This window comes from Helicobacter trogontum, assembly GCF_000765905.2.
Classification (GTDB): domain Bacteria; phylum Campylobacterota; class Campylobacteria; order Campylobacterales; family Helicobacteraceae; genus Helicobacter_A; species Helicobacter_A trogontum.
On sequence record NZ_JRPL02000012.1, the window covers coordinates 1 to 57,671 of the forward strand.

At 33.7% G+C, this 57,671-nt stretch carries 46 protein-coding genes and 3 pseudogenes (1 of these 49 running past the window's edge); 36 read left to right on the forward strand and 13 right to left on the reverse strand.

Going from position 1 to position 57,671, the window contains the following annotated elements:
- Window positions 1-126: 126 nt before the first annotated feature.
- From LS81_RS06015 to LS81_RS06045, 8 genes are all read right to left on the reverse strand, one after another.
- Window positions 127-309: a hypothetical protein gene (locus LS81_RS06015; RefSeq protein WP_034347994.1), complete on the reverse strand. Its 183-nt coding sequence runs from the start codon at window positions 307-309 to the stop codon at window positions 127-129.
- A gap of 27 nt (window positions 310-336) precedes the next feature.
- Window positions 337-486, reverse strand: a complete 150-nt coding sequence (locus LS81_RS11265) for a hypothetical protein (RefSeq protein ID WP_161976746.1) — start codon at window positions 484-486, stop codon at window positions 337-339.
- Window positions 487-698: 212 nt separating this feature from the next.
- Complete coding sequence (locus tag LS81_RS06020) at window positions 699-1,706, reverse strand: toxin-antitoxin system YwqK family antitoxin (protein WP_104696542.1); 1,008 nt, start codon at window positions 1,704-1,706, stop codon at window positions 699-701.
- Between the two features lie 1,086 nt (window positions 1,707-2,792).
- Window positions 2,793-3,827: an SAM-dependent methyltransferase gene (locus tag LS81_RS06025; protein ID WP_034345185.1), complete on the reverse strand. Its 1,035-nt coding sequence runs from the start codon at window positions 3,825-3,827 to the stop codon at window positions 2,793-2,795.
- Between the two features lie 12 nt (window positions 3,828-3,839).
- Entirely contained in the window at window positions 3,840-4,427 is a 588-nt protein-coding gene (locus tag LS81_RS06030; protein WP_034321909.1) for an HAD-IB family hydrolase, read from the reverse strand.
- A 153-nt stretch (window positions 4,428-4,580) separates the two neighbouring features.
- Entirely contained in the window at window positions 4,581-5,408 is an 828-nt protein-coding gene (locus tag LS81_RS06035) for a prephenate dehydrogenase (protein ID WP_034321906.1), read from the reverse strand.
- A 267-nt stretch (window positions 5,409-5,675) separates the two neighbouring features.
- Entirely contained in the window at window positions 5,676-6,119 is a 444-nt protein-coding gene (locus tag LS81_RS06040) for a YqaA family protein (RefSeq protein ID WP_034345182.1), read from the reverse strand.
- Window positions 6,120-6,873: 754 nt separating this feature from the next.
- On the reverse strand, window positions 6,874-7,347 hold the full coding sequence (locus tag LS81_RS06045; protein ID WP_034345180.1) for an META domain-containing protein: 474 nt from the start codon (window positions 7,345-7,347) through the stop codon (window positions 6,874-6,876).
- Window positions 7,348-7,639: 292 nt separating this feature from the next.
- Here LS81_RS06045 and gltX point away from each other — a divergent pair, with 292 nt between their 5' ends.
- The 12 genes from gltX (at window position 7,640) to LS81_RS06105 (ending at window position 20,564) form a co-directional block, all read left to right on the forward strand.
- Window positions 7,640-8,974 (forward strand): glutamate--tRNA ligase, encoded by a 1,335-nt coding sequence (gltX, locus tag LS81_RS06050; RefSeq protein ID WP_034345177.1) that lies wholly within the window; start codon window positions 7,640-7,642, stop codon window positions 8,972-8,974.
- A 1-nt stretch (window position 8,975) separates the two neighbouring features.
- Window positions 8,976-9,254: a YggT family protein gene (locus LS81_RS06055; RefSeq protein ID WP_034321894.1), complete on the forward strand. Its 279-nt coding sequence runs from the start codon at window positions 8,976-8,978 to the stop codon at window positions 9,252-9,254.
- A 24-nt stretch (window positions 9,255-9,278) separates the two neighbouring features.
- Window positions 9,279-11,105: a lytic transglycosylase domain-containing protein gene (locus LS81_RS06060; protein WP_034345175.1), complete on the forward strand. Its 1,827-nt coding sequence runs from the start codon at window positions 9,279-9,281 to the stop codon at window positions 11,103-11,105.
- An 86-nt stretch (window positions 11,106-11,191) separates the two neighbouring features.
- On the forward strand, window positions 11,192-12,034 hold the full coding sequence (locus LS81_RS06065) for an NHL repeat-containing protein (RefSeq protein ID WP_034345173.1): 843 nt from the start codon (window positions 11,192-11,194) through the stop codon (window positions 12,032-12,034).
- Between the two features lie 81 nt (window positions 12,035-12,115).
- Entirely contained in the window at window positions 12,116-12,571 is a 456-nt protein-coding gene (locus tag LS81_RS06070) for a hypothetical protein (protein WP_138069877.1), read from the forward strand.
- Between the two features lie 82 nt (window positions 12,572-12,653).
- Window positions 12,654-13,790: a DUF2972 domain-containing protein gene (locus LS81_RS06075; protein WP_034346678.1), complete on the forward strand. Its 1,137-nt coding sequence runs from the start codon at window positions 12,654-12,656 to the stop codon at window positions 13,788-13,790.
- A 379-nt stretch (window positions 13,791-14,169) separates the two neighbouring features.
- Window positions 14,170-15,021 (forward strand): class I SAM-dependent methyltransferase, encoded by an 852-nt coding sequence (locus LS81_RS06080; protein ID WP_104696540.1) that lies wholly within the window; start codon window positions 14,170-14,172, stop codon window positions 15,019-15,021.
- 58 nt (window positions 15,022-15,079) lie between these two features.
- Entirely contained in the window at window positions 15,080-15,847 is a 768-nt protein-coding gene (locus tag LS81_RS06085; RefSeq protein ID WP_034344352.1) for a class I SAM-dependent methyltransferase, read from the forward strand.
- A 37-nt stretch (window positions 15,848-15,884) separates the two neighbouring features.
- Window positions 15,885-18,548: a PEP-utilizing enzyme gene (locus LS81_RS06090; RefSeq protein ID WP_034344353.1), complete on the forward strand. Its 2,664-nt coding sequence runs from the start codon at window positions 15,885-15,887 to the stop codon at window positions 18,546-18,548.
- Window positions 18,549-18,559: 11 nt separating this feature from the next.
- Entirely contained in the window at window positions 18,560-19,264 is a 705-nt protein-coding gene (locus LS81_RS06095; RefSeq protein WP_034344354.1) for a gamma-glutamyl-gamma-aminobutyrate hydrolase family protein, read from the forward strand.
- Entirely contained in the window at window positions 19,264-20,070 is an 807-nt protein-coding gene (locus LS81_RS06100) for a phosphocholine cytidylyltransferase family protein (protein WP_034344356.1), read from the forward strand. The genes LS81_RS06095 and LS81_RS06100 overlap by 1 nt, the downstream gene beginning before the upstream one ends.
- Window positions 20,070-20,564, forward strand: a complete 495-nt coding sequence (locus tag LS81_RS06105; RefSeq protein WP_034344357.1) for an adenylyl-sulfate kinase — start codon at window positions 20,070-20,072, stop codon at window positions 20,562-20,564. The genes LS81_RS06100 and LS81_RS06105 overlap by 1 nt, the downstream gene beginning before the upstream one ends.
- Window positions 20,565-21,704: 1,140 nt before the next feature.
- Here the strand turns inward: LS81_RS06105 and traF are convergent.
- Window positions 21,705-23,423 carry a conjugal transfer protein TraF gene (gene traF / locus LS81_RS06110; protein ID WP_052096400.1) on the reverse strand — a complete coding sequence of 573 codons (1,719 nt, stop codon included), beginning with the start codon at window positions 23,421-23,423 and terminating at the stop codon, window positions 21,705-21,707.
- Window positions 23,424-23,731: 308 nt separating this feature from the next.
- Between traF and ggt the strand changes: the two genes are divergently transcribed.
- The 4 genes from ggt (at window position 23,732) to LS81_RS06130 (ending at window position 29,249) form a co-directional block, all read left to right on the forward strand.
- Window positions 23,732-25,462: a gamma-glutamyltransferase gene (gene ggt, locus LS81_RS06115; RefSeq protein WP_411710195.1), complete on the forward strand. Its 1,731-nt coding sequence runs from the start codon at window positions 23,732-23,734 to the stop codon at window positions 25,460-25,462.
- Window positions 25,463-26,106: 644 nt separating this feature from the next.
- Window positions 26,107-28,017 carry an extracellular solute-binding protein gene (locus LS81_RS06120; protein WP_034344359.1) on the forward strand — a complete coding sequence of 637 codons (1,911 nt, stop codon included), beginning with the start codon at window positions 26,107-26,109 and terminating at the stop codon, window positions 28,015-28,017.
- A gap of 14 nt (window positions 28,018-28,031) precedes the next feature.
- The gene (locus tag LS81_RS06125; protein ID WP_034346899.1) at window positions 28,032-28,934 is read left to right on the forward strand and encodes a hypothetical protein; all 903 of its coding nucleotides are present in this window, start codon (window positions 28,032-28,034) and stop codon (window positions 28,932-28,934) included.
- 63 nt (window positions 28,935-28,997) lie between these two features.
- Complete coding sequence (locus LS81_RS06130; RefSeq protein ID WP_034320501.1) at window positions 28,998-29,249, forward strand: S4 domain-containing protein; 252 nt, start codon at window positions 28,998-29,000, stop codon at window positions 29,247-29,249.
- Between the two features lie 783 nt (window positions 29,250-30,032).
- On the opposite strand, the gene purB is transcribed toward LS81_RS06130, so the two are convergent.
- Both purB and LS81_RS06140 read right to left on the reverse strand, forming a co-directional pair.
- Window positions 30,033-31,361, reverse strand: a complete 1,329-nt coding sequence (purB, locus tag LS81_RS06135; protein WP_034344360.1) for an adenylosuccinate lyase — start codon at window positions 31,359-31,361, stop codon at window positions 30,033-30,035.
- Window positions 31,362-31,572: 211 nt separating this feature from the next.
- Entirely contained in the window at window positions 31,573-32,265 is a 693-nt protein-coding gene (locus tag LS81_RS06140; protein ID WP_052096402.1) for a tetratricopeptide repeat protein, read from the reverse strand.
- A gap of 134 nt (window positions 32,266-32,399) precedes the next feature.
- Here LS81_RS06140 and glyQ point away from each other — a divergent pair, with 134 nt between their 5' ends.
- The 6 genes from glyQ to LS81_RS06170 all read left to right on the forward strand — a co-directional run bounded on the left by glyQ (window position 32,400) and on the right by LS81_RS06170 (window position 37,977).
- Complete coding sequence (glyQ, locus tag LS81_RS06145; protein WP_034344363.1) at window positions 32,400-33,308, forward strand: glycine--tRNA ligase subunit alpha; 909 nt, start codon at window positions 32,400-32,402, stop codon at window positions 33,306-33,308.
- 36 nt (window positions 33,309-33,344) lie between these two features.
- Window positions 33,345-33,821 (forward strand): dUTP diphosphatase, encoded by a 477-nt coding sequence (gene dut, locus LS81_RS06150; RefSeq protein WP_052096403.1) that lies wholly within the window; start codon window positions 33,345-33,347, stop codon window positions 33,819-33,821.
- 3 nt (window positions 33,822-33,824) lie between these two features.
- Complete coding sequence (gene queC / locus LS81_RS06155; RefSeq protein ID WP_138069878.1) at window positions 33,825-34,466, forward strand: 7-cyano-7-deazaguanine synthase QueC; 642 nt, start codon at window positions 33,825-33,827, stop codon at window positions 34,464-34,466.
- Between the two features lie 330 nt (window positions 34,467-34,796).
- Window positions 34,797-36,098, forward strand: coding sequence for a hemolysin family protein (locus tag LS81_RS06160; protein ID WP_081955867.1), 1,302 nt, complete (start codon window positions 34,797-34,799; stop codon window positions 36,096-36,098).
- Between the two features lie 80 nt (window positions 36,099-36,178).
- Entirely contained in the window at window positions 36,179-37,030 is an 852-nt protein-coding gene (locus tag LS81_RS06165; RefSeq protein ID WP_034344365.1) for a hypothetical protein, read from the forward strand.
- An 11-nt stretch (window positions 37,031-37,041) separates the two neighbouring features.
- Window positions 37,042-37,977, forward strand: coding sequence for a methionyl-tRNA formyltransferase (locus tag LS81_RS06170; protein WP_034344367.1), 936 nt, complete (start codon window positions 37,042-37,044; stop codon window positions 37,975-37,977).
- A 242-nt stretch (window positions 37,978-38,219) separates the two neighbouring features.
- Here LS81_RS06170 and LS81_RS06175 read toward each other — a convergent pair whose 3' ends face one another.
- Window positions 38,220-40,469: a TonB-dependent receptor gene (locus LS81_RS06175; protein WP_034344370.1), complete on the reverse strand. Its 2,250-nt coding sequence runs from the start codon at window positions 40,467-40,469 to the stop codon at window positions 38,220-38,222.
- 200 nt (window positions 40,470-40,669) lie between these two features.
- On the opposite strand from LS81_RS06175, the gene LS81_RS06180 reads away from it, so the two are divergent.
- From LS81_RS06180 to tolA, 8 genes are read left to right on the forward strand one after another with little or no spacing between them, the layout of a single operon-like run.
- Entirely contained in the window at window positions 40,670-41,650 is a 981-nt protein-coding gene (locus LS81_RS06180; protein WP_052096404.1) for a FecCD family ABC transporter permease, read from the forward strand.
- Window positions 41,647-42,423, forward strand: coding sequence for an ABC transporter ATP-binding protein (locus LS81_RS06185; protein WP_034344372.1), 777 nt, complete (start codon window positions 41,647-41,649; stop codon window positions 42,421-42,423). Before LS81_RS06180 ends, LS81_RS06185 begins: the two co-directional genes overlap by 4 nt.
- Entirely contained in the window at window positions 42,420-43,274 is an 855-nt protein-coding gene (locus tag LS81_RS06190; protein WP_034344374.1) for an ABC transporter substrate-binding protein, read from the forward strand. Before LS81_RS06185 ends, LS81_RS06190 begins: the two co-directional genes overlap by 4 nt.
- The gene (locus LS81_RS06195) at window positions 43,271-44,110 is read left to right on the forward strand and encodes a ChaN family lipoprotein (protein WP_034344375.1); all 840 of its coding nucleotides are present in this window, start codon (window positions 43,271-43,273) and stop codon (window positions 44,108-44,110) included. The genes LS81_RS06190 and LS81_RS06195 overlap by 4 nt, the downstream gene beginning before the upstream one ends.
- Window positions 44,067-46,418 (forward strand): TonB-dependent receptor domain-containing protein, encoded by a 2,352-nt coding sequence (locus LS81_RS06200; protein ID WP_233715951.1) that lies wholly within the window; start codon window positions 44,067-44,069, stop codon window positions 46,416-46,418. Before LS81_RS06195 ends, LS81_RS06200 begins: the two co-directional genes overlap by 44 nt.
- 9 nt (window positions 46,419-46,427) lie before the next feature.
- Window positions 46,428-47,255, forward strand: coding sequence for a MotA/TolQ/ExbB proton channel family protein (locus tag LS81_RS06205; RefSeq protein WP_104696539.1), 828 nt, complete (start codon window positions 46,428-46,430; stop codon window positions 47,253-47,255).
- Entirely contained in the window at window positions 47,252-47,653 is a 402-nt protein-coding gene (locus LS81_RS06210; protein ID WP_034346467.1) for an ExbD/TolR family protein, read from the forward strand. Before LS81_RS06205 ends, LS81_RS06210 begins: the two co-directional genes overlap by 4 nt.
- Window positions 47,643-48,461, forward strand: a complete 819-nt coding sequence (tolA, locus tag LS81_RS06215) for a cell envelope integrity protein TolA (RefSeq protein WP_052089113.1) — start codon at window positions 47,643-47,645, stop codon at window positions 48,459-48,461. The genes LS81_RS06210 and tolA overlap by 11 nt, the downstream gene beginning before the upstream one ends.
- Window positions 48,462-48,666: 205 nt before the next feature.
- On the opposite strand, the gene alr is transcribed toward tolA, so the two are convergent.
- Window positions 48,667-49,794 (reverse strand): alanine racemase, encoded by a 1,128-nt coding sequence (alr, locus tag LS81_RS06220; protein ID WP_034346469.1) that lies wholly within the window; start codon window positions 49,792-49,794, stop codon window positions 48,667-48,669.
- A 409-nt stretch (window positions 49,795-50,203) separates the two neighbouring features.
- Between alr and nikR the strand changes: the two genes are divergently transcribed.
- From nikR to LS81_RS06240, 6 genes and pseudogenes are all read left to right on the forward strand, one after another.
- Window positions 50,204-50,674 (forward strand): nickel-responsive transcriptional regulator NikR, encoded by a 471-nt coding sequence (gene nikR, locus LS81_RS06225; RefSeq protein ID WP_034346470.1) that lies wholly within the window; start codon window positions 50,204-50,206, stop codon window positions 50,672-50,674.
- 332 nt (window positions 50,675-51,006) lie between these two features.
- Window positions 51,007-51,357: pseudogene (locus tag LS81_RS11945) on the forward strand (glutamine amidotransferase-related protein); the annotation flags it as partial.
- 42 nt (window positions 51,358-51,399) lie between these two features.
- Window positions 51,400-53,994: pseudogene (locus LS81_RS11950) on the forward strand (GNAT family N-acetyltransferase); the annotation flags it as partial.
- Between the two features lie 822 nt (window positions 53,995-54,816).
- A pseudogene (guaA, locus tag LS81_RS11955) lies at window positions 54,817-56,058 on the forward strand (glutamine-hydrolyzing GMP synthase); the annotation flags it as partial.
- 22 nt (window positions 56,059-56,080) lie between these two features.
- Complete coding sequence (locus LS81_RS06235; protein ID WP_034346473.1) at window positions 56,081-56,920, forward strand: type II restriction endonuclease; 840 nt, start codon at window positions 56,081-56,083, stop codon at window positions 56,918-56,920.
- Window positions 56,913-57,671: the 5' portion of a DNA-methyltransferase gene (locus LS81_RS06240; RefSeq protein WP_104696538.1), read on the forward strand. The gene runs 66 nt beyond the window's last position; the window shows 759 of its 825 coding nt (coding positions 1-759); it begins with the start codon at window positions 56,913-56,915; the stop codon falls past the right edge of the window. Before LS81_RS06235 ends, LS81_RS06240 begins: the two co-directional genes overlap by 8 nt.

Genomic DNA, 57,671 nt, shown 5'->3' on the forward strand with positions numbered 1-57,671 from the left:
GAAAGGCGATGATATATTAAAAGTCATTTCAAACTTTCTTAGATTTGTAGTTTTATCTCATTTGCCCAAATCTCTAAATATTGTAGCAGAGAATCCACTCAAAGTATTTAGGATATGATGGACTATTCATAACGATTTACAAAGTTTATAGTGTGGCGGGAGAGGGTGTGTTTGTAGTGCATTATTGAGTTTGTTTATATCACTTAACTTTTTTGTATCTTTAGCTATATTAATTATAAGTAAATCTAATGGAGTGTCATTGTGAGATTCTATAAAGTTGTTATTAAACTTTATTTTATATACAGGCAAATTATCTCTTTGAAATATATGTATCCTCTAATACAGTCTTAACTTTGATTTGATAAGTTTTATTGTTGCAAGTAATACTTCTTTATTTTGCTCATTAGCATTACTAAGAGCTGGAGCATTTATCTTAAAAGTATTTTCTTTAGGAGTGCAAATAATAGGAAAACCTTTATCACTCATTACTCAAGCACTACTTGTATAACCTATGATACTAGAGTTAAAAAGATTGAATTCTAGTAACAATGCGATGTGATCAGATTTAAAAATTTTGCAGGAAGCCCATTCATTGTGCTTTATTCATGTTGATATTATGATGACACATATCACACATATTCTTCTTTATTCTCCTATCGCCAATCTATCTTAACTAAATGATAATAAACCTGCCATTATCATTCAAGCACTCCATTTTCATCATACCATTTTGTAACCCCCTCTACTTTGTCATCTTTATATGGAGTTTCCCAAATAAGTTGGCCATTTTCATGATAGCCTTTCTCGACACCATCTCTTTTGTCATCTTTATATGGAGTTTCTCTTTTAAGCACTCCATTTTCATCATACAGCTTTTCAACACCATCTCTTTTGTCATCTTTATATGGAGTTTCTCTTTTAAGCACTCCATTTTCATCATACAGCTTTTCAACACCTTCTCTTTTATCACCTTTATATGGGGCCTCACTTTTAAGTCGCCCATTTTCATGATAGCCCTTCTCGACACCATTCCTTTTGTCATCTTTATATAGGGCTTCTTTTTCAAGCTGTCCACTTTTATAATACTCCTTCCACATACCTTCCATTCTATCATCGTTATAAGAGGTTTCATATTGAAGCTGTCCGCTTCTGTAGTACCACTTTTCAACACCATCTCTTTTATTATTTTTATATTGGGTTTCACCTTTAAGCTGTCCATTCTCATAATACAGCTTTTCAACACCATTTACCCCACCATCTTTATATGGAGTTTCTTTTTCAAGCTGCCCATTCCCATAATATATTTTCCAGACACCATCTCTTTTGTCATCTTTATATGGAGTTTCCCCAATAAGCTGCTTTTTTTTATAATACCATTTTGCAACACCCTCTCTTTTATTGTCTTTATATGGAGTTTCACGTCTAAGCACTCCATTTTCATCATACAGCTTTTCAACCCCCTCTACTTTGCCATCTTTATATGGGATTTCTCTTCCAAGTCGCCCATTTTCATAATAGCCTCTCTCGACACCATTCCTTTTGTTATCTTTATATGGAGTTTCTCTTTCAAGTCGCCCATTCTTATGATATTCTCTTGCTGCACAACCTCTTTGCTTATCCTCATCGCTCTTACACTCTGGTAAAGTTTGTGTGCAACCCATAAACAAAAGTGATGGTACTATTACATGCAACATTGCCTTTAACATACATATCCTTTTTTTTGTAACTTACAGAATGCTAAACCTAAAGTTTTTTAGAACTTAATCATACTTGATTGTTTTAATTATAGCTTAACTTTTTAGGGCTTATAGATTGCTTGTGTATCTGTTTTTAAATTTCATGCAATTAAATCAAGCAAATTATTAAAAGCTCATATAATCCTATCCTTATACCCGCTAAAAGCCTTAAACTTTACCTTATATATGAAGTAGAGATATGTCTATTATTTATTTCTGTGATATTTGTATTTTTTATATCTTTTATATGATTTTTCTTTTTTACTATCTTTTGTCATTTTGCCATATCTCTCATATCACATTCTATCACATAATCTCTATTTAAACTTATAAGCTTGTATAACCACACTCTAGTCTATTATCATTATCTATATCTTTAGAGTTATTACTTGTGGTGTCTTTTATGTTTATATGAGTTGCTTTATATCCACTCGTTTGTAATTTTTTCTATCACCCCTCTTTTCTTTAGTGGTTTTTACTTATCTTGTTCTTAGCTTCTATATAATCTTTTTCTCTTTTAATAGCTTTACTATAAACTTTGGAATCTTCTTTAGGTTATGTCAAAAAGTTGCGTATCAATCACTAGCACAACCCTATTTAGTTTTTATGATAGATGAGCTCTTCTTCTAAATAATTTTTTGAAATATTTTTCTTTCAATAAAATCTTTTGTGCTTCCCATATTGTCTTTAGGTATTTCATCATTACCTGCAGAGTAAAAAGCAAGTCCTGCATAAAAGAATCCTTCTTTTATTAAATAATGTGCTATTTTTTAGAGATATGGGGATTGAAATTTTTGATGTGTTGATGAATTTCTTGTGGGATTCTAGGCTATCACTTATTGAATATTTAATATTTGCATAATTGATGAAAGTAATTTTTCCGCTCTTTTATCATGAAGAATAGCTAATTACACATCGAATTTACTTGCTTGTTAATATGATCATGAAAGCTGTTTTTATATGCTTTTAATTGATGGACAACATATTATTGTCATATTAAGAAATTTAAAATACACATAAAGAGATCGTAAACTCTATTCTAAAATTACAAGAATGCTAGACATTACATACACATAATGCTTTAAAACGTTCACCCATAGCATTTGGGGTGATTAAGCCCTGCAAACTTGCTTTTTGTTTGCTAAGTTGGATTGAGTTAAAATGTGCGGAAAAACCTTCAAAGATATCAAGAATCTCGCAAAATTCAACCAAAAATTTCGACTGCGTTACATTACATAATAGCTCAATATTGTTGCTCTTAAATATCTTTGATAACAGACTGAAATCTACGTCATAGGTAATATCACTTTTTCCTATAAAGTAGGTTAGTCGATCATTTTGCCATTCCTCATATAGATTATAAACCTTATGCTGCATATACATTCTTATGTTTAATTCACGAGCAAAAAAATCTCCATAATCAAATGTAAGAAAAATCCATTTGCACGTCAAGCTAGAGAGATCTTGTATGAAAGATTCCCATATCAAAGAGATTTCAGCACTTTTTATGCTATATTTTTCTCTAAAAGCACAAATTTCATTTGCTGGCTCTTTCCATACAAATCTTTGATCATCAAAATAGAGCATTTTGTCATTATATAAAATATCACAAGGCATACTATCAAATAATTCATTTGAGATAAAAAATATATTGTTTGGCTGTAAATCCTTTAACTCTTGTATATTGTTATAGATTTGTAATTGTTTATCAAATCTCATTGCAATTCTTGTTTGAAAAGTTGCATTTTGTTGTGTATGTAACAAATCTAGCGGTTCTATCACACAAAAGTTACTTTGTGTAAAAACAACATCGCTAAATGCCTTTATAAATTCAGCGATATCTGCGATTAAATCACCATTATTACTCCCAATCTCCACAATATAAAGTGGCAAAGAAAGCCTACTTTCATCAAGCATTTTTAGAATATAGCGACTAATTGCACCGCCAAAAAATTTCGATACACTCACGGAGGTGTAAAAATCTCCTGATTTTCCTACATGATTTTGTGTGTAATAACCATCTTTGGGATTATAAAGCCAATCTTGCATAACTTCTCTAAATGGTATACATGTTTGATTGGAGATACGCATTTTTATCCTTATTTAATGAAACACACGAAAGAATGCAAGGCTTGGACTTGCTAGAGATAGCATTTCTTTGTCTCCTTTTGTATCGCCATAGACATAAATTCTTTCATATTGCGTAAGGTCATATTGTTCTTTGATGCGTCTCTCTTTTTCTGGTCCATAGCAATTTGGTTGTAAAAAATTACCTGTCAACCTTCCTTCTTTCACCTCCATAGTGGTGCCAAGCAAATTAATATTCCAGTGCTGACATAATGGACGCAAATATTCCTCAAAACTAGCAGATACAAGCACGATAACATGATTATTCTCTTTATGCCAACGCATTTTTTGCAATGCGGAATCTTTGCAAAAAGATTCTAAAATTTCTGTGAATTTGGCACAATAATTATTAAGCACTTCTTGGTCCATTCCCTTGAAACATGATTTAAGCACATTTTCTTTAGCTCTACTATTATCTATGAGGCCGAGTTTGTAGCCCACCAATGTCGGTAGATTCTCTAACATTTTTATATAGAATCTTTTTCCTAACACAAAGCGCAAAAACAACCTAAAAGAATCTCCTCGTGTTATAGTGCCATCAAAGTCAAAAAATGCTATATCCAAAATTATCCTTTATTGTAAAACTTATTTGTAAAACAAGAAATCTTGTGAAAGTAGTATAACCAAAATTATTTTTATAAGATTAACTTGTCCTTTTTGGTTTGATTGAGTGGAGTTAATTTTTCCTTTTTTAAATCATGAATGATAGAGTGTTGATTACAAAAAGTTATGCAATTCATTTGCTTTTTTCATCCATAATATAAGTTTATCCCATTCTTCTTTTGTTACATATTCTTTTGCTTCAACAAAATGCTTTTCAAAGTCTGTAAGTGAATGCAATAGATGTTCTTTGTTATGTTTAAAAATATCTTTCCAAGTGACTGGAGAACTATTTGCGAGACGTGACATGCTACGGAATCCACCACCAATCAAGGCAAGAATGTTTTCTGGTTTTTCTTGTGCTAACACCGTGTTTGCAAGTGCAAAACTCAAAATATGTGGTAAATGTGAGATATAGGCGATATGCTTATCGTGATCTGCAGAATCCATTTTAATAATTTGCATACCAAGATTGACAAAAATCTCTTTTGCAAAGGCAATCTGAAAAGCACCGCTTTTATCTATATCTGTAAGTATTAGAATTTTATTTTTAAAAAGATCTTTTTGTGCTGCCTTGGGACCACTATGCTCCGTGCCACTCATAGGGTGTGCACCAACATAATTTTTACGCACATTAGAATCAATAAGCTTATGTATTGCATGTTTTGTGCTACCCAGATCAATAATTGTTTGTGTTGGAGTAAGTTCTCTAAAATCATTTACCATTGGTGCTACAAAGTCAAGCGGTACTGCAATAAAAATAACATCGCATTGTGAAATCTCATCTTTACTTGCACATTCATCAACAAGTCCTAAAGATAAAGCTTGTTGTTCATGTAAGGCATTATTATCATGTCCTAGAATGCGTTTAAACATCTTTGTCTCACGCAGAGCCAACCCTAATGATCCACCAATTAGTCCCAAACCAATAATGCCTGCTTGCATATCCTTCCTTACTTAAGATTTAAAAATACAAAAGATATTTTGCCATATTTTCTAGATAATTACGTTTATTTTTTATAACAACATAGGTACAAAATAGTATTATAATTATAACTTCAGTTTTTGAGCTATATTGGTTTTTCTAGTTTATTGTGCTAGAGTTTTCATAGGCATGAATCTTTATAACAACTTTATTTTATGTATGAAATAACTTATATGAATTTAGAATTTAATCTATGTAACCACTTCAAATTATGTCCTGCATGTTGCTTATGTAATACCCCACCTCATATAAAGATATATTAAGAGCGTATAACGACTTATTTTTCCAAGAGCTATAAAAAGCCATGTTGCCATCTGGTTATATCTATATAAACCAAGCAATAAAACTAAAACATCTCCAATAAATGGTAAAAATGCAAAAAATGCGTAAAAACAGCCATATTTTTGCACATAGGGTCGATAAGATTCTATCTTTTTGTAAGCTTTTGGGAAGAACTTACGCACCGCTGAATCTCCTCCAAAATATGCGAGATAATAGGTGCTTAAGCTACCAAGTATATTACCAATACTAGCGACAATCAACACAAGGTATGGATTGAAGTCAAATGCGATAAAGCCAATCACAAAAGCTTCAGATCCAAGTGGCCAAAGAGAACTTGATATAAAACAAACAAGAAATAGTCCAAACAAACCATAATTATAAAAATTCATACATGCCCTTACTCTAAGCCCTTTGGCTTTTCATTCTTATTTTTAAACTTCTGTAGCTTTGTGATTGTATTGCAAGAGATAATTTTTATAAAATGACGTTGTAATGCAATTGCAAAAAAATGTCAAAAAGAGTGCAGTAAAACATCACTCTATTCTTATATTATCTAAAAAATAATTATAACCCAAATAAATATAAGCCTAGTAATGTAGCCTTGCGATTAATGTCTTACATGTAGTTCAAAGCTTATTGCAAAGAGAATTGTTGCAAATGCTCTTTATCTGTTTTAGCAGGATGAGATTCTAAACAATATGAGTTTGTATCATAATTTGATACAAAGACGTTAAGGTTTAGAATCTACGAGATATTATATATAATACACCTTTCTTTCTCTGCCCCCCCATTTTCATGTTAAGAACTAAGTAAAATGCGTTAGGAATACAATGACCACACTGATTATACTAAGGTATACAACTAAAAATCTATTCTATATTGTCACCAACTTTATTTAAAGCATATCCCAATAAGATGTTGTGGCAAAGAGATATGTAATAAAAGAGATATGTAATAGATGATGATATAGGCAGCAACCTTATATAGCGTAAAGAAAACTTGCAAAATATCTTGCAAAATCCATTGGAATATAACATGCCTAAGTTTAAACAATAGCTTTTGCTTTGCTAAAAGCTATAAGCATGCTCACAGGATTCAGTATGTATTGAATCCTTCAAGGCCAACTTAATCTAGGGTTATGCCTTATTTTACAAGATAAATTTTGACATTATCACGCACAAGCGTAATACCCTCAAAATTCTTTTCGATCATAAATGTACCATTTAATAAACGTAAAAAAGAGTCTTCAAAACGCATAACCTCTTCTGGTTGGCACATTCTTCTAGTGCTTGCGCCTTCACTGATGATGATTTGTTGTTTATTTGTGGAAAAAGTGTAGGGTGACATAAAGTTATTGCATCCAGAAACACCTGATATCTGATTATTATTGATTTGTAAGGTTACGTCTCCTGCCTGCTCTGGTACACGAGTGAAAGCACCATCTATCTCAATAAGACTTACACGCCAATTTCCCAAAATATTTACTGCCATATTTCCTTGTTGCCCTATACTTTGTGTCCTCATTTGCATTGTATCTCCATGTGCCAATAATGCTACAGGCATACTCAAGCCTGCTAGTAATACTATTTTTGCCATTGGCTTTATTCTTGTTTTCATGTAGTCTCCTTGCATTGCAGTCTGCTTGGCTGCATAAAATAAAGCTATGATTATAGCAAAAAACTACGTGTTTGTTTGGTTTGGCTGAAAATAATTCTTAAGTATAGTTTCAACTCTTAACCTCTATGGTATATCTAATGTGTGTTGCTTTTTATCATATTGCAAAAACATATAAAACTTGATATGCATTTCAAACTTTATGTTCTACAATTTTATTCCATTTATTTAACTTTATAAAATCAAGATACAATGCGTTTCACTATCAAAGAAATATATTTGAACAAGGAAAAGTATGCTTCGTTTCGCCCCATCGCCAACTGGTGATATGCATATTGGTAATTTACGTGCCGCTATTTTTAACTACATTATGGCAAAAAAGCTAAAGCAGCCTTTCATTATTAGGATTGAAGATACAGATTTAGAGCGTAATATAGCAGGAAAAGACAAGGAGATTTTATCACTTTTGCAGACATTTGGTTTGGAGTTTTCATCTGTAATCTATCAAAGTGATAATTTTCCATTACATCGTGATATGGCTTTAAAGTTAATAAAAGAGAATAAGGCATTTTATTGCTATTGCTCTAAAGAGTTTTTGGAGGAAAAAAGAGAAGAGGCTAGGGCACAAAAGATTGCATTTAGATATAAAGATGAGTGGGCTGAACTTGAAAAAGGACAAAAAAGCACAAGCCCAATTATAAGATTGAGGGCGAATGAAGCGGTTAGTTTTGTAGATTCGATAAAGGGTGAGATTTCATTTAATTCCAATGAGATTGATAGCTTTGTGATTATGAGAAATGAGATTCCAACTTATAACTTTGCGTGCAGTATTGATGATAAAGAGATGAGCTATATTATAAGAGGTGAAGATCATATTAGCAATACACCAAAGCAAATACTTATTAAAAGGGCACTAGGTTTTGGCGAAAATGTGAGATATGCACATTTGCCTATCATTCTTAATGAAGAACACAAAAAAATGTCTAAAAGAGATAAAGCCTCAAGTGTGCAATGGCTTCTATCTCAAGGTTTAGAGGCAAGGGCTATTGCAAACTATCTTATCTTGCTGGGCAATACAAAGCTAGAAAGTCAGATTGGTGAACGCTTTAGCTTAGAATCTTGTATAGAGCATTTTTGTCTTGAAAAAGTTGCAAGTAATCCTGCACAATTTGATTATAAAAAGATAGTGCAAATTAGTAGAGATATTATGCGAGAGAAGGATATCACCAGTTTTTATCCACTCTTTACGCATTTAGAGTCTATGAGATTAGAGTCTCCGCAAAGTTTTGATGGATTGATTGCTCTCTATGCAAATGAGGTAAGTACCCAGATAGCATTAAGGGAACACATAGATTCTGTATTTTTGCCAATAGAGAACAAGCGAGAGCTACTTTTAGAGTTTCATAATGAGTTTGACAACATTGTCTCAATATTGCAAAACAATATCGATAAGGTTTTAAGCTATGATTATAATGAGCTGAAAGATTTCATAATAGAGCAGAGCGGATACAAGGGTAAATCTCTGTTTAAACCTTTAAGAATGATTTTGAGTGGACAGGAGCATGGTGTTGAGCTTGATAAACTTTATCAGGTTGTAAAGCCATTTATAAGCTATATTGTAAGGAAGTAATATGGGATTAGTATTAAATGCGATTGGGAACATATTTTCATGGGTTATTACATTGTATTGTTGGGTGATTTTTATCAGTGCGATATTACATCTTGCACGTGCTGATCCACATAGCCAACTCATGGATATTTTGAATCGATTAACATATCCAGCCTACTTATTTATAAAGCGGTTTGTTAAGACAGAGTTTAATGGTTTAGAATTTGCACCTTTGATAATCATTCTCGTCTTGCAGTTTATTAATTTGACGCTTGTTAGATTTTTGCTTGCCTTCCATTAGTTTTTTAAAAAATAAAGGGTTTTTATGCGGTATTTCTCTCTCTTTTTTTTTACACTTTCCATAAGTTATGCTGATAGTATTATCGACTTTGGCAAACAGGAAACAAAGGCTTATAAGGTATATCAAGCAAGTTATGTGGCAGATAATAATACACGGGTAAACAATGAAATAACACAGGCTGCCACGCAAACAAAAACGCAAATAATAGCTCATTCTAGCACACCAACGCATAAGGGTGGCCATCTCAAAGGTCAAGAGTTTTTTAACTACTATATTAAGGGTAAGCCAAAAGGTATTGTGCGTGATTTTTATATTTGGCAATATTTAGATGAAAATAAGCTTAATGCAACACAGATTAATGAAGCATATCAGCTCCTAAGCGCAAAGAATCCATATTTGCGTAGAACATTAAAAAGTCTTGGCAAGACAGAAAAAATGCCACGGGATATTGCATGTCAAAATATGCAAATACAAGCTGCACTAAAGGAAGATAATGCATGTCTTGCAATCTCTACTCGTGCTCATTTAGCTGCTTTTAAAACATTAGGGCAAAAGGAGAGAGATGCAGTTATTTCACGTCTTAGCAAGACATATCCAGACACCACAAGAGCTATTAAGATTCTAGCCACACCACAACGCACAAGTAGCCTTTTTGGTGATAATGCAATAGTGTTTAGTATGGTATATCATGCATTGAGTGCTGAGGAAAAGAGTGTAATAAAAAGTAAGAATCCAAATCATGATTTAAACCGATTGAGTGCTTATAAATCACAAGGTTTTTATTCTATTTTAAACTCTATCGCGTTGGACTCCAATATAACAAACCCAAAGAAAATGCTTTTAGAAAGCGATATAGCTGAAGCTCCACATAACACACTTTTTCTACTTGGTATCAATGAATTGAGGTTTGGTTCAAAAGACAAGGCTATGACATATTTTAAACGTGCAAAACAAAAATCCAATACAGCTTTTTTCGTTGATAGAGCAGTGTTTTGGCAGTATCTTGTCAGCAAAGATAAGCGCTATTTAGAAGCATTATTGCAAAGTAAGCACGCAAATATCTTTAGTATCTATGCTGCACAAAAATTAGGTAAGCAACCAAAGTATGCCATTATCACAAAACTCCCAACTCTTGCATTTGACAACCCGCCATTTGACCTTAAAGATCCTTATGTGTGGCAAAATATCACAAATACCATGCTGCATACCAATGATCCTATGAAACTTGCAAAAGTGATTCCATATTTCTCATATAAAGATACTATGCCCCAACTCGCTTACCTAATGCAAAAAATTGATAATTATACAACAAATTATTATATTACGCCTTATGAGGGTTTGGTGGAATGGAATTCAAAGGAAGAGCAAAGTCTTGTATTTTCGATTGCAAGGCAAGAGAGTCATTTTATTCCAACGCTTATTTCACGATCTTTTGCCTTAGGTATTATGCAAATTATGCCTGCCAATGTGCAGCCATTTGCAAAAGAAATGGGACGCACTGATATAGGATATAACGATTTGTTTGATCCAAAGACTTCACTAGAAATGGGTAGGCATTTTATAAAGCAATTGCAAAGAGAATACAAACATCCGCTATTTGTTGCTTATGCGTATAATGGTGGTCCAGGATTTTTACGCAGGACATTAAAGAAAAATGAGTTATTTTTAAAAAATAGAGAATATGAGCCATGGCTTAGTATGGAACTTATTCCGCTTGAAGAGACAAGGTATTATGGCATGCGCGTGTTAGCAAACTTTATCATTTATGAAAAGATTTTTGGCAAAGAATTGAATCTTGAGAAGTTGCTATCTGAAACTCTGCTATACGAGAATGCAGGTGTTACAAGATAAAGTCATATTATGTCAAAAAATTTGCAATTTGTGTAATTCATTTTTTTTGATTATAATGTAGTATCTATTCGATACAAAGGTTTTTTATGAAAAGAATATATGCGTTTTTCTGCTTGTGCTGTCTGCTGTTGCAAGCACAAGGTAACCGCGTCGTAAATATTGATGGTTTTGCTATGCCACAAGCTGTTGCTATGACAAATCTTAGTGTATTTGTGAGCAATATGGGAAACAATCCCGATTTAACGAAAAGTGGTAGTGGTTTTATCAGTAAGCTTGATCGATCTGGAAGGATTATTGACCCGCAGTTCATAGCAAATCTCAACGCTCCAAAAAGCATGGCAATACTTGATAATATCCTTTATGTTGTAGATATGAATATGCTCAAGGGGTTTAACCTTGCAACAAAAAAGCAGATATTAAATCTCCCAATCAGTGGTGCTAATATGCTTAATGATATTGCAATTAAAGATTCTAATTCTCTACTCGTTGCTGACGGCGACACAGGGTTAATTTTGCTTGTGGATCTTAGGAAGAAAAGTTATTATACTTTTGTTGCAATAGATAGTGCATTAGGCACATTACAAAATATAGCATTAGATAAAAAGTTTCTTTATGTAAGTACCTTTGATTCCATGCAAAAAAAGGGACGTATTTTGCGTATAGAGCTTGAAAGCAAAGAAGTAAAAATTATCCATGAGTTTGCCGAAAAAATATGCGGTCTTGCATTGACTGCTCATGGTAGCATGATTGTAGCTAATCAGGGCGATAACAATGAAACTAAGCTATATAAAGTCTCCACTCATGCTAAAGTTTATGCGATTGATATTGATGAAGATTTGCAAGCTCCAGCAAAGTTATTATTTGATAATCAGGCTTTATGGATTCCAAATACATTGGATAATAGGATTCAAAAGATCACGCCTGAATAGTAGTTGTTTGACTTGTTTTGTGTAATATGTTTTATAGTTGTATGATATAATAAATAATTAGGAAATTATTTAGGGGTTTATATGGGATTAAGACAATCTAAGAAAATAGAATTTATAAAAAAGATGGGTATTTTTGCGTTTTTGTGGTATATGATACGCAATAGTTTTATTATTAACACAATTTTGCAACATTACCCAAAACTTGCTTTAAATAAGACCCAATATAAAACCTTTAAACTAGCATATGTGCATTTTGGAGAAAACTATAAAAACATTATTGCTACCAGCCCTTTATTCTTTATGAAGAATCTCAAAAAACATATTGAATGGCTAGAATCCGACGTATTTAAAAATCAGTATGGTAAGATTGAAAATTTCAAGAATCTAAGTAAAAATATAATGGGTGCTACTAATGTTTCTATGCAAAATAGCAATAAATCTGATAATATAGTTGCTTCCCCCCCCCCCCCCCCCTATTTGTATCAATGTATATTCTCACAATTCAGTCAAATATTCCACGCATCTAACTCAAAATAATACCGAACTAGATGCTATAATAAATCCATACCCGCCATTACTTAATCCAACAACAATAGATTACCAGGAAATTGGAGCAAAGATGGCTTGGGAGCTAAATCTACCGCTTCCCACCAATTATAAGTTTGTGTGGGTGAGTAATGGTGGTAGTGGCAGCGAAGCCTTTATGTCATTTTTAGGGCATTGTGGAGTGAACTTTGAAGCGTTTTGGCACCGTGAAAAAGAAAAATATATGCTTGATTTTAATATGCTATTATCAAAACCACAGGGCTATAATATCTTATGCATCCATAATAGATACATCGAACATTCAAAGTATATTCACTTAATACAAAAACGCGATTTTATTTATATTGCAGGTGATGTGATAAGCAGACTGAAAGTGGGGTTAAATCACTTGGATAATAATAAGATGGATGCAATAACATCTTTTATAAAGAATCTGACCTTGGATACGCCACTAAAAGAGTTATTTCCAAGACTTCAATATTATTATAAAGATTCTACCGGTTTACCAAATGTAAAGCAGCTAAGCACACATATTCTCCATGCATATACTGGATTTTATGAATTCTTTTCATATGCAACACCCTATATAAACAATCTCTATATCCTTAGCACTAATGATTTGAGTGCAGAAAATGCTTTTAAAACATTTCAAAGATTATATGAGATTTTTCTCTTTCCTAAGTCACCAAGTGATAAAAAACTCTTTATTCAACGAGCAAATATGTTTCGTGGTGGCCTATATGTTCTACCGATTTACTTAAGAATAGGACTCGCAGATATTCAAATCACAATAGCTATTATGCCCTATCGTCTTTCACTAAATTTACCTTTTCGAGAATCTAAAATCAATATTTCTCAGAAACTGTTTTCTAAAAGAATTATTATAGATTCCATGGAAATAGTTTTTATGATTAATAGGGATGAATTTGCAAAGTTAATTCAAGAACGTGATACTTTTTTAAGAGTAAAATCGTATATTACAGAATATATAAGCATGTTGGAAAAAAGTGTAGAAGATAATAAAAGCGAACTCATAAATGAAACTGACATTTTATTGCATTTAAAAGGAAATAAAACTCATAGAGAACATCTACAAAAATTAATGAAAGCAGAAGCAGAGTATTTTAAAACTTATTGCAATGAGATTTTTTCTTCATGGAAATACTACCAAGAGTTTGAGAAGATGTGCATGGAGGAGGGTGATATGTAATAGTATTTGATGTGAGATACCAAGATACTAATGGTTGTATAAGGCTATTGCTTTGGAGTAACAATAGGCTCTGTTCTGTTGTATGTATTTTTAGGATTAGACATGCTCCAAAGCCATTGCTGATGTAGATGGCATGTTCGAAGGTTAATGGTTAGCCTTCAGTAAGGTTTTAAAGATTTGATATGGTGTCCATCATTGTGGCTGTAAGTCTTAGTGTGTGATTGTTAGATCTAGGTTATTGCATTCTTTGTTGGCTTAATAAGCTTTGAGTTTATTAACGTGAGTCATAAGAGTATGAGTTGTAATAAAAATCTAAGTTAAGTATAGTTTAGATTCTAGAGTGTTGCCTTTAGGTAGATTAATTGAGAAAAGGATAGTAATGAGACAAGGTGATTTTACAGAAGTGGCAAAGCATTACCATAATCGTCCCGCATATAGCGTAATGCTTTTAGACAAGCTTATAAAATGTATTAATGATGCAAATAAACCTTTGGATGAATTAAGAGTTGTAGAGGTTGGTGCTGGTACAGGCAAACTTACAAAGATTTTGGCTGATGATTTTGGTATAAAAGTAAGGGCGGTTGAACCAAATGATTCTATGAGAGAAGAAGGACAAAATTACACAAAAGATTCCAATATTACTTGGTGTAAAGGTAGTGGTGAAGATACAGGTATAGAATCGAAGAGTGCTGATTGGGTAATTATGGCGAGTTCATTTCACTGGACTGATCCAAAGAAGTCTTTACCAGAGTTTGCCAGAATCTTAGATGGCAACGATTGTTATAATACAGTGCAGAGTGCTAAAATGGGGGGGGGGGGCAAACCTCATCCAAATGCTCTCACGCAAGGCAAGGCTGCTTATTTCACAGCAATATGGAATCCACGTCATATAGTAGAAGGTTCGATATTCTATGACATTGAAACAGAAATTAAGAATATTGTACCAGAGCTTACTCGTGTGAGTAGCGGAACGCAAAATGTGAAGAAATGGGAAGAAATCCTTGTTTCAACAGGGCATTTCAAAGATTGCTTTTTTATGGAATGTGACCACTTAGAAATAATGAGTAAAGAAAGGTATTTAGGTGCATGGCATTCTGTAAATGATATTCAAGCACAAGCAGGGCAAAAAAGATGGAAACAGATTCTAAGCATGATTGAATCTAAGATTGCAGATTTAGATGAAATTGCAATACCTTATAAAATTCGTGCATGGAGTGTATGTAAAGCATAAATTGCTTATTATCCTTATTTTGTCTTGCTATGTGCACAGACACGTAAGGATAATAATAATGGAAAAAATAGTAGAACAAATATGGGATTACACAAAACATGCAAAATTTTATAGCTATAGACCAAACTATGCACCAAAGAGTATTGACATGCTTGTTTCTCTAGTGAAAGGAGATAAAGTAAGTGCGAAGGTTGCAGACATTGGTGCTGGCAGTGGTAACTTGAGTATCATGCTTTTAGAAAGGGGACTAGAGGTTGTTGCTGTTGAGCCAAACGATGCAATGCGTGAGATTGGGATAGAACGAACACAAGGTAAAAAGATTGCATGGGTGCGTGCAACAGGTATAGATTCTACTTTACAGAGTGAGGCGTTTGACTATGTAACTTTTGGAAGTAGTTTTAACGTTATGGATAGAAACTTCGCTATGCAAGAAGCACACCGACTTTTAAAGCCAAATTGCTATTTTTCATGTATGTGGAATCATAGGGATTTGGCTTGTCCTATACAAGAGAAGGCAGAAAGCGTGATCATGCAGTTTGTTCCAAATTATGATAGAGGGCTAAGGAGACAAGATCAAAGAGAGATTATTGAATCTAGGAAAGATTTGTTTGACAATATTATCTACCTAGAGGAAGATTTTTATTTTCATCAAAGTATAGAGAATTATATCAATGCATGGAAGAGTGTAAAAAACCCATATTGGGATTTGGAAACAAACGAGGGTAATACCCTGTTTGACAATATCAGCAAGGCTATGCGTGAGGTATTGCCAAGTGAGTTTAGTATAAAATATACAACGAGATGTTGGAGTGCTAGAAAAGTGTAAATTGTACGACATGCTCAAGTCAGTTGAAGGAAGAAATATGCAAAAATTAGAATTTCAAAGTAAGGCAAAGAATCTTTATATGCTTCAAGATAAATTAGAGCACGCAGAGGTTTTACCGCTTTTAATACTTACCAAGAAGCAAATAAAGGGTGATATGCAAAAGGCTTTAGATTTGATAGATTCTTTTTGCAAGGATAAGCGTATACAAAAGCTTATTGTCCGTAGTTCTTCAATGAATGAAGATTCTAAGCATACTTCCAATGCTGGTGCATTTCTTAGTATAGCCAATATTACTGCAAAACATAAAGAGGCTGTCATTAAAGCATTGCAACAAGTGGCAGATTCTATGCCAAACGATCATGATGAAATCCTGATTCAACCATACTTGCAACATATTATTTTGTGCGGTGTTGGGTTTAGTGTGGATAAAGATAATTTTAGCCCATATTATTGTATAGAGTGTGATGTTAGTGGTTCAAGTAGTGGCATTACTGATGGTACTAGCAAGGATAGAATTAGCTATTTTCAATATAGGGATACACCTACTTCTACGCAAAAGTCTATGTATTTGGACATAGACACAAAAGCTATGAAACAAAATATGGAAAATCTAAAACTTGGTACTCATGCAAATTTGATGCAAGATCTAGATTGCAATAAACACGCCTTGAATCCATTAACCCACCCAAACATGAAGCAAAGTATAGCCTCTGATCTCAACCCAGATGAATGTGGAGCAAATGCAGGTCATCAAGCCTTACACTCCAATCATTCCTGTGCTAATCAAGATGAGATTGCTAATATAGATCCTAATAACAAGAGATTTAAACAGGTCATTGCTTTAATGCAAGAGTTAGAATCCATATTGCAGTATAAGTTTATTGACATTGAATTTGCCTTTGCAAAGCCATTCCTAGATGACATTCAAACGTGTAAGTCAGATTCTACAAATCAAAATATAGAGACGAAAGACAATCAAGAAAAGCTTTATTTATTGCAAGTGCGACCCTTAGTAAAACCAAGCATCAATCTCTTTAACGCATTGCCACAAGATGCTCTAAGCAGATTGCAAAAACGACTTACAAGCTTTCTTAAGAAAACACCAAATGTATTGGGCGATAGAGCAATTTTTGGTGTTATGCCTGATTGGAATCCTGCAGAAATTATTGGATTGCGTCCCAAGAGATTAGCTCTTAGTCTTTATAAAGAAATTGTAACTGATAATATTTGGGCATATCAAAGAGACAATTATGGCTACAAAGCATTGCATTCTCATCCACTTATGCATTCTTTTTTAGGTATCCCATATATTGACGTGAGAGCCTCTTTTAATTCTTTTATACCAAAAGAGTTGGATTCTAAAATCGCTACAAAACTAGCTAATTATTACCTACAAAAATTAGATTCTAATCCGCACTTTCATGATAAAGTAGAATTTGAGATAGTCTTTTCTTGCTATGATTTTAATACCCCAGATAGTCTTTTAGTGCTCCTTAAACATGGTTTTAATAGTAATGAGATTAAAAGAATTGAATTTGCACTTTTGGAGCTTACAAATCAAATCATCAACACAAAAAATGGGTACTACGCAAAGGATTTGGAAAAAATTGCAAAACTGCAGGACTCTTTTAGTAAGATTAAGAATTCAGATTATTCTTTAATTGACAAGATATATTGGAGTTTACAAGAGTGTAAAAGACTTGGAACATTGCCATTTGCAGGTATTGCAAGAGCTGGTTTTGTAGCGGTTTTAATGCTTAATTCTTTGGTTAGTATTGGCTTTTTAAGTGAGAAAGAGAAAAATGCTTTTTTACATACATTAAACACTATAAGTAAGCAGCTTGCAGAAAGCAGCATGAATCTCAACATCGAAAACAAAGCTGCATTTTTGGAAAAATTTGGACATTTACGTGCAGGAAGTTATGATATTTTAAGTCCACGTTATGATGAAGATTTTGAGCGATATTTTAGTCTTGATAAGAAACATGAGGTGCAAAGCCATATGCAATTTTGTTTAAGTGAAGAGAGACTTAATAGGTTGGATAGAATCTTAAAGGAACATGGATTGAAAATAGATTCAAGTGAGTTTTTTAAGTTTCTTAAAATTGCTATTGAGGGACGTGAATACGCAAAGTTTGAGTTTAGTAAGCTTTTATCTTACGCACTCGTATTGATTAGTGAGTTGGGAGAACATTATGATATTTCAAAAGAAGATATGGCATATCTTGATATACATGATATCTTGTCGCTTTATGCAAGTCTTTATTCAAAAAGTCCAAAGCAAAAGCTTTTAGATTCCATAGCTCGCCACAAAGAAGAGTATAAGCTTACATTAGCGATTAAACTTCCGCCCTTAATTACTGCAAAAGAACAGATCTTTGCCTTTCAAACGCAACAGGTTATGCCAAACTTTATTACACAAAAATCGATTACTGCATTAAAAGCTTTACACACAGATTCGGATTTGGAAGGTAAGATAGTTTTAATTTATGCAGCAGACCCAGGATTTGATTATCTTTTTACAAAGAATATCGCAGGATTTATTACTTGCTATGGTGGGGCAAACTCTCATATGGCAATTAGGGCTTCAGAGCAAAATATGCCAGCAGTTATTGGAGTGGGCGAAGAGCAATATCAAAAATATTGTAAGGCTGAAAGAATCATGATTGATTGCCAGAGTGAACAAATCATTTGTTTATAAGGGCGATATGTATGAAAAGGCAGTATATAGCAATTTCACAGCGACTCTATAGTATGCAGGAATATAATGAGGTGAGGGAATCTTTAGCGCTTGATTGGGGGCAATTTTTCACAGAATATTTACATGACTTTCTTATGTTGCCTTTAAGTTATAAGCAAGACATTACTCCATATTTACCATATATTGCTGGCATAATTCTTAGTGGTGGAAATGATTTGAGCATATTTAATGATACGCATTTAAATAGAGAAAGAGATGTTTTTGAGACCAATATTATAGAGTTATGCATAAGATATTCTATCCCCTTGCTTGGAATCTGTCGCGGAGCACAAATGATCGCACACTACTTTGATTCACAAATTACACCCTGCATAAATCATGTAGGTTTGCATGAGGTTGAGCAAAATTTATCACCCATACATTCTGAAGTGAGCGTGGAGTCTAGGACGCAGACATTAGAAGGCTTAGAAGCTACGCAAAGATTTAGAACAAATTCATTTCATAACTATGCCATCACTCAACTTGGTAAAGAGCTTGAAATATTAGCAATATGTAATAATTCCAATGATTTAAGTATTGAAGCTTTTAAACATAAATTTCATAATATTATTGGAATTATGTGGCACATAGAAAGAGAGATGGGTATGCCAAATAGTGATATTTTTCAATACTGGAAAAATACGCTTTGCAAAGATTTTAAAAATAAGGATATGTGATGAAAGCAATTATTCTAGCGGCAGGATTTGGACAAAGGTTGATGCCTCTTACACAAGATGTACCAAAGTGCATGGTGTGTTATAAGGGTAGGCCTATTATTGATTATATTTTAAGTGCCATGTCTGAATCTGGGATAGAGGAAGTTTGTATTGTCGGTGGATATAAATTTAATGTCTTGCGAGAATACATAAATAAAACCTATGTAGAATCGTGTGGCGCAAACCCTAAAAATAAAATAAGACAATTAAGATTTTACAATAACGAAAATTATACTCATACAAACATGGTTGCTACACTTTTTTGTGCAAAAGAATTTTTGCTTGAATGTATAGATAAAAGGGAGGATTTATTGGTATCTTACGCAGATATCATTTATTTCAGTGGTACTGTAAAAAAGCTTATATCATGCAATCATGACTTAGGTATTGTTGTCGATAGAGCATGGAAAAAACTTTGGAGTTTGCGTTTTAGTGATCCATTAAGTGATGCAGAGACTTTAAAACTTAATGGGGATAAAATTGTTGAGCTGGGAAAAAAACCAAAAGGTTATGATGAGATAGAGGGGCAGTATATAGGACTTTTTAGAATCTCGCATAATTTCCTGTCTAAAGTTATAGAGTGTTATGAAAATCTTGACAGAAAGGCATACTATGATTCTAAGGATTTTAATAATATGTATATGACAAGTTTTTTGCAACTCCTTATTGATAGATACCATAATGCTTCTATGGTGGAGATTTTTGGGAATTGGTGTGAAATTGATTTTAAGAGTGATTTGGATATTGATTTTTTGGAGTTAGTGTAATGAAAAGCGGTTTAATATTTATTACTGGACTTAGTGGGAGCGGGAAAAGCACATTAGCAAGAGCACTTATCCAGAGAATAAGTGAAGTTTATAATACAAGGGCAATTTTTCTTGATGGTGATATTTTGCGTGAATGTGTAGATAACACGGACTATAGTAAAGATGGCAGGGCAAACATGTCAAGATATTATGTCCGCACAGCAAAAATGCTTGTAGATCAGGGTTTTATTGTTGTCTTGGCTACAATCTCTATGTTTGAGAGTATAAGGAAGTTTAATAGAGAGAATTTCACAAATTACCTAGAAGTATATCTTGATGTCAATACCGACATTCTGCGGTCAAGAGATAGTAAAGGCTATTATAAAAATAGTGTAGATAATATGGCGGTCATGCAAGATTTGGAAGTTCCAACACAAAGTGATTTAATCTTTTATGATAACTTTGATAGTAAAAAAGCAATAGATGAGATTTTAAAAAAAATACAATTATTTTAATGATAAGGGTAACTTTATTGCAAGTTTTATGATTAGCATTATTGACTAATGGGTTTATTGTTTCTATGGGGCATAAAATTTGTGAGTACTTTTGTTTAACTGGATAATATAAACATAGGTTATGCTATTAACCTTGGGTAGGTTGCAATGTGTGAAACATAATTTCTTAGAATCCAAATGATTGTTTAATCGAGAAATACGAGATAGTTAGCTAGAGACTAGTGAGCTTTAGATTGGATTTGTCATAAGAAATTAAGCCTCATGCTTACCATATTTCATATAATAAAATATGTCATTTGAATTCTAAAAACGTCATGTTTTGGAATTCTTCGAACTTGCAAATAAAATTACAAGTTGCTTTCAAGATTACACAATTGTATCCACCCTTATTTCATTTAAAATTATAAAAATTATAGAATATAAACCATTCTAATAGGTGCTAGACACTAAGATATGACATTAAAGACATCCTATATACTTGTATTAGAAAACAGATTTATAATATTTTAGTCTTAAAAACTTTGTGTTAGATGCTTTTATTATTTAGTCTAAGTTGCGCTCTAAGCTAAAATAAAGAAATCAAAATGTAATGATGAAGGTGGCAACTGCTAATCATGATATTTTTCTTTTATTAATATAGATTTTTTATAAAAAAAAGTAATTGGAGAGACATGACGAATAAGATGATTATGCGATGTTGCAACTTTATCTTAAGAGAAAAAGTGTGCACTTAATGTAGTATAAATCTTGTTAATCAGATTGTTTTTATATAAAATATATATCAAGCTGTTGATAAAAAATGGAGGAATAAGATTTTCTATCAGTATGAAAATTTGTGGGAGCAGGGGCAAAATTATATATGAGTGGAATGCGTAGGAGTTAAGCTTTTAATACTAAAAGGTTGTTTTTAAACGTATTCTTTTTTCTCTGTGTTCTTCCTGATTTTATTCTTTATGATAATTGATTCTAAATTTATTTTTGTCTCTATAGCGCATCGAGTTTAGGAGCAATTAAGGCATGAACCTTGCCTTTTGGCAATCTTTATCGCATTACCTTGGTTGTGCTATATATGCAATGCTAAGCCAATATACAACAGAAAAGTTTACATTGATAACAAAAAGCTTTTATACATTTTAACTTTTACCAACTAAAGCTACCACCAATTCTCACATTAGCATACTTAGGTGCCGTAATCCCAAAGTAATCAACCCATTTTGTACCTACTTCAGCAGCAATATCAATAAAGCCCAATATATTTACACCAGCCGTTAGTATGGCGCCAGTATCCCTTCGCAAATCATAAGCGACACCACCTCTTACATCGATAAACTTGTAGTCAAGTTTAAATCCCCCACCTATCATTTGTGAATACAAGCCATATTGACTATAAGTTAACACCTCATTTGGCAATACATCGGCGTCAAATGCAAGTGAGAATCTTTTACCATTGTAGGCTATACCTGCACGATATTGTGGTTTTATGCTAATAGTGGGTGCACCATCAAACCTAAAGGTTGGTGTATTGATGTTTTTGATCACAAGACCTACGCCAAGCTGACCTGTATCGGAAAGATCATAACCATAATATGAACCAATATCTATACCAAAAGTTGTGTTATAGTGTATATTTGAAGCAAATTTTGTATTAAATTGCAAATTAGATCCAAGAAATTGCTCATGATATAGGCTTGCTCCAAGCATCAGCTTACCAGTTATACCTATGCTTAATTCTGAATTATTAAAGTTGAATCTATATGCATAGCCCACTGGAATTTCTAGAAGATTAAATGCCGAGCTCACGATTTTATGTGCATTACCTTGTTCAATAGATGGTAAAATAGAGAATTTCTCATAATCTTCTTTACTAGCTTCCTTCAGTGTATATCCATCTTGCTTTACAATAAGCTCATAATAACCAGTTGTATCGCCAAATATAAGTCGCATTCGACTCTTATCTCCAACAAGTGATACCCCAGCTTGTGCAGTATTAAATAAGCCTACAGCAAGACTGCCAAACTTCTCTTGTATGGTTTCATTAGATAATTGAAACACAATACCACTCTGACTTATCACATTCATATTATTATTTCTCAATACTTCAAAAAGAGTGTCTAAGTCTTTCATAGTAGCATCTAGCGCACCATTGCTACCAGACTTAATAGTCATGCTTGCAATTTTGCCATTAGATACATCAAAGTTACTCCAATCGACGGAATTTGCAAAATCATTAAACATGTCTTTTTGCTCTTGAGTCATACTAGAGTTATTAACAGCATCTTTTAGATTCCCAACTAGCTGGGAATGATCTGCACTGCCTTGATGGCTTTGCTCATAGCTCTTCCATAATTCTTCTAAGTTGTTACCACTTGCACCGCTTTGCTTTAAGGCTTCCGTTAATGCACCAGTTAAATTGCTTGTAGCCTTTGCGTTAACACCCATAGTTGGTGCAACTGATCTAGCTGCTCTTGTAGCTATTTTGCTTCCCCCACCCATTTGGCTACCAAGGCTTGTAAGTGATTCTACCATTTTTACAAAATTTAGATTTGTTAATTTATCAAGGTTTGATTGTGATAAGCCAACACCCACACTATAGCCTATACGCATTTTAGAATCAGAAGCTATTAATGCAGGGTTGTAATATAATGCGAAAGGGCTTTTTAATGCAACACCAGCTCCACCCATGGAGGCAGAGACATTTCCCATTGTACCAAATTCCATAGCTTCTACTAAGCTAAACATGCCTGATAATAAAAGCCCATGTAATGCAAATCTTTTATAATTTTTTGATTTAGCTATTTGATTTACATGCTTTTGTGATATAAAAGCATGTGATTTTTGCCTATCGTGTAAATATTGCATGATTGTCCCTTGTCACAAAATAAAGCCTCATTGTAGCGAAAGATTGGTAACATTGATGTAATGCATGGCTTTATTGTGATGTTCTATAGTGTTGATATTGTGTTGGAATTGAAATTTTTAGGATAATGAGTTATTAGTATTAATCTAGTGCCTAGTGCGACCAAGCAATGTAACATTTCGTGTATTATCAAATATGAACACTTGTCACAATCTGATAATGCCATTTTGTTTATTTACATTTTAATGAAATAATGGAGTTTGTAATGGCGCTGCCATATCTTATATGAGGAAGGAATATGGGTTTTAATATTCACAAAAGTTTCAACATAACACCGCTCAAGTCTATTGTGATGACAGGGTTTTTGAGCATGAGTGCTGTATTTGCAGCAAGTTACCCGCCAACACGAGACACAACTGGCACGGGACTTGCAATGACAAGTAGTGCATATGCAACTGCGATTGGAAAATCTGTGCTTGATGATGGTGGAAATGCGATTGATGCGGCTGTTGCAGTTGGTTATGCTTTAGCAGTTGTGCATCCTGCCGCAGGTAATATTGGTGGTGGTGGCTTTGCTGTTATTCACCTTGCAAATGGTGAAAATATCACACTTGATTTCAGAGAGAAGGCACCGCTAAAAGCTACAAGAGATATGTACTTGGACAATAAAGGCAATGTTATCCCAAATGCTTCAACACTTGGGTATTTGGCCGCGGGTGTGCCAGGTACGGTTAAGGGGATGAGTGCCATGCTTGACAAGTATGGCACAAAACCTCTTGGTGAGCTTATGCAACCTGCTATTGATTTGGCAGAGAATGGTTTTGTAATCACAGATAGACAAGCTGAAACAATGTTGGCGGTCAAAGATGATTTGGCTAAATTTGCAAGCACAAGAAAGTATTTCTTAAAAAAAGATGGTTCACTTTATAAAGGTGGGGAAACACTAGTGCAAAAGGATTTGGCAAAGACATTACGCCTCATACAAAAAGAAGGTGAGAGTGCTTTTTATACAGGAAAAATCGCAGATTTAATTGTTGCTGATATGCAAAACAATGGTGGAATAATCTCAAAGGATGATTTGGCACAATATAATGTCGTATGGCGAAAACCAGTAGTAGGTACATATAGAGGTTATGAGATCATCTCTATGTCACCTCCAAGTAGCGGTGGGACACATATCATTCAGATTCTAAATACTATGGAGAACACAGATATAGGTAAATTAGGTTTTGGTTCATCAAAAACAATTGCTCTTATGAGTGAAGCAATGCGTCAAGCCTATGCCGATCGGTCTGTATTTATGGCAGATCCAGATTTCTTTAGTGTGCCAACAGATAAGCTTTTGGCAAAAGAATATGCAAAAAAGATCTATGCAAATATTGTAAAAACACATGGCAGAGCTATCCCTAGCAAAAGCGTTAAACCTGGACTTGGTATTATAAAGGTGGGGCAACCAATTAATCATAAGGAAGGTAACCACACTACACACTATTCAGTGGCAGATAAATGGGGTAATGCTGTAAGTGTAACCTATACTATTAATGCAAGTTATGGTGCGATTGCGGCAGTTGAGGGAGCTGGCTTTATCCTTAATAATGAGATGGATGATTTTTCAATTAAACCAGGTGTGGCAAATCTTTATGGTTTAGTTGGTGGTGATGCAAATGCGATTGTGCCTGGAAAAAGACCATTAAGCTCAATGAGCCCTACAATCATTTTGAAAGATGGTAAGCTCTTTATGGTGATGGGAAGCCCAGGTGGTGCAAGGATTATCACGACTGTTTTGCAAGTGATTTCTAATGTAATTGACCATAAAATGGATATAGCAAAAGCAGTCGAATCTCCAAGATTTCACATGCAATGGGAGCCAGATGAAATCCGCATCGAACCTTATGGTATGACAAAAGATGTACAAGACAATCTTACGAGAATGGGATATAAAATCACAGAATTACCGGATATGGGTGATGTGAGTGCGATTTTACGCGATCCAAAAACAGGTATTATTTATGGTGTAAATGATCCTAGAAAAGAGTTTTAGAAAAATTATTTCACACTAAACTCGTGCAAAACGAGGCGGTCTTGCATGGGTCTTATCTCTACCTATCTCCTTAAATTATTCTGATAGATGTGTGTGATTTGTAAAAAAGTGGGGGATGGGAGTGGTGTAGTGGTAAAGTTCTTGAAATAGTTTTGCATAAATGTAAAAATAGGATTATATGTTTTTACATTCAAAACTATTAAGAATAAAAACATACTCTTTATAATAAAGTATTTCATATGTATTATTTTTTAGGCTATATGTGTAGAATGTTAGTTTGTAAGCATGTTTTCCATTGTCTCTTGATGCTTCTAAAATTATATGCAACAATACCTGCTCGATAAAACATGCTTATAAATCTCTTCTCTTTGATATCTCTATGAAATTTTATATATGCGGGAAATGTATAAAACTGACTTATTGTTTTAGACTTAGGAAGTATAACTACTTTAATGTTAAACATCGCAGATAATATATGAAGATAAGCCAAACACAGTGTTGCTAATACTTAGAGTCTGAAATAATGATATATAGCAATTTGAATTTAAAATAAGCTTAGCTATTGATTGTTTGTAGTTGTGTATAAATTCATTTTTTATATAATAAAATGATATTATTCAAAATTAAAACTTATTAGGTAAAGAATGTCAAAAAATATCGCTATGCAATACCATAGATTTTATGTAATATCAATTATTGTCTTTATTGTGTTTATGAGTATGCCTTATGGTTATGCTGCCACAAATCTCAAGAGGCTTTATACGACATGGCATAGTGCGCTTGCTATGGATGGGATAGCGCAACATGTAAATAGGCGTTTTTTACCCTATGCAAACCCATATGCAAAGAAAGGTGGAAGTTTTAAAACTATGGGGCTTGGTGGCTTTGATAGTTTGGACTTATTTGTATTAAAAGGGAATAAAGCAGATTCTCTTGAATTAGTGTATGATACTTTGATGAGTCAGAGTTATGATGAGCCCTATGCTGTATATCCTCTTATTGCGGAAAAAGTTAGTATTGCAACCGATAATAGCGGTGTTAGGTTTATGATAAATCCAAAAGCAAGATTTAGTGATAATAGTAAAGTGAGTGCTGATGATGTAAAGTTTAGTTTTGACATGCTTATGCAATATGGTGATCCAACGCAATCTCGCTACTATGCTGATGTAAAAGAAGCAATAGTTGTGAGTGAAAATATTATAGAATTTACTTTCAAGCATAATAACAATAAAGAATTACCTTTTATTCTCACTCAATTACATGTTATTCCAAAACATTTTTATTTGCAAAACAATGAGAATTTATATGGTAAGAAGCCCTTACGTGTGCCTCTTGGAAGCGGTCCTTACACGATAGAATCTTTTGAGATAAATAAATACATTACCTATAAACGTAATGAGAACTATTGGGCTAAAGATGTGATGGTAAATGTTGGGGCATATAATTTTGATAGGATTACAATTGAATACTATAAGGATGCAAATGTCGCTTTGCGTGCATTTTTAGCAGGACATTATGATTATCGGTTTGAACCACAGGCAAAAGCATGGGCGAATGATTATAAAGGCAGTGCATATGATATGGGAAAATTTAAAAAAATTACGTTAAAGCATGGATTACCAGCGGGTATGCAGGGCTTTTATCTCAATACTAGACGAGCACACCTAAGTGATATAAGAGTAAGAGAGGCAATACTTCAGGCATTTGATTTTGAATGGAGCAATGAATATCTTTTTTACTCACAATATAAGCGTACGCAGAGCTATTATGAAAACTCAATATATGCTTCAAGTGGGCTTTTAACTGACCCTAAAAATGCGTTAGAATTAGATATATTGCAATCACTTGGTATTTTAAATTATAATAAAAATACAAAACAATTTGAAATAACAGCTGGTTATAAAGATTCTATAAATCCGCGTTTGCTTCATGAAATGTATAAAAATCCAAGCACCAAACCACCATATTCAAAGCGATCAAATCTTATATATGCGCAAAAGTTATTGCAAGAGGCTGGTTATAGAGTGTTAAATAATGAGCTTGTAGATTCTAATAATAATCCTGTAAAATTTACACTTTTATTGAATTCACCTCTATTTGAACGCATGGTGCTTCCTTTTAAAAAAAATCTCGCAATACTTGGTATTACACTTGATATACGTTTGATAGATTCTGCACAATATGAAAATAGGGTAAAACAATTTGATTATGATATAATTGTGGGGATGATACCACAAAGTCTTTTTCCTGGTAATGAACAAGATTTTTTCTTTTCATCAATGAGTGCAGATATGGAAGGTTCGAGGAATTTTTCTGGTGTGAAAAATAAGGCGATTGACAAACTTATTGTGTTACTTAATCAAACAACAGAATATCATAAACGTGTGGCGATTTTACATGCGATGGATAGAATATTATTGTGGGGATTCTATGTCGTGCCGCATTATTATAGCCCAAGTTTTCGTATCGCTTTGCGACATGATATACAAATGCCACATATTTTTCCACCCTATGCATCACCTTTTAGCATTTATCACTATTGGTGGATTGAGTAATGGAGGGTAGTAGTATGAAATATAAGATGTTAGGTTTGTATATGTTGGGGCTATGTGTAAAATCAATGTTTGCTGCAAATATACAAGGAATTTATAAAGAGGAAATGAGTGGGGAAAATGTCAATACAGATTCTAAAGTAGTGCATGTTTTTAAAGAAGATATTTATAGGGAATATAACCCCTTATTTACAAGTACGTTTAAAAAGACTGGTCTATCATATGCAGGTACACTTGGTTTAAGCGATTCTCAAACCTTAGTCTATAATGGCTTGGCTACACAATATAGACATCCTTTTGTGTTAAAAAAAACTCAGTTAGATGTGTTTGCTAAGATGGCTTTGGGTAATGCATTACTTACAACGCAAACTATACAAAATTATGCCTTTTTCTTTGGTGCAAATTTAGGGGCTAATGCTTCAATACCTTTATTTATGCAAGATGAGGTAGCACATGGAGTATTTGGGGTTGATATTGGGTTTGGTATGCTAAGCGGACAAGTGAGCGATATGATGTTGCAGGGCTTCTTTGGTATCGATTTTTTCTATGATAAATATGTTTTTCGCCCATTTATTAGCTTATCTCTTGTTACACCCTTTAGTAGTGTGTATAATGTGTCTATCACAGGGCTTACTGATATTGGCTTAAAGACTTTTTATCGAGGGGATTATCTGCTTGGCTTTATCAGTGTGGCTGTATCCAACCTTTTTTCAAAAAATAATGCAAATATTTTTGCATTATTGCCACAATCTACACCACTTTTTTTGGGCGGCAATTCATTAAAATTTGATGTGAATGTCCATGCGGATTATTTTGTAACGCAATATTTAAGTTTTAGTGCTATGGCTCTTGTTACTTATACTTTAAGTTATCATGCCTTGAGTACTGGTGGACAAGTGGGTATAAATTATCGTTTTTAGACGCATTAATATTGGATACAAGTAGTAGTACAAGGATTTACATATTAATAAGAAAGGAGAAATATGCGATTAGATAAATTCTTAAATGCAGTGAATCTTACAAAACGTAGAGCAATTGCACAGGATATGTGTGCAAATGGCGTTGTGTTAGTGAATGGTGTAGTATCAAAAAGCTCAAAAGAAGTAAAAGTTAATGATATTATCACGTTGCAATTTCTAGAATCAACACATCGTTATAAGATCTTACAGATCCCAACGCTAAAAAATATACCAAAAAATATGAAACATGAGTATGTTTTAATGTTAGATCTTTAGGATAATGTTTGCCATACGCTATAAACTTACTTTTGTTATTGTATCTTTTTGTGTTTTTGTCATATTTTTTTTGTTGTTATCCTGTGTGTATGGATATTAAATTCATATGTCTAACCTGGTTGGGACATTACTTATCTAGCTTACTTGCAAACTTTTACAAGGTATTTGTATAAGTGATTTTGATTTCATTGCGTTATTATGTAGTTTGCATTTGGATGTACTTCAAACTCTATTATATTGTGTTTTAGCTATTTGTAGCTTTGTGTGATAATCTGGAATATTTTAAATATTAGTATGCAGATCATTTATGCGTGATTGATGCGGTAAGTGCTGCTAGTTTCTTTTTGAGGTTGAAAAGAGTGTATTATTTGTAGTTTAAAATCCACGTATAACAATAAAAGGTTACTTTGAGGTATCCATAAAGATATCTAATGATATTGTTATAAACACATTTCTTGCGTATTAGACTTTTTGCCATTCTTCTTGAAAGTGGGGCAGCCACACCTTAATAAATGCAGTAATAATTGCCATGATTTTTATATTTTATGTTCTAGGACTTCGATGTAATACAATAATGTGTTACTTGGATCATGTTGGATCAAAAGTATTCATAAGGGTTGCTATGTTTTGTGAGATTTTGCTCATATGCTGCTAAGAAGCTAGAAGTCTATATTGCTTAGCATCATGCTATTGAATCTTTGCCGCACAACATATTTCTATAAAAACTTGCTTTTTCTGCATTACCTAGCCAATATAAATTGTAACTGCGGATATCCCCCAAATTTATCCAAATACTCTTTTAAATATAGAGTCCACATTTTTTGTGTAGTAGCTAAACTCAAAGCATTCTCTGATTGCCGCCTCTCCAATAAGTCCTGTTAGATCGGAATCTGCTAAAAGATATTGTAGATATAAACTCTCTCCTTTTTCATTTATTGCTGCTTTTCCTTCTTGCAAATCGCCCCATACCTTCATTGCATTTCTTTGCACAATCTTGTATGCATCTTCACGTGATACACCCTTTTTAGGTAATTCTAGTAAGATTCGTTGCGAAAACACTAGACCACCAGTGAGGTTCAGGTTTTTCATCATGTTTTTTGGATACACTACAAGCTTTTCAAGCAGTCCTTTTAAACGCATAAGCATGAAATCCGTGGTGATAAAGCTATCAGGCAAGATAAAACGCTCCACACTGCTATGACTAATATCCCTCTCATGCCATAGAGCGACGTTTTCCATTGCAGGTAGAGCATAGCCTCTAATCATCCTGCAAAGCCCTGTGATATTCTCGCTTAAGATTGGATTGCGTTTATGTGGCATGGCAGAGCTTCCTTTTTGTCCAACTTCAAAATATTCTTCAGCTTCATACACTTCTGTGCGTTGGAGGTGTCGCACTTCTATTGCTATTTTTTCACAACTACTAGCCAAAAGAGCCAAATCACTCATGAGTCTTGCATATCTATCTCTTTGTATTACTTGGTTGCTTACAGGGGCAGGTTTTAATCCCAATTCTTTACAGACTAACTCTTCTAATTCCATTGGTGTGTGAGCGAGATTACCCATTGCTCCACTTAGCTGACCCACTGAGATGACTTCAAGTGTGGATTCCAAAGCTTTTAAATGTCGCCCTAGTTCATCATACCATATCGCTAAGACTAGTCCAAAAGTGATAGGTTCACCATGTATTCCATGACTTCTTCCTACCATGAGCGTATCTTTATGTTGATATGCTCTTACTTTTATAGCGTCTCGCACTTGTTTTATATCCTCTAAAATAATCTTTAGAGAATCTCGCATTTGTAATGCCACTGCTGTATCAATACAATCGCTTGATGTTATACCATAATGCACCCAACGAGACTCTTCACCCAAACTCTCTGCAACAGAAGTTGTAAAAGCGATTAGATCATGCTTTGTAATCGCTTCTATTTCATCAATTCTAGCAATATCAAATTTTGCATTTTTACAAATTTTTTCACAATCATCATCAGGGATTAATCCCAGCTTATTCCAGCCTCTAACTAATGCTTTTTCTACCTCCAACCATGCGGAATATTTAGCATTCATATCCCATAGTCTTTTCATCTCTTCTCTTGCATATCTTTCTACCATATTATTTCCTTGCACTATTATAAAGCTAGAAGTGTAGCAAAAAGTTTATAAGATTACCAAACTGATATGTCCTAAAGCCTTAAGTATCGCTAGATTGTCTAGAATCCCCATGTCTTTATAATAACATTATCTTTCAATACTTCTTATTTCATTTGTCACTATATAGGTTTAAAATGTTTGTCATGCTTACTACCATATTGCATGATTTTTTCTAAGATTTTTGATTATCATATTTTTCAGTAAAATCATTTTCATTATCGTCATCTTGATCTTGCACATCTTCTTGATAAGCATCAAGAAAATCACAAGATTCATTATTGCCTAGTGTGCAACCTTTTTCAAAATATGTTTTTGCTTTGTCTTGATTTTGTATCACACCATAGCCTTCCTTATAGGCTATGCCAAGTTGCAAACAACCAAGCCCTTCATTGTTATCACATATTTTTTCAAAAAGCATATTCGCCATTTCGTAGCTATGTCGCACACCCAAGCCATCATGATATAACAGAGAAAGGTTATAGCACCCACTCATGCTGCCTTTATTGCAAGCTATTTTATAATATTTTTTTGCTTTCTTATAGTTATTTAGTCGTTGATAGCTAAAGCCTAATTTATCGCAACTCTCCTTATGATTACTATCACATGCTTTTTTAAGGTAAGGGAGCGATTGAGTATAATCTTGCACTTGAATATATAGCCAACCTACAAACTCACATTCTGTTCGGACATTGCAAGTTTGTATATTTGGCACATTGTCATTTAGTAGCTTTTCACAAGATTCTAAATGTGAATTTGCGCAAGCTACGATAGCATTTTTTCGCTCGGTTTCTGTCAATTTATCCTTAGAATCTTTTGCATAACAAGTATAAAAAAGTATAAAAAATATTATGATATATAATCGCATAGTTTTCCTCAAATTCTTGCAATTATCAATTATAGCATACTCTATAAACTGGCACTACAATTTTAATTAAGACAAGCATTAAAACTTCATAATCTTTTGTTATGCTACATAAATATTTTTTGCAGAGGATTTTTATGCTGACATTTTCTGAAATTCTATTAAAACTTCAAACATTTTGGGCAAATGCCACTTTCAATAATACAAAGGGTTGTGCGATTTTGCAACCCTATGATATACCTGCTGGAGCTGGGACTTTTCATCCTGCTACATTGCTAAGAAGTCTTGATAGGACGCCTTGGGCTACTGCATATGTGGCACCTTCTCGTAGACCAACTGATGGACGCTATGGTGAGAATCCAAATAGACTTGGTAGCTATTATCAATTTCAAGTTTTAATTAAACCCTCGCCTGATAATATACAAGATCTATACTTGCAGAGCTTGGAAGCTCTAGGATTAAATGTAGAGTCTCATGATATTCGTTTTGTGGAGGATAACTGGGAATCTCCTACACTTGGAGCATGGGGGCTTGGCTGGGAGGTGTGGCTTGATGGCATGGAGGTAACGCAGTTTACTTATTTTCAACAAGTAGGTGGTATTCCTTGTGAAAGTGTGAGTGTGGAGATTACTTATGGTGTTGAACGACTTGCTATGTATATACAAGGGGTGGAGTCTGTATTTGACATTGCGTGGAATGATACCATGAAATACGCTGATGTGCATTTGCAAGGTGAATATGAGTTCTCAAAATATAATTTTGAAGTAGCGGATACCGCTTTCTTATTTACAAGTTTTGAAAATGCACAAAATGAGGCGAAAAATTGCTTACTTGCAAAGCTCCCACTTCCTGCTTATGATTATACGATGTTATCGAGTCATTTTTTTAATGTGCTTGATGCAAGAAAAGCAATTTCTGTTGCTCAAAGACAAGAATATATCTTAAAGATAAGAGAACTTGCAAAAGGTTGCGCTATGCTTTATAAGGAACAAGAGGATGAGCGATTAAGACGCATAGAATCTGCAAAAAATCTCCATCAAGCTTAATAAAACGTAATACATAAAATAAATAGGATTTTAAGAATGCAAAGACAGGATTCTGACCCATTAAACAATGTGAATAGCCAAATAGTTACTTTAAAATTCAAAAAACTACACGAAGATGCAATAATTCCAAAATTTGCTACACAACAAGCAGCAGGTTTTGATTTTCATGCATTACAATCTTATGTATTAAAGCCTAACACACATGCACTTATACGCACTGGCTTGGCTATGCAAATAGAGCAGGGCTTTGAAATACAAGTAAGGAGTAGGAGTGGCTTAGCATTAAAACACAAAGTAGCTGTTTTAAACTCACCTGGCACAATTGATAGTGATTATAGGGGTGAGATACAAATAATTTTGTCAAACTTTGGTGAAAGCGATTTTATAATCAATCAAGGTGATAGAATAGCACAAGGAATTGTTAACGCATTGCCTAAAGTAAGTATAATTGAAACTAATGGTGTTGATACTACAGAACGCGGTATTAATGGATTTGGTAGCACTGGAGTGTAAAATATGCGGTTGGTGTTGTTGAGTGGCGGGGGAGATAGCACAACCGCATTGTTTTGGAGTAAAAAGACATGTAATACACATGCTCTCATCTTCAAGTATCCAAGTCTGCATAACCAAAAAGAAATAAATTGTGCTATGCAGATATGTAGAGATGAGAATATCCCTTATACACTTTTAGATATAAGTAGTGTATTTACTGATTTTAAAAGTGCTTTATTGCAAAATAATACAGAAACTATCCCAAATGATTCTTATAATCTAGAATCAATGTCAAAGCTTGTTATACCATTTAGAAATGGAATCTTTTTAAGTATTGCAGCAGGATTGGCAGAATCTTTAGGATGCACTGAAGTTGTATTGGCAAATCATGCGGGTGATCACCCAATATATCCAGACTGCACAAAAGCTTTTATAACTTCTATGAATGAGAGTATCTTTCAGGGAAGTGGCGGTTTGGTTAAGCTTTGTAGTCCATTTTGCAGTTGGGATAAAAATGAGATAGTAAGGCTTGGTGTTACTCTTGGTATCGATTATGCAAAAACATATAGTTGCTACAAAGGCGGTGAGCGACATTGCAATGTATGTCCTACATGTATAGAATCAAATGAAAGTTTTTTAGCAAATGGCATTGTGGTAGATAGGTGAGTTTAGTGCTTTATAAAAGATGCAAGTATAATATTTTGACAATCTTTTAGTGTAACATCGCAATATAAATATTGTTTGTAGTTTGATAAATTGTTATCTTTCTTTGAAACTATTTGGTGTTTATAGCTATTTGATATTGCTATTTATAGTATATATTTGCAATATGTTGTTTCAGATTCTGTAATGTGTGTAATGTTTAAGCAAGTAATATCAAGATTGCGTTTTAGCACATTTTAAGATTAACATGCTAGAATATTGCTTGATATTTATGGAATCTTTTTTGCATTTTGTGTTTAATATAAAAGATTATATATGTAATAAGGAGATATTTTGGATACGGATAGTTATCACTCGATTGGCATGGTTTTGTTGGCATTTATTCTTATTCTTTTAAATGCTTTTTTTGTGTTATCCGAATTCGCTATGGTAAAAGTTAGAAAGTCCCGCTTAGAAGAGCTTGTAAAGCAAAACAATCAGGTCGCAAGACTTGCACTCAAAATGTCCAATTCTCTTGATAGCTATTTGTCTGCTACTCAGCTTGGTATCACACTAAGCTCACTTGCACTGGGTTGGGTTGGAAATCATATTACTGCTTTAATTCTATATGGTATGCATGCGGTTTTTCAGGCACATACACAGCTTTTGGATACAGTTAGTTTGCTTATATCGTTTAGTTTAGTAACATTGCTTCATGTTATCTTAGGTGAGATTGTGCCAAAATCTATTGCTATTGCAAAAAGTGAGGCTGCATTTTTAGCAATAGCTCGCCCACTTTATCTCTTTTGGTTGATTTTTTTTCCTGTGATTAAGTTTTTTGACTTTGCTTCTTCGATGTTTTTAAAATTATTGAAAGTGCAAGCCCATTCAGAAGCACATAGTGATGAGGAGCTAAAAATTATTGTAGGTGAGAGCTTAAAGGGCGGATTTTTAGATTCTATTGAGGGAGAAATTATTAAAAATGCAGTTGATTTTTCTGATACTCTTGCAAGAGAAATTATGACGCCTAGAAAAGATATGATATGTCTTGATAAAACTTTGAGTTATGAGAAGAATATTGAGATTATTGTAACAGGTCCAAATCACACTCGATATCCTTATTGTAATGGGAGTAAGGATAATGTGATTGGGGTCATTCACATACGCGATGTGCTTGCCGCAAATATTAAAAACAATTATCAACCCATCAATTTTGATACCTTTGCTAAAAAAATGCTTATTGTTCCAGAAAGTGCGTCTATCTCACAGATTCTAGTGAAAATGAATAAGAAAAAGATAGATACCGCTCTTGTTATCGATGAATACGGTGGGACAGCAGGTATGATTACCTCACAAGATATCATGCATGAAATTATGGGTAGCATTGTGATGGATACAAAAGAGGATGCTGATTACAAAAAGATTGATGAGAAAACTTATGAGTTTGATGGCAAGGTAGATCTTGAAAAAGTTGAAGGTATTTTTGGTTTTGAGTATGATGAGGAATTTATGCAAGTTACCATTGGTGGTTATGTGCTAACGCTTTTTGGTGATATGCCAAATATTGGTGATATGATTAGTGATGAAAAGTGCCAATATGAAGTTTTAGAGATTGAGGAAACTCGTATAAAAAGGGTAAAAATTACGTTGGGATAAATGTAGGCTAAATTAGATGCTATACCTTGAATTAGCTTTTTCTTATTACAATAATAAAAAATATTTATTTGGAGATATTGTTGCGATTTAATACTATTGTGTATTCCTATCTATTTTTTGCACTTTTTGTTTTTAATGCACTTGCCCTCTTAAGTGCAGAGTTTATGCCTATATTTTCACAGCTTTTTACTCTGCTTGCAGAAGATGGTCGTATATATGATATATTTTCCTGTATTTTATTATTTATTGTGCTTTTAACACTTCTTAGTATGCCTATTCGTATGTATAAGCAGCGACAAACTTTGGGAAAGACTGCGCCTTTTATAGTTAGCTTTATGGCTTGTATTCTTTTGTGTATTGTATGCGTTTTGCTATATTGGCTAAGTGGAAAAATTTTTCAACAAGATGTTAGGGATTTATTGTTGGGTGAAGAAGTTGTGACACAGACATGGCAGTCTTATTATACATCGCTAGAATTCTTTTTTTCTTTTATATGTTGGTTTCTATTTGTCATTTTACCATTGGCTTATAAGGCGGTTTCTCTAGAGATTAATATTCAACATCGTATTGGAAAATCTATGTTGATTTTAGAGCCCAGCATAACAACAATTGTAATTTTTATGAGTGCAAATGTCTATCACCCGTATTTTTCCAATTTAGCAAGTAAATATATCTATTTTGCTTATTTTGTGTTGGCAAACATAATGCTACTTTATGTTTTGTTCCGTAATAAAAAGTTATTTGGATTTTATGAATATGCAAATCTTGTCCTTCTTTCTCTTAATATTTTTTATGTTGTGCTGTGTAGTAGCAGTATGCTTCGTGGAGATTTTTTTAATGCACAGCTTACTCTTTATGCATTGGGTATCGCATCATGGTGTAGCGAATGGCTGTATAACCAAGAGATTGTAAGTGAACAAATCACGTCATAGTAGGGGGCATTATGAATATTGTTTTTTTTGGCACACCATTGTTTGCTAAAGAGATTCTAGAAGGGCTTACAAAAAATCATAACGTTTTATCTGTGATAACACAGCCAGATAAGCCTTTTGGACGGAAGAAGATTCTAAAAGCACCTGAGGTAAAAGAATATGCATTAATGAATGATATTCCCTGCTTTCAACCTGAAAAAAGTGTAGATATTATAGAGATCTTACATGGTATAGAAGCAAAATGGAGCATTGAAGCTATTATTGTAGTAGCTTATGGTAAGATTTTGAAAAAAGAAGTTATCTCACGTTATATATGTTTAAATCTGCACGGCTCTTTGCTGCCACATTATCGTGGTGCAAGTCCTATTCAAACAAGTATTATGAATGATTATAAGCATTTTGGACTAAGTGTAATTTGCATGGATGAGGGGCTTGATAGTGGTGATATTGCTGCTATGCAAGAGATAGAAAAGAGTGTGGTTGAAAGAAAAGATGTTGCAGAAGTTTTTCATGCTCTTGTGCCTTATGGAATCTCGTTGTTAGAAAAAGTTCTTCAAGATATAAAAAATAATACTTTAAATCTTGTATCGCAAGAGCATGATAAGGCAAGTTATTGCAAAAAGCTTACAAAAAGTGATTGTTATTTAGATTTTATAGATTCTTATACGTGTTATCTGCATTTTCTAGCGCTAGGACATATTGGTACATGGACATATTATAAAGATGGTATTTTAAAAATTAATGCAATCCAAGATTATGTGTTGGATAAAGTGTGTAAGCAAAAGGGTGTAATTCTTGCAATCGAGCAGGGTAGGGCGTGTATCTCATGTGAGAATGGAGCATTATGGATAGAATCTGTAACACCGCAAAATAAATCAAAAATGACAATGACTAGCTTTTTGCAGTCTCAAAATCTAAAAGTTGGGGATAGGTTGCTATTTGAATAGATTGCGAAGTTTTAAGCATGAGAAAATTATAGATTGTTATTGTAAAACGTAAGAGTTGCTAGGTGTGGCTAGGCTACTTCTTGTGTCATCAAAACATAAAATAACATTTAAAGCATAAAATAGCACTCGCAAATTAGAGCACTTTTTATTCTTTCAACAATCCTTATGATAGGTTAAATATGAGTATTATTTGCTTCATAGAACCTATTAAGAATCTTTAATAAATATTTTTATATATTTCCTTAGAAATTATATTTTCCTTCAATAAAGTAGCTCCTTCCTGCACCTGAAAGATAGATACCGCTTGTTCCCATAGAGGAAATGCTTGTATTTTGATATGCAATGTAAAAACTATCAAGTATATTTTGCACACCAACGCTTAGCGTAAGATCCTTATAGTTGTATGTTAGACCAATATCACTTAGAAAGTAGCCATTTTTATTTACTACAAATTGATTATTATCTACAGATTGTCCATAATAGCTATTATTCCACCAAAGATTGAGGTTATGGTTATTGGCATTTAGAATCTCTGCGTTAAGGAGAATTGTTGCTTTTAATAAAGGCACGTAGGGGATTGGTTTTCCCTCATAATTGCCACTTGTGCTGCTCCCGCCATTTGTTAAGCCAGTCTCTCTGCCAACAAGGACATTTGAATATAAATAGGCTAGAGATTCTTGTAAGCTAAAAATAGAAAAATTTTGATTACTTGTTAATTCAAAGCCAAGTCTTTGGGTTGCACCAAGGTTATAATATTCTGTCCGAAACCCATAGAGGTTGTATCGAATTTCATTTAAGGTATGTGTATAATAAGCTGTGGCAGTGATGTATATATTATCAAATTCATGTCTCCATCCTAATTCACCCGTAAAGTATTGTTCTGGTTTAATATTGCTTGCTATCTTTGGTCCAACTCCTGTATTGCTGGTATCATAATTTGGATCTGTGCTGACTGCTTGACGCACTGATGGAGATATAAAACCCGTTTCGGCTTTAGCATAAATACTTCCACTCTCACCATAATGAAAATTAGGAGTGATTTCGATAGCATAAGCAAATTGCGGTTTCTTTGCATTGATTTCAAAATATCCATTTTGCCCACCAAATGACACTCCTGTGTGTCCTAAAATATGAAAATATGAAAATTCTCCTCGCGCACCCCCACTAAGACTAAAAAACTCATTAAAATTATAAGAATCTAACCCGTATAATGAAAGTGAGTATTTTGTTCCTTTATTTTGCAAGTTATTGAAAGCATTTTTTGTTAAATTGTCACTTGCTTCTAGTTGATTATCAAGTCCTAGCATGAGCGCATTGCGCTGCGTTTGGCGTTTTGCTTTAATATTTAATCCGATATTGTTGTTTGTAAAGTTGCTCTCACTTACGCCGAGTGTCATATCAGGAAATAAAAAGTTTGAGAACGCGTAAAATGCTATGATATCAAGATTCCATTCTTCATTAATTTTATTATTATAATTAAGCGAAGTTTGGATAAAATCCTGTGTAATATTGCCTTTTGCAGAATCTGTTGCGCCACTTCCTATTGGACTAAGATAGCGTTCATCTTTCATTTGAGCATAATTTTTAAGCGAACCATCAGCATTAAAAAGGTTGTAATAACCAGCAAAATATCGCCACATTCTTGCATAGCTCATATTCCAGTCAAGCTTTTGTTGCGAGTTTATTTGATGGGTTAAATGCAATGAGGTATAGACATTTTGAGTATATTCTTTATATCGTAATCCTCTTTGATATGAATAGCTTGCATTACCTGAAATAAAGGTTGTATCGCTTACTTTTTTCCCTCCTGAAATATTTACATTACTACCCAAACTATTTGGATTTGCAGCCTCAAAGCTTGTGCCTTTTAATGAGATTCTTGTATAATCCCTATTTGGTTTTTTGGTAACAATATTGATAACACCGCCTCTTGTGTTATTACCATAAACAACGGATCCACCTCCAGGGATTATCTCTATAGATTCTATCTCATCAATATTGATTTGATTAAAAGGTGTTACACCCCCAGCACTATGTCCCCCATTACCTGTATCTTGTAGATTTATTGGCACACGATTAATAAGGATTTTAACTGCCTTTGAAGCATCAAGTCCTTGCCCACGTAAATCTATTTCTTTTGTTCCATTTGGTCCTGCTATAAATGTAATTGAGGGCTGTTTTTCTAAGGCTTGTTCCAAATTTGTGTAGCCTTTGTCCTGCAGATCTTTTTTGTCAATAATGATCATATTTTTTGTTTCTTCTTTAAGTGGTAAATCAAAACCTGTAGCAGATGTTACAATTTTGTTTAGACGTTTTGTTTGTGTTTTTTTCTTGGCTTGATGGGATTTTTCCCTACGAGTTTCTTCTCTATAGATTTCTACTTTATGCAATGCTTCTTGAGGTAGTTCTTCTGCATATGATTCTGGTAAGCCTAATAGTAGTGTAGCTATACAGATTTGCACGTATCGATAATTATATGACTTATATGACATCACTTCTCCTTATTTTACCCTTATTTGTTATATATTAATAATCATTATTATAATTATAACTTAAAATTATCTTTTTGTTCATAAAATCAATATGAATTATTGTTTATGTTAATTTATTAGATATTTAAGGATATTTTAAACCTTATATAATTATAATAATGAATATTATTATAATTATATAAGGTTTTTGGGATTGAGATATGAGACACACTGCTTTAAGTTACACAAGTATTTTTTATGTGATAATTTTATTACTTTATATCGTGCTTATATATGCTGGGCTAATGATTAATGGGGATTCTATAGAGTTAGTGAAATTTGGCGATGTTTCAAATGATAGCTTATTGCGTCAAATTATTTTTGAAATCCGAATGCCACGCATTGTCATGGCAATTTTGATTGGTATGTTGCTTGCTTCATCTGGTGCTGTTACGCAAACCATATTTTCTAATCCCATCGCTGATCCATATATTATGGGGATTGCCTCTGCTGCTACATTTGGTGCAGTGTTAGCTTATATGTTAAAGCTTCCTGATTTATATTTTGGAGTAGTTGGATTTTTTTGTTGTGTATGTTTTGCGATGCTTATTTTTAGAATTTCTCGGCGTCTATCTATTGCAACTTTACTCATCATTGGAATTGCTATTTCTTCGTTTTTAGGTGCTATCACTTCATTTGGTATGTACTATATTGGAGAAGATTCTTTTAAGATTACTGCATGGCTTATGGGATATTTAGGTTTAGCATCGTGGTATAAAGTTGCTATTCTTTGCATACCTCTTATGATTTGTCTTGTTTATTTCTATTTATATCGTCATGAACTTAATATTATCTTAAGCGGTGATGATGAAGCACGTAATCTTGGTGTAGATTCTATGAAGCTTAAGCGAAATATGCTTATTGCTGTTTCTTTAGGCGTAGCCTTTGGTGTTACATTTTCTGGATTAATTGGTTTTGTTGGACTGATTATTCCTCATATTGTGCGATTATGTATTAAAAATTTTGATAATGCGTTGGTTATTCCATTAAGTACGTTACTAGGTGGTGCTTTTTTACTTTTTTCCGATTTATTGGCACGCCTTGTTCTCGCACCTGTTGAAATACCAATAGGGGTGGTTACTGCAATATTTGGTTCTCCTGTTTTCTTGTATTTAGCATTGCAATCAAGGAGATTCCTATGATTGAGATCAAAAATCTAAGTTTTAGTTATGATTCAAGGGATTTGCTACATGATGTAAGCTTTGAGGTAAAATCTGGGGAATTTTATGGAATCTTGGGTCCAAATGGATCTGGCAAAAGTACGCTTATTAAAAATATGCTTGGTATTCTTACGCCAAAAAGCGGCGATATTGTATATTTTACAAAACCCATTGCTGCTTATAGCGTCAAAGAACTTTCAAGAATTATTGGTTTTGTCCCACAAAAATCTGGTTTAAATATGCCCCTACTTGTAAAAGATGTTTTACTCATGGGAAAGTATGCAAAACTTTCACATAGCTATATGCAATATTCTAAAGATGATCTTGATGAGGCGGTATATTATGCAAAGCTATGCCATGTTGATATGTTTTTAGAGAGAAGTGTTTTTACATTAAGTGGGGGAGAGTTTCAAAGGGTATTACTTGCCCGAGCATTACTCAAGCATCCAACAATTCTAATTCTTGATGAGCCAACGAGTGCACTTGATTTAAATTATTCTATTGAAACATTAAAGATTGTTGAAAATCTTGTCAAAGAACATAAGATTTGTGTTGTTGCAGTGCTGCATGATTTAAATCTTGCTTCGCTGTTTTGCACGAAGGCATTATTTTTGAAGCAGGGCAAAAAATATTGCGAAGGTGCTGTATATGATATTTTCACCCAGGACATTTTGAAAGAAATTTATAATTTAAATTGCGAGATTCTTTATAAGAATCATAAGCCTTTTATTCTACCACTTAAGGAGCATGTATGAAAAAGATTTATCGCTATGTGAGCATATTTTTTATGATGTTGTGTTGTATCAATGTTGCCATAGCACAAGATTCTAAAAAAATGCGTATTATTGCTCTTGATCCTGCTAGTATAGAGATTTTGTATCTTTTGGGTGCAGAGGATAATATTGTTGCTATTGCAAATTTGCAGCATTCAAATATAGAACCTGTAGAAAAGACGAGTAAGTTAGCAAGTGTAGGGAGTTTTAGCAATCCATCTATTGAAAAAATTGTCTTGCTTAAGCCTGATTTAGTGATTTTGAGTTCCTATTCATTAGGTTTAAAGGAAAAATTAGAAGCATTAGGCATTAAAAGTTTATATATTGAAGCTAAACGAATAGAAGATATAAAGACAAACATCACTACACTTGCCACCCTTGTGCATAAGGAAAGCCAAGGAAAGCAGTTGAATGCGCAAATGGAGCAAGATTTTATAGCATTGCAAGAATCGCCTTTACAAGGTAAGGCTATATTTTTGTATGCTACTAATCCTTTGATGGCATTTACAGATAATTCATCAATAGCTGATGTTTTGCGACTGATTGGGTTAGAAAATGCTACACCACAAAGCGATATTAAACGACCAATTATTAGTGCAGAACATATTGTAAAAGCAAATCCAGATTATTTAATCTTAGGTATGGAGGCAAAGTATGATGATATATTAAAACTTTACCCTACCTTTAAAAAGACAAAAGCCTATCAAAATGGTCATATTCTAGCTTATGATAAAGTGCATTCACTCTTGCGTCTTAGTCCCACTATTGTTAGGAAAATCAAAGATTTTAAAACACAGCTTGAGCAATCTAATAACAAAAAAGGCAGAACATGAAATTTATTAATACGATATGTGTAGTTTGTATCATGATATTTTTTAATGCGTGTGTTTCATCTATAACACCTGCTCCACTAGTGTATAAAAAAGATTATATTATTACAGACAAACATACAGGAGAGGAACTTGATTTTAATGACTTTATTGAATCATTGCAGCATTATGATGTGATTTTACTTGGTGAAAAACATGATGTAATGAAGCATCATCAAGCACAGGTTTTGATTATAGAAGCTTTGGCGAAAAAGCAACCACTTGATGTTGTGTTTGAAATGTTCCCAAGTGCAAGTCAAACATATATTGATGCTGCAAAATCTAAGAAAGAAAGTATACAAAAATCAAAACTAAAAAATGCCTTGAATTGGGAGAGTAAATGGGATTATAAGATGTATAGGGATATTATAGAGCTAGGTTTTTACGCAGATTCTATCTACCTTATTGGCGGGAATATATCCAGTGATGAAATTAATATTATTTATGCAGGTGCAGAGCCATTAAAAGGAAGATATTCAACAACCAAGCAAGCACAAGAAAAAATTGCACAAAAAATTATTCAAGCTCACAATATAGTTGCAGATCAACTTGATAGTAATAAAGCCATGATTGATAAACTTGTGCAAATCCAGCAATATAAGGATAGGCGTATGGCAGATAAGCTTGTACATGCTAAACATCAATCAGTTCTAATTGCAGGTAAACATCATACTAATAAAACTATGGGTGTGCCATTGCATATTAAAGATTTCAAAAGTAGCAAAAAAGTAGCGGTTGTATTTTTAGGGGATGAAAATGAAAGCTTGGATGAATGCGATTACATGTGGCATTTTTTTTAAAAGTGCAGTTGTAGCAATGACGTTTAATGTAGCTTATGCTATAGATTCTGTGGTTATACCTAAGTCAAGCGATCAAGATGATGAATTAGAGTTTGATACGCTTGATATTTCTGCCAAAAAGAGCAAGAATGAAGATAAGCCTTATGTAACGGGAGGTGCAATAAGCACAAAAGAGATTAAGGGAAATGAGACACAAAGTTTAGATTCTATTGTGCGAAGTATGCCAGGGACTTATACAAATACAGATCAATCTCAAGGGACTTTGCAGGTTAATATTCGAGGTATGACAGGACTTGGTCGCGTTAATACTATGATAGATGGCGTGTCACAAACATATTTTGGTACTTCAGGTGATAATGGTGCTGTGCATGGACAAACAACTAGCACTTCAGCTTTTGGTGCTGCTATAGATTCGAGCTTTTTGGTCGGTGTTGATGTGCAACGAGGTGGGTTTAATGGCGGTAGCGGTGCAAATGCGCTTATGGGAAGTGCAAATTTTAAAACCATTGGTGTTGAAGATGTTATTAATCCAAAGCATACGTATGGTGGAGTGAGCGTTGGCGCACTAAGCAGAATCTCTTATGGAACAAATGGCATAGGTCCAGCATTTATGGGAGCACTTGCAAGTAGCATACAACCACATGGGGAAAATAGTAAGCTAGGTGTGCTATTTGCTTATAGTATTAAGCATACAACACAGGATTATCGTATTGGTGGTGGTGGCAGTATCGGCAATCAAAATATAGATACAGATGGCGATGGAATGCCAGATAGTATTGCACCATACAATCCCAAAACGCTTACGCAAACCCCACAAGGCTATTTGGCTAAGATTGAATATGAACCAAATTTATATCACAAATTGATTTTTTCATATCGCAAATATTTAAATTCTTTAGCAGGACGCAATATAGATAATAATAATTATCAGATTAACTATACTTATAAACCAGATTCAGAATGGATTGATATAGCTTTGCTTATGGCGTATAATGATGGATCTCAAAAATATGATGAAAATGCTTTGTTGTGGGGCAATAGTGCTGCACAAAATGGATTAAGTGCTAAGAATCAAGCTCTAAGTTTCGATCTTTCTAATAAGCTAATGTTGCATTATGGTAATTTTACATACATAATGAAGCTGGGCACAAATATGCTTTTTAATTATTATAGCAACACACTTGATGCAAGTAGAATGCCAGGCAGTGATTCTATGCCATTTCAACCTAAAGGTAAGCAGTATATTGTAAGTGCTTATATGGATAATACCTTTACTTACAAAATGCTTGAGTTCAGTACGAATTTAAATGTAACAAATTGGAGCTTGATTGGTCATAGGGGAGTGTGTGATGAGGTTAATTTCCATTGTTTTCCTAAAAATGCTATTGATATAAATAAAAATGGTTGGTATGTAAATAGTTATAATATACTCACTTTAAAATTACATGATTTTTTTATGCCTTTTGTAAGCTATGCAAGGACAAATCGTGCGCCAAATGTGCAAGAGATGTTTTTTTCAAACAATCAGGGTAATAGCATTAATCCATTTTTAAAACCAGAGACTGCTGATACCTATCAAATAGGATTTAATGCCTTTAAGCAGAATCTATTTATGCAAGATGATAGCTTTGGATTCAAGCTCCTGTATTATCATTCAAGTGTGCAGAACTATATTTATAATGATGGGTTTTATGTGGAAAATAGTGCAAGTGGGCAGTCATCACAATTCATCATGTTTTTAAACTCTACAGATCTTGCGACATTTAATGGTGTGGAGCTAGAAACTCAATATGATATGCCTTACTTTTTTACGAGGATTGCCTACTCATGGCAGACAAGTAAACAGCCAATCTCTGAAACTATGTTAGGTGGTTCAGAGGGGTTTGGATATAGCAGACTCTCTCTTTTGCCCCAAGATTATGCCACGATTGATTTAGGTGTCAAGCTTTTAGATGGAAAACTTATTCTTGGATCCATTGTGAAATATACGGGTAAAGCACGGCGTTTATATCCTGATGGAAAGAGAGAGGAGGGGGATCCAAACGATTGGTATCCTACACCACTCACACAAGAACTTCCAAGGATTCCAACTATTTGGGATATGTATATAAGTTATACGCCTTTTGAGTATTGCAGTGTGCGTTTTGAGATACAAAATCTTCTTGATGAAAATTACCTCGATGCCTTGAATGCGTATAATGGGACACCAAATCAAAGCGGCGTAAATGTTAGTGGGGATTCTATCTATTTATTCAGTAACTCTGCAAGAGGTAGGACATATGTTATTAGTGCACAACTTAAATTTTAAGGAGCCAGTATGAAATTAATGATCTTGTTATATAGTCTTTGTTTGGGGGTATTTTTTGCACATGCACAAGATAATGTGCAAAATAATACCATACAAAATACGCAAGATTTATCACATACTCATCTCACACAAGATTCTACAAAGACCTTGCATTCTCTTGGTGCAACCATGTCATTTAGAGACTTATATGAGCATGCAGATTATGTCGTAAAAACTGTGATTTATATTCTTTTATTATTTTCGGTGTTAACTTGGTGTGTGTTTGTGTATAAGATTTTGCAATATTATTTTAGCTTTAAGATGATAAAAAATGAGGTATTAGAGTTAGAGAAGAATAATCTTGATTATTTTAAAACAGCTAAATCACAGAGTTATACAAAGCGTCTTATTGCTGCGATAGAGAAAGAACGTCTAAGCACAAAAGAATGTGTGTTGCCACATAAAAAACTTTGCATAGATTCTCTAAAAAATCGTTTACGACTAATTATTGAGAGCACTGCACACTCTTTTATTGCGCATAACAAAAGAGGTGTAGCCTTATTAGCATCCATTGGTTCATCTGCCCCATTTATAGGACTTTTTGGGACGGTTTGGGGCATTATGAATAGTTTTATTGGGATTGCAAGTAGCAATAATGCTTCGCTAAGTGCTGTGGCACCAGGAATATCAGAAGCACTTTTTGCTACCGCCTTTGGTCTTGTGGCGGCTATACCAGCTGTATTGTTTTACAACTATCTTATTCGGCTTGGTATAAACTTTGGTCTTCAAATGGATCAATTAGTTACTAGGATTTATATCTTATCAGATCGAGAAATATCACAAATGGAGCATGCATGATACAAGTTAATGATGAAGCGGAATTGAGTGAAATTAATGTTACTCCATTTATTGATATTATGCTTGTGTTGCTTATCATTTTTATGATTGTAACTCCATTAATTACAAGCTCACTGCATATTGATTTACCTAAAGCATCAGCAAATACGAGACAAGATGATAAAAAGTCTTTTATCGTCTTTGTGAATAATGATGCCATATCGCTGAATGATAAAGAGATGGATTTAGATTCTTTACCAAGCGCACTAGACAATCTTACACATGCAAATAAAGAAGAGGTGATTTATTTTCATGTTGATAAAGCTGTCAAATACGATCGATTAATGCGTGTTATCAATATGATTAAATCAAATGGTTATGAGAAAATAGCACTTTCAGGACAAATAGATGATAAATAATATTGCAATACGTTTTTATAATGCTAGTTCTATTTTATGGTTTGGATCATTCCTTATTTCACTATTGCTACACTTTGGGGTAATGTATGCGATATGGTTTAGCCCTGCAAAGACTCAGACGATTGAAATAGGTGGTTTTGAATCAACACTAGGAGATACATTTCAGTCTGTCATGCTGGTATCTGACTTACCTTTAGGGGAAGCAAAAGAGTTTAGCCAAAATTCTAAAAAATCAAGAATTACACCACAAACAAAAAAAATAAAAAAGAAACAATCAGGTGCAATAACTAATCAGGAAAGTAAAGACGCTGTATTACATGCTGCTGAAAAATTTGATACAAATATTGCAAACGAAGATTCTCAATCTCAAGCCACAGATATAGCACAAAATAGTCCCAGTCAAGATAAAAATATAGAACAAGATAGCACACAGCAAGATATGGTAGCCCAAGCACAAACCCTGCGTAATGATAATGCAAACTCTACAGTGCTACAAGGTATTCACGCAAGAGATATAAAAAGTTATCAATCACTTCTTATGGCGCACTTAACTCGCTTCAAGACATACCCACAAGATTCCATAAATAACAAAGAAGAGGGTGTTGTAGCAGTAAGGATTCGTATTGATGAAAATGGGAATGTGCTCTCTCAAAATGTTAAGCAAGGATGCAAGTTTGCGGCTTTAAATAACGCGGCATTGATGTTATTGCAGAAAGCCTCTCCTTTACCAAAACCACCAAGCGACATGCTAAGGCAAGGATATTTGACATTTAGCCTACCGATTGTATATAGTTTGCGAGAGAGATAAAAGCATAAATATAGAATAGCTGTTTGAAATGTTGAGTATAAGTAAAAGGGTATAAATTTAAAGGAATTTTTGCAGCTCTTAGATATTCAAGGATAATACGAGAATGCAATATTTGGGAGTTGTAATGAATGGTTGGCTAGTAAGAATATAAGAGCGGTTGATCTTAGACATTATGGGAGAGGTTTTGAAGTGTTATGTGTTATTTTTAGACATATACCCGTGCGATTCGCTTTGATACTGCACATACAAGTTCGTAATTAATTGTGCCAATATGTGCAGCCAATTCATCCACACTAAGAATATTATTAAACTCATCATAGCCAAAAAGTACAGCACAATCTCCAATTTGCACATCTTCAACATCGCTTACATCAACCATGCATTGATCCATGCAAATATTGCCTATCACTCTGGCTCTTTTGCCGCGTATTAAGACTTCTGCCTTATTAGATAAAAGCCTCATATATCCATCTGCATAACCCACTGGCAGTGTGGCAATTTTAGTTTTTCTATGTGTGATAAAAGTGCCACCATAACTCACCCGCTCATTAGCATCAACTTCTTTAATATGTGCAATATGTGCTCTAAAGCTCATAACAGGTTTTAGCGCTAATCCTTGCATATCCATAGCAAAAGAGGGCTTTAATCCATAGGCAATTATACCAAGCCTTACCATATCCAAATGTGTTTTACCTGCATTCATAATGCCAGCACTATTCGCACAATGCAATAGCGTATTGTCATGTTTTGGCAACAATGACACAAAGGCACGAAAACTTTCATACTGCATGTTTAAATACTCTAAATCACAATCTGCACTGGCAAAATGTGTAAAAATACCACGTATAGAAATATTAGAAAGTTTTGCTATCTCATGGATTTCATTTAGGCTTTTTGAGTTGCATTGATAACCGATGCGATTCATACCAGTGTCAAGTTTGATATGTATATTGGCTTGTTTATCCTGCCTTTTTGCACTTTTATTTAACTCTCTTGCCATTTCTATATCATACACGCATAGCTCAATATCATGCTTAATTGCCTCATCAATAATAGAAGGTGGTGTATATCCTAGCACTAGAATTTTGGCTTGTGCTAAATGCGATCTAAGCTCCATTGCTTCATCAAAAGTAGCGACACCTACCTGATAGATTCCATGTGTTAGAGCAAGTTGCCCCAACTTTAATGCACCATGTCCATACGCATCAGCCTTTAAAACCAGCATTAAACGTGTGCGTTGTGGCACATATTCTCGTATCAATTTTAAATTGTGTAGAAAATGATCTGTATAAATGTTTGCATAGACATAACGCTTTAAATCTTTATGTATCATTACTCTGCTTTCTTGTCTTGATTTTGTTCTATAATTCTACTTAAAACTTTGCTAAGTATTGTTAGTTTTCTTGTTTAATATTATAGAATCCAAAGCATCTAGCAATTTTGCGAGATTGTAGTATACTTAGCCATATAAAAGACCTATATAGAAAAAGATTTGCAATCTAGAAATTCTAAGAACTTTACTTGCAACGGATTCCATAAATACATAGTATTAAATACTCTTGAAATACTATATAATACTAAAGATATAGAATACTTAATTATTAAAATTAAAACATGCAAACTTTAAGAATTATGAAAATAATTTCACATAGAGTTTGCTATAATTACGCATTTTAGTGACTTATAGTATCATTAATTGTGCTATTTTCACAGCGTAGATTCCAAAATATAGCGAGATAGATATGAGACAAGTAAGGAATGAAAAACTACAAGATCCTAAAGATTCCATTATTAGATTTTCTGTATCCCTACCATCTGGACTACTTGATGAGCTTGATAATAAAATTACGCAAAATGGCTACACTTCACGCTCAGAACTCATTCGCGATATGATACGTGAGAAGTTGGTTGATGAAAAGTGGGACAAAGGTGAGAGCGAGGGGACAAAAGAACATTTAGGAGTTTTAGTCTTAATTTATGATCACCATCAACGAGGGCTTAATCAAAAAAAGAATGAAATCGAGCATAACAACCATTTGGTGCAAATTGTCTGCACAACTCATGTGCATGTCGATCACCATAATTGTCTTGAAACTATTATTCTTAAGGGTAAAAAAGATGATATTGAAAAGCTTTGTATAGAGATTGGTGGATTACTTGGGGTGAAATTTGCAAAACTTACACGGACTGCAAGTTTTAGAGAACAAATGTGATTTCAAATCCTGTGTAATGATATGTGCTGAAGTAGACATGCTTTTAAGTTGAAAGAATTAGGGTAATATATAAACCTAAATAAAGCAGAATGAAATTTTAAATGATGATAGATATATCAATAAGCTTATGGTATATGTTGCTTCATGGCTTCTAAAATCAAACTCTAAAGGTAGTCTATCTGACATTGTATTTTTGCCTTTCTTCTTTATGTTATAAGAGCTTGTAATCTTATCTCACGTCATATCATCATAACTTATTTTTTATTTTTTTTGATATAATCTAGTTCAATAAGACCCTTTAGTTATATGTATATAGTGTAAAAGGAGATATTATGAATAATCTACAAATTTTAGTCCTTGATTTTGGTTCCCAATATACACAACTCATTGCAAGAAGATTGCGTGAGTATGGTATTTATACCGAAATTGTTCCCTATTTTGAAACATTAGATTCTATTAAAGCAAAAAATCCTAAAGGTATCATTTTAAGTGGTGGTCCAGCAAGTGTTTATGAAGAAGATGCGTATAAACCAGATTCTGGAATCTTTGATTTAAAGATACCAATACTTGGAATCTGCTATGGTATGCAGTATATCGCACACTTTTTTGGTGGTAGTGTAGTCAAGGCAGAAGCACAGGAGTTTGGACGAGCAGTTTTAACGATTCTAAATGAAGATCCCATAACATGTGCTAACGCATTTAATAAACAAACACAACACTGCCTCATACGAGAATACACTTTAGATGATCTATCTAGTCTTTGTGATTTGATGAATGATGAGAAAAGTATGCAAAGTATAAAAACTTCAAGCCCTCAAGAAGCAAAAGAATGGTTAGAAATGCAATTAGCAAACTATAAACAACATGGCTATGGGATTTGGGCAGTAGTGGATAAAATAAGTGGAAAAATTATTGGTAATACAGGTATCAAACAAGTAATCACAACACTCAATGACATCACGCAAGAAATTTATAAAATAGAGTGTATCCTAGATAAAACATACCTAAACAAGAGATATGGTCATGCAATACTTCAAGAAATAATGAAGGAATGTGTTACATATGCTTTTGAAAACCTTTGTATTGATGAAATCTACTTTTTTGCACACAGGGATAATTATACTTTATTGCACATTATACAAAAACTTGGTGGAGTGCATTGTGAAACACGCAATGATGAAATGTTATGGAAAATAATAAACCACCAAGCAAATAAGACAAAAAATACAGGCAAACAAATAACAAGCGATACGCTTATCTTACGAGAGTTTGTGCCAACGGATTTGGAAGAGATAGAATCTATGCTACTAGATTCTGAAGTGATGAGTGCATGGGGAAGAGCTTTAAGTAAACAAGAAGCAAAAGAATGGCTGAATAAACAAATACAATCATACAAAGATTATGGCTTTGGGTTATTTGCAGTTATTGAAAAAAGCAGCAATGAGATAGTGGGGCAATGTGGTATTACATGGCAGAGCATACAAGATTCTAATCTTTATAACACCATTAAAGAGAGTTTGCATAATGGGGACTATCTAAACCACACAACACAATATAGTATGCAAAAGCTACTAGATTCTCACGTCCCGTTATTGCCAGAGCTAGGCTATATCTTTAAAAAAAGTCATTGGCACAAGGGTTTGGCGAGTAAAGCAGCACAAATGTGCATGGAGTATGCCTTTAAAGACTTAGGGTTACCTCTACTTATTAGTCTTATAAAAACAGATAATATCGCTCCGCAGAATCTAGCAAAACGCCTTGAAATGCGTATTGTGGGAAGAAGCAATAAGACTTTTGATAATAAAGTTATGCCTCATTTTGTTTATATGCTAAAAGCAAGTGATTATGTAGGATTAGATTTAAATACAAAAGATTCCAAAAAGATCTTGCTTGAATTTACGCATTATTCAAAAGAGAATCGCATAGATACTGATGTAAAAAATGATCTGCTAAAGATATGGAAAGATTCTGTGCATGCAACTCATCATTTTTTAACAACAAAAGATATTGAGGAAAGTGTAAAGGACATAGATGAGCTTCTAGACTCCACACAGATTATTGTAGCAAGTGATTATAGTAAAAAGCTAGGCTTTATTGCATTAAAGAGAAATAAGATTGAAGCACTTTTTATAACACCTAGTGCCCTAAAAAAAGGTATTGGAAAAGCTTTGATAGCAAAAGCCTTAGAGGTTGGACTAGGAAATTATAGTCATGTTTTTGTGGATTGCAATGAGGCAAATACAGATGCCATTGCATTCTATCATACGCTAGGCTTTGCTATCTTTGGGCGAAGTCCTAAAGATTCTCATGATAGAGATTTGCCACTTGTGCATTTTGGAGCAAATAGCACACTGCTAATGCGTTCTTTTAATCTTTATCATGAAACCCCCTTGTTTGAGACAGAACGACTTATCATAAGAGTTATGAATAAAAATGATATAGCAGGGCTTAATGCAATGTTGCTTGATTATGAAGTCATGAGTTCATGGGAGTATAACTTTAATGATTCTAGTGTGCAAGAATGGCTTAATACACAATTAGAACGATACAAAAAGTTTGGTTTTGGTCTTTGGGCAGTGATAGAAAAAGAAAGTGGCAATATGATTGGACAAGCAGGATTAAGTTTGCAGACTTACAACAACAAGAAAGTGCTTGGCTTGACTTATATTATCGCAAAAAACTATTGGAAAAAGGGTTATGGTGCAGAAGTAGCACTTGCTTGTAAGCATTATGCATTTCAAGTTTTGAAAGCAAAAGAGCTGTATTTGCTTATCAAAGAGGATAATGAGGCTTCAAAAGCAGTAGCTAAAAAACTACAAGCATATTTACTTGGAGAAACTACTTGGACTTATCGTGGGCGAGAAATGCAAAGACTTGTGTATAGAATCAAAAACACCAACACAACGCATTTTAGCATTGAAACAAGTCGTACAATATTGCGTCAATATAAAGATTCTGATTATCCTGCACTTAAAGCCATATTGCAAAATAGCGAAACCATGCAGTCCTTTAATGGAGCATTAAATGAGGAAGAAGTACAAGCTTGGATAGAGCAAGAACAAACAAATCTTGATAGGTTTGGTGTTGGCTGGTGGGTTATCACCGATAGAAACAATAATAATGTCATTGGACTTGCAGGTTTGCACTACACGCAATACCTTGAAATGCAATATGTATTGCATAAGGATCATTTACATAAAGGTTATGCCATTGAGGTAGCCCTTGCTTGTAAAGAATATGCCTTTAAACATCTACGCGTTAAAGAGATCTATTCATTATGCAAAGAAGACAATATCTCTGCACAGAATGTCGCAAAACGAATTGGTATGCAAAAAGTAGATGTTGTGACAGATGCAAACAATATAAAATATATAAGGTTCTGTGCCACCAGCAAAGTAAATCCACTTGCTTATACAAAATATAGCTATACAGATTCTATAGAGTCCATGGAATCTTTGCAAAAAAATCTCAAACAACTGAATCTAACAGTCACTTCTTTAAATACATTGGATTCTAAGGCAATATCTGAGTTAAGTATGCTTTGGCAAGAATACTTTGCAAATACACACATGCATGTATCAAGAGAGGTTATTGTTGAGAATGGTGCGAATATACAACAACTCCTCTCAAAATGTGTGCAATGTCTAGTCATTAAGAGTATAGAAAAAGATGCTGTGAAAGATGAAATACTCGGTTTTCTAGCAGTATATGATACAGCAGCACAAAATAGCTTTATAGAAATATTCCTATGTGCTAAAAATGCAAGACTAGAGAGAGAGGGTGTAGCATTATTGCAAGCATTTATGCACACAAATGATACTAAACATATTACAATGCCTTGCCTTTTAGAACAAGATGAAGCATGGCTTTTGTATGAGTATTTGGGATTTGTAAAGAATGACAATGATATGTGTCTTACACATTTGGAGAATCAGACACTAGGCATAGATAAAAAGTTAGTCTATAATTATCATGACATAGGATTACCTTGCGTTCTTTATGGTGCTACACGAGATAGGCTTCAAACATCTTTACAATCATTTTTACTACAAGATTCTCAATGCGCTAATGTGGAATTTTTGTTTGCAGACACAGATGTAACGCTAAAGATTCATAACAATAACTCAACAGAGAATAGAAAAACTACGCTATTTCAAAATGTAAAGCAAGATTCCATTGTGTGGATGAGTCATGCTGATAAGGTGACAACTCTGCCTCATGGTTTTATAGAACTTGCCAAAAGTGGCAACACGCATTATTGTGCGATTGCAAATCTAGAAAAACAAATTTATGCAATGCAATTCCATCCAGAGGTAGTGCATAGTGAATGCGGTGGGGAAATGCTAAAAAACTTTGCCATCAATATTTGCAAGGCAGATACAAGCTGGAATATGCAAACTTTTGCAGAAAGTGAAATCATAAAATTAAGAGAAAAAGTATTAGGCAATAACGCAGAATCTAAACCTATTTCAATTTCAGCACAAAAAGTACTTTGTGCGGTAAGCGGAGGGGTGGATTCTAGCGTCGTAGCCACCCTGCTTTATCGTGCGATTGGCGAAAATCTTATCCCTATTTTTGTAGATACTGGGCTTCTACGTAAAGGTGAGAGAGAAGCGGTGGAAAAGATGTTTAGAGACAACCTGCATGTGCCACTTATCACCATTGATGCAAGTGAAGAGTTTTTAGGACTACTTAAGGGGGTATGTGATCCTGAGAGCAAACGTAAAATTATTGGTGAGACTTTCATCAAGGTTTTTGAGAGAGAGGCAAAAAAACACAATGCTAATGGCGAGATAAGATTCCTAGCACAAGGCACGCTGTATCCAGATGTAATAGAATCTGTAAGCGTAAAAGGACCAAGCAAGACTATAAAAAGCCATCATAATGTAGGGGGCTTGCCTGATTGGATGAAGTTTGAGCTAATCGAGCCATTAAGAGAACTTTTTAAAGATGAAGTAAGGGCTTTGGGGCGAGAGCTTGGAATGCCAGAAATGATGCTTATGCGTCATCCATTCCCAGGACCAGGACTTGCAATCCGTATTATGGGTGAAGTCAATAAAACAGATTTAGATTTACTTAGGGCTTGTGATTCTATTTTTATTGATGAGTTGCATAAGTATGATTTATACAACAAAGTATGGCAAGCCTTTTGTGTATTGCTCAATGTAAAGAGCGTGGGGGTAATGGGGGATAACCGAACTTATGATAATACAATTTGCGTGCGTGCAGTAGAAGCGCTAGATGGTATGACAGCAACTTTTTCTCATCTTCCGCATAGTTTCTTAGAGGGTGTAGCAAATAGAATCATTAATGAAGTAGAGGGAATAAATCGCGTAGTGTATGACATTACTTCCAAACCACCAGGAACAATTGAGTGGGAGTAAATAGGGGTTTTGAGATTTTGAGATGAAGAATATATTATGCTTTGATGATTTTGTCAGTTCTTTGCAACCCACGAATAGAACTCTTGATTTTTATGTAGATTGGGAAAAATGCATACAAAATGTAGATAAAGTGAAGATTTCACTCAATCATCTTAATTTTTTGCTCGGTGTGCAGCAATGTGAATTGCAAAAAAAGATTACAGTGTTGTTTGATGAGTATCCTAAAGCTTTTCAAGTATTGCCTTTATTGATTGCTATTAGAAAGTCTAGTAATGAGCAATTGTTGGATGAGAATAATAAAGTGTGTGATATGAATTCTTATCTAATAGAACCACAAAAAATTTATAAGTTTATTTGTGAAAGTGGGTTGGATAAAATTTTTAGCGATAGGAAAATAAAAGATTTAAACGATTTTGTTTTTGGGGTAGAAGTAGGTCTTGATACAAATGCACGAAAAAATCGTGGTGGTAGTGTGATGGAGGCCATAATAAGTAATATTTTTACAAAGGCAGGCTTAGATTTTAAAGAGCAAGTTTATATTGGCGATTTTCCAAAGCTTTATAAAACTTTTGGTGATGATGTAAAAAAATTTGATTTTGTAATTTTTACTCCCAATAAAACTTATTGTATAGAATGTAATTTTTATACAAGTGGGGGAAGCAAATTAAATGAAGTTGCAAGAGCTTATCAAGATTTAGTTGTAAAATTTGAAACTTTTGATGAATATGAATTTATCTGGATAACAGATGGAAAGGGGTGGTTAGAAGCTAAAAATAAGCTAGCAGAGGCTTATAAAAAAGTGGAAATTTACAATCTCTCTAATATTGATGAATTTGTATCAAAGGTTAAAAAAAATGTCTAATGCTACTTTTGCTAGTGAGGATGCTTTATTTTCTCTTTATCAGGGGGATTGCAATGAACTATTGCCAATGTTTAAAAGTCAAATAGATCTTATTTTTGCAGATCCTCCTTATTTTTTATCAAACGATGGTTTGAGTATACAAAGCGGAAAAATTGTAAGTGTAAATAAGGGTGCTTGGGATAAGGGTGAAGATATAGATGATATAGATGCTTTTAATCTTGCTTGGATACAAAATGCAAAGCTTGCATTGAAAGATACCGGTAGTATTCTTATTAGTGGAACTTATCATAATATTTTTTCGCTTGGTAGGATTTTGCAAAAGCTTGATTTTAAGATTTTGAATATTGTTACATGGCAAAAGACTAATCCACCGCCAAATTTTAGCTGTAGGTATCTTACGCATTCTACAGAACAGGTTATTTGGGCTAGAAAAAGTGCTAAACATAAACATATTTTTAACTATGAACTTTTAAAGCAATTAAATGATAATAAACAAATGCGAGATGTATGGACTTTTCCTGCTATTGCTCCTTGGGAAAAAGTAAATGGTAAACATCCTACACAAAAACCTCTTGCTTTGCTTGCACGTTTAATTTTAATGGCAAGCAATGAAGATTCTGTAATTTTAGATCCTTTTAGTGGGAGTTCTACTACAGGTATTGCAGCAAATTTATTGAATAGGAAATTTATAGGTATTGAAAAAGAAAGTGAATTTATAGATATATCTATAAAGAGAAAAATAGAGCTTGAA

Excerpts from the sequence above, each read along its gene's own strand:
- LS81_RS11265 (WP_161976746.1), bottom strand. The coding sequence starts at position 486 with ATGAGTGATAAAGGTTTTCCTATTATTTGCACTCCTAAAGAAAATACT.
- LS81_RS06020 (WP_104696542.1), bottom strand. The coding sequence starts at position 1,706 with ATGTTAAAGGCAATGTTGCATGTAATAGTACCATCACTTTTGTTTATG.
- LS81_RS06025 (WP_034345185.1), bottom strand. The coding sequence starts at position 3,827 with ATGCGTATCTCCAATCAAACATGTATACCATTTAGAGAAGTTATGCAA.
- LS81_RS06035 (WP_034321906.1), bottom strand. The coding sequence starts at position 5,408 with ATGCAAGCAGGCATTATTGGTTTGGGACTAATTGGTGGATCATTAGGG.
- LS81_RS06040 (WP_034345182.1), bottom strand. The coding sequence starts at position 6,119 with ATGAATTTTTATAATTATGGTTTGTTTGGACTATTTCTTGTTTGTTTT.
- LS81_RS06045 (WP_034345180.1), bottom strand. The coding sequence starts at position 7,347 with ATGAAAACAAGAATAAAGCCAATGGCAAAAATAGTATTACTAGCAGGC.
- gltX (WP_034345177.1), top strand. The coding sequence starts at position 7,640 with ATGCTTCGTTTCGCCCCATCGCCAACTGGTGATATGCATATTGGTAAT.
- LS81_RS06055 (WP_034321894.1), top strand. The coding sequence starts at position 8,976 with ATGGGATTAGTATTAAATGCGATTGGGAACATATTTTCATGGGTTATT.
- LS81_RS06060 (WP_034345175.1), top strand. The coding sequence starts at position 9,279 with ATGCGGTATTTCTCTCTCTTTTTTTTTACACTTTCCATAAGTTATGCT.
- LS81_RS06065 (WP_034345173.1), top strand. The coding sequence starts at position 11,192 with ATGAAAAGAATATATGCGTTTTTCTGCTTGTGCTGTCTGCTGTTGCAA.
- LS81_RS06070 (WP_138069877.1), top strand. The coding sequence starts at position 12,116 with ATGGGATTAAGACAATCTAAGAAAATAGAATTTATAAAAAAGATGGGT.
- LS81_RS06075 (WP_034346678.1), top strand. The coding sequence starts at position 12,654 with ATGGCTTGGGAGCTAAATCTACCGCTTCCCACCAATTATAAGTTTGTG.
- LS81_RS06080 (WP_104696540.1), top strand. The coding sequence starts at position 14,170 with ATGAGACAAGGTGATTTTACAGAAGTGGCAAAGCATTACCATAATCGT.
- LS81_RS06085 (WP_034344352.1), top strand. The coding sequence starts at position 15,080 with ATGGAAAAAATAGTAGAACAAATATGGGATTACACAAAACATGCAAAA.
- LS81_RS06090 (WP_034344353.1), top strand. The coding sequence starts at position 15,885 with ATGCAAAAATTAGAATTTCAAAGTAAGGCAAAGAATCTTTATATGCTT.
- LS81_RS06095 (WP_034344354.1), top strand. The coding sequence starts at position 18,560 with ATGAAAAGGCAGTATATAGCAATTTCACAGCGACTCTATAGTATGCAG.
- LS81_RS06100 (WP_034344356.1), top strand. The coding sequence starts at position 19,264 with ATGAAAGCAATTATTCTAGCGGCAGGATTTGGACAAAGGTTGATGCCT.
- LS81_RS06105 (WP_034344357.1), top strand. The coding sequence starts at position 20,070 with ATGAAAAGCGGTTTAATATTTATTACTGGACTTAGTGGGAGCGGGAAA.
- traF (WP_052096400.1), bottom strand. The coding sequence starts at position 23,423 with ATGCAATATTTACACGATAGGCAAAAATCACATGCTTTTATATCACAA.
- LS81_RS06120 (WP_034344359.1), top strand. The coding sequence starts at position 26,107 with ATGTCAAAAAATATCGCTATGCAATACCATAGATTTTATGTAATATCA.
- LS81_RS06125 (WP_034346899.1), top strand. The coding sequence starts at position 28,032 with ATGAAATATAAGATGTTAGGTTTGTATATGTTGGGGCTATGTGTAAAA.
- LS81_RS06130 (WP_034320501.1), top strand. The coding sequence starts at position 28,998 with ATGCGATTAGATAAATTCTTAAATGCAGTGAATCTTACAAAACGTAGA.
- purB (WP_034344360.1), bottom strand. The coding sequence starts at position 31,361 with ATGGTAGAAAGATATGCAAGAGAAGAGATGAAAAGACTATGGGATATG.
- LS81_RS06140 (WP_052096402.1), bottom strand. The coding sequence starts at position 32,265 with ATGCGATTATATATCATAATATTTTTTATACTTTTTTATACTTGTTAT.
- glyQ (WP_034344363.1), top strand. The coding sequence starts at position 32,400 with ATGCTGACATTTTCTGAAATTCTATTAAAACTTCAAACATTTTGGGCA.
- dut (WP_052096403.1), top strand. The coding sequence starts at position 33,345 with ATGCAAAGACAGGATTCTGACCCATTAAACAATGTGAATAGCCAAATA.
- queC (WP_138069878.1), top strand. The coding sequence starts at position 33,825 with ATGCGGTTGGTGTTGTTGAGTGGCGGGGGAGATAGCACAACCGCATTG.
- LS81_RS06170 (WP_034344367.1), top strand. The coding sequence starts at position 37,042 with ATGAATATTGTTTTTTTTGGCACACCATTGTTTGCTAAAGAGATTCTA.
- LS81_RS06175 (WP_034344370.1), bottom strand. The coding sequence starts at position 40,469 with ATGTCATATAAGTCATATAATTATCGATACGTGCAAATCTGTATAGCT.
- LS81_RS06180 (WP_052096404.1), top strand. The coding sequence starts at position 40,670 with ATGAGACACACTGCTTTAAGTTACACAAGTATTTTTTATGTGATAATT.
- LS81_RS06185 (WP_034344372.1), top strand. The coding sequence starts at position 41,647 with ATGATTGAGATCAAAAATCTAAGTTTTAGTTATGATTCAAGGGATTTG.
- LS81_RS06190 (WP_034344374.1), top strand. The coding sequence starts at position 42,420 with ATGAAAAAGATTTATCGCTATGTGAGCATATTTTTTATGATGTTGTGT.
- LS81_RS06195 (WP_034344375.1), top strand. The coding sequence starts at position 43,271 with ATGAAATTTATTAATACGATATGTGTAGTTTGTATCATGATATTTTTT.
- LS81_RS06200 (WP_233715951.1), top strand. The coding sequence starts at position 44,067 with ATGAAAGCTTGGATGAATGCGATTACATGTGGCATTTTTTTTAAAAGT.
- LS81_RS06205 (WP_104696539.1), top strand. The coding sequence starts at position 46,428 with ATGAAATTAATGATCTTGTTATATAGTCTTTGTTTGGGGGTATTTTTT.
- LS81_RS06210 (WP_034346467.1), top strand. The coding sequence starts at position 47,252 with ATGATACAAGTTAATGATGAAGCGGAATTGAGTGAAATTAATGTTACT.
- tolA (WP_052089113.1), top strand. The coding sequence starts at position 47,643 with ATGATAAATAATATTGCAATACGTTTTTATAATGCTAGTTCTATTTTA.
- alr (WP_034346469.1), bottom strand. The coding sequence starts at position 49,794 with ATGATACATAAAGATTTAAAGCGTTATGTCTATGCAAACATTTATACA.
- nikR (WP_034346470.1), top strand. The coding sequence starts at position 50,204 with ATGAGACAAGTAAGGAATGAAAAACTACAAGATCCTAAAGATTCCATT.
- LS81_RS06235 (WP_034346473.1), top strand. The coding sequence starts at position 56,081 with ATGAAGAATATATTATGCTTTGATGATTTTGTCAGTTCTTTGCAACCC.